57 protein-coding genes and 1 tRNA gene (2 of these 58 cut by a window edge) are annotated in these 57,671 nt (G+C 40.7%); 10 read left to right on the forward strand and 48 right to left on the reverse strand.

What is annotated here, in order from left to right; translation table 11 throughout:
- The 26 genes from fliH to AN944_RS12955 form a co-directional block, all read right to left on the reverse strand.
- On the reverse strand, position 1 holds a 1-nt sliver of the coding sequence (fliH, locus tag AN944_RS12830) for a flagellar assembly protein FliH (protein WP_055025028.1). Its footprint begins 1,073 nt before the window's first position; a 1-nt sliver of its 1,074-nt coding sequence is all that appears in the window; only part of the start codon is in view: it crosses the left edge, with 1 base visible at position 1; its stop codon lies beyond the left edge, outside the window.
- A gap of 71 nt (positions 2-72) precedes the next feature.
- Positions 73-1,119, reverse strand: a complete 1,047-nt coding sequence (gene fliG / locus AN944_RS12835) for a flagellar motor switch protein FliG (protein ID WP_055025029.1) — start codon at positions 1,117-1,119, stop codon at positions 73-75.
- Complete coding sequence (gene fliF / locus AN944_RS12840; protein WP_218919256.1) at positions 1,109-2,728, reverse strand: flagellar basal-body MS-ring/collar protein FliF; 1,620 nt, start codon at positions 2,726-2,728, stop codon at positions 1,109-1,111. The genes fliG and fliF overlap by 11 nt, the downstream gene beginning before the upstream one ends.
- Before the next feature lie 107 nt (positions 2,729-2,835).
- Positions 2,836-3,177, reverse strand: a complete 342-nt coding sequence (gene fliE / locus AN944_RS12845) for a flagellar hook-basal body complex protein FliE (protein WP_055025031.1) — start codon at positions 3,175-3,177, stop codon at positions 2,836-2,838.
- A 228-nt stretch (positions 3,178-3,405) separates the two neighbouring features.
- Positions 3,406-4,752: a sigma-54 dependent transcriptional regulator gene (locus tag AN944_RS12850; protein ID WP_055025032.1), complete on the reverse strand. Its 1,347-nt coding sequence runs from the start codon at positions 4,750-4,752 to the stop codon at positions 3,406-3,408.
- The gene (locus AN944_RS12855; protein ID WP_235530899.1) at positions 4,745-5,968 is read right to left on the reverse strand and encodes a PAS domain-containing sensor histidine kinase; all 1,224 of its coding nucleotides are present in this window, start codon (positions 5,966-5,968) and stop codon (positions 4,745-4,747) included. The genes AN944_RS12850 and AN944_RS12855 overlap by 8 nt, the downstream gene beginning before the upstream one ends.
- 132 nt (positions 5,969-6,100) lie before the next feature.
- Positions 6,101-7,531 (reverse strand): sigma-54 dependent transcriptional regulator, encoded by a 1,431-nt coding sequence (locus AN944_RS12860; RefSeq protein WP_055025033.1) that lies wholly within the window; start codon positions 7,529-7,531, stop codon positions 6,101-6,103.
- A 437-nt stretch (positions 7,532-7,968) separates the two neighbouring features.
- Positions 7,969-8,373, reverse strand: a complete 405-nt coding sequence (gene fliS, locus AN944_RS12865; protein ID WP_055025034.1) for a flagellar export chaperone FliS — start codon at positions 8,371-8,373, stop codon at positions 7,969-7,971.
- Positions 8,374-8,387: 14 nt separating this feature from the next.
- Positions 8,388-8,708, reverse strand: coding sequence for a hypothetical protein (locus AN944_RS12870; RefSeq protein WP_055025035.1), 321 nt, complete (start codon positions 8,706-8,708; stop codon positions 8,388-8,390).
- Between the two features lie 5 nt (positions 8,709-8,713).
- The gene (gene fliD, locus AN944_RS12875; protein ID WP_055025036.1) at positions 8,714-10,081 is read right to left on the reverse strand and encodes a flagellar filament capping protein FliD; all 1,368 of its coding nucleotides are present in this window, start codon (positions 10,079-10,081) and stop codon (positions 8,714-8,716) included.
- Between the two features lie 61 nt (positions 10,082-10,142).
- On the reverse strand, positions 10,143-10,532 hold the full coding sequence (locus tag AN944_RS12880; RefSeq protein ID WP_055025037.1) for a flagellar protein FlaG: 390 nt from the start codon (positions 10,530-10,532) through the stop codon (positions 10,143-10,145).
- Positions 10,533-10,640: 108 nt separating this feature from the next.
- On the reverse strand, positions 10,641-11,459 hold the full coding sequence (locus AN944_RS12885) for a flagellin (RefSeq protein ID WP_055025038.1): 819 nt from the start codon (positions 11,457-11,459) through the stop codon (positions 10,641-10,643).
- A gap of 264 nt (positions 11,460-11,723) precedes the next feature.
- Positions 11,724-12,545, reverse strand: coding sequence for a flagellin (locus AN944_RS12890; RefSeq protein WP_055025039.1), 822 nt, complete (start codon positions 12,543-12,545; stop codon positions 11,724-11,726).
- A gap of 112 nt (positions 12,546-12,657) precedes the next feature.
- Positions 12,658-13,860, reverse strand: a complete 1,203-nt coding sequence (gene flgL / locus AN944_RS12895; protein WP_055025040.1) for a flagellar hook-associated protein FlgL — start codon at positions 13,858-13,860, stop codon at positions 12,658-12,660.
- A gap of 11 nt (positions 13,861-13,871) precedes the next feature.
- The gene (flgK, locus tag AN944_RS12900) at positions 13,872-15,806 is read right to left on the reverse strand and encodes a flagellar hook-associated protein FlgK (protein WP_055025041.1); all 1,935 of its coding nucleotides are present in this window, start codon (positions 15,804-15,806) and stop codon (positions 13,872-13,874) included.
- A complete protein-coding gene (gene flgJ / locus AN944_RS12905; RefSeq protein WP_055025042.1) occupies positions 15,806-16,885 on the reverse strand; it encodes a flagellar assembly peptidoglycan hydrolase FlgJ in 1,080 nt (359 codons plus the stop codon). The genes flgK and flgJ overlap by 1 nt, the downstream gene beginning before the upstream one ends.
- Before the next feature lie 17 nt (positions 16,886-16,902).
- Entirely contained in the window at positions 16,903-18,015 is a 1,113-nt protein-coding gene (locus AN944_RS12910; RefSeq protein WP_082420009.1) for a flagellar basal body P-ring protein FlgI, read from the reverse strand.
- A gap of 10 nt (positions 18,016-18,025) precedes the next feature.
- Positions 18,026-18,700, reverse strand: a complete 675-nt coding sequence (gene flgH, locus AN944_RS12915) for a flagellar basal body L-ring protein FlgH (protein ID WP_055025043.1) — start codon at positions 18,698-18,700, stop codon at positions 18,026-18,028.
- A gap of 23 nt (positions 18,701-18,723) precedes the next feature.
- A complete protein-coding gene (gene flgG / locus AN944_RS12920) occupies positions 18,724-19,512 on the reverse strand; it encodes a flagellar basal-body rod protein FlgG (protein ID WP_055025044.1) in 789 nt (262 codons plus the stop codon).
- A gap of 11 nt (positions 19,513-19,523) precedes the next feature.
- The gene (flgF, locus tag AN944_RS12925) at positions 19,524-20,267 is read right to left on the reverse strand and encodes a flagellar basal-body rod protein FlgF (RefSeq protein WP_055025045.1); all 744 of its coding nucleotides are present in this window, start codon (positions 20,265-20,267) and stop codon (positions 19,524-19,526) included.
- Between the two features lie 206 nt (positions 20,268-20,473).
- Positions 20,474-21,838 carry a flagellar hook protein FlgE gene (flgE, locus tag AN944_RS12930; RefSeq protein WP_055025046.1) on the reverse strand — a complete coding sequence of 455 codons (1,365 nt, stop codon included), beginning with the start codon at positions 21,836-21,838 and terminating at the stop codon, positions 20,474-20,476.
- A gap of 75 nt (positions 21,839-21,913) precedes the next feature.
- The gene (flgD, locus tag AN944_RS12935) at positions 21,914-22,684 is read right to left on the reverse strand and encodes a flagellar hook assembly protein FlgD (RefSeq protein WP_055025047.1); all 771 of its coding nucleotides are present in this window, start codon (positions 22,682-22,684) and stop codon (positions 21,914-21,916) included.
- 24 nt (positions 22,685-22,708) lie between these two features.
- On the reverse strand, positions 22,709-23,125 hold the full coding sequence (gene flgC / locus AN944_RS12940; protein WP_055025048.1) for a flagellar basal body rod protein FlgC: 417 nt from the start codon (positions 23,123-23,125) through the stop codon (positions 22,709-22,711).
- Positions 23,126-23,127: 2 nt separating this feature from the next.
- On the reverse strand, positions 23,128-23,526 hold the full coding sequence (flgB, locus tag AN944_RS12945; RefSeq protein ID WP_055025049.1) for a flagellar basal body rod protein FlgB: 399 nt from the start codon (positions 23,524-23,526) through the stop codon (positions 23,128-23,130).
- A gap of 149 nt (positions 23,527-23,675) precedes the next feature.
- Positions 23,676-24,509, reverse strand: a complete 834-nt coding sequence (locus AN944_RS12950; RefSeq protein WP_055025050.1) for a protein-glutamate O-methyltransferase CheR — start codon at positions 24,507-24,509, stop codon at positions 23,676-23,678.
- Positions 24,510-24,662: 153 nt separating this feature from the next.
- Entirely contained in the window at positions 24,663-25,583 is a 921-nt protein-coding gene (locus AN944_RS12955) for a chemotaxis protein CheV (protein ID WP_055025051.1), read from the reverse strand.
- A 299-nt stretch (positions 25,584-25,882) separates the two neighbouring features.
- Between AN944_RS12955 and flgA the strand changes: the two genes are divergently transcribed.
- The 3 genes from flgA (at position 25,883) to AN944_RS12970 (ending at position 27,514) form a co-directional block, all read left to right on the forward strand.
- A complete protein-coding gene (flgA, locus tag AN944_RS12960) occupies positions 25,883-26,605 on the forward strand; it encodes a flagellar basal body P-ring formation chaperone FlgA (protein ID WP_055025052.1) in 723 nt (240 codons plus the stop codon).
- Between the two features lie 72 nt (positions 26,606-26,677).
- Positions 26,678-27,007, forward strand: coding sequence for a flagellar biosynthesis anti-sigma factor FlgM (flgM, locus tag AN944_RS12965; RefSeq protein ID WP_055025053.1), 330 nt, complete (start codon positions 26,678-26,680; stop codon positions 27,005-27,007).
- Between the two features lie 81 nt (positions 27,008-27,088).
- Positions 27,089-27,514, forward strand: a complete 426-nt coding sequence (locus AN944_RS12970; RefSeq protein WP_055025054.1) for a flagella synthesis protein FlgN — start codon at positions 27,089-27,091, stop codon at positions 27,512-27,514.
- Positions 27,515-27,651: 137 nt separating this feature from the next.
- Here AN944_RS12970 and AN944_RS12975 read toward each other — a convergent pair whose 3' ends face one another.
- Together AN944_RS12975 and AN944_RS12980 are read right to left on the reverse strand one after the other, a co-directional pair.
- Positions 27,652-28,110: an LPP20 family lipoprotein gene (locus AN944_RS12975; protein WP_055025055.1), complete on the reverse strand. Its 459-nt coding sequence runs from the start codon at positions 28,108-28,110 to the stop codon at positions 27,652-27,654.
- Positions 28,107-28,814: a FlgO family outer membrane protein gene (locus AN944_RS12980; protein ID WP_055025056.1), complete on the reverse strand. Its 708-nt coding sequence runs from the start codon at positions 28,812-28,814 to the stop codon at positions 28,107-28,109. The genes AN944_RS12975 and AN944_RS12980 overlap by 4 nt, the downstream gene beginning before the upstream one ends.
- A 296-nt stretch (positions 28,815-29,110) precedes the next feature.
- Here AN944_RS12980 and AN944_RS12985 point away from each other — a divergent pair, with 296 nt between their 5' ends.
- From AN944_RS12985 to AN944_RS13000, 4 genes are all read left to right on the forward strand, one after another.
- Entirely contained in the window at positions 29,111-30,292 is a 1,182-nt protein-coding gene (locus AN944_RS12985; protein ID WP_408005085.1) for a flagellar assembly protein T N-terminal domain-containing protein, read from the forward strand.
- 59 nt (positions 30,293-30,351) lie between these two features.
- Positions 30,352-32,835 carry a 6-hydroxymethylpterin diphosphokinase MptE-like protein gene (locus AN944_RS12990; RefSeq protein WP_055025058.1) on the forward strand — a complete coding sequence of 828 codons (2,484 nt, stop codon included), beginning with the start codon at positions 30,352-30,354 and terminating at the stop codon, positions 32,833-32,835.
- Positions 32,836-32,960: 125 nt separating this feature from the next.
- Positions 32,961-33,036 (forward strand) — tRNA-Arg (locus tag AN944_RS12995).
- A 239-nt stretch (positions 33,037-33,275) separates the two neighbouring features.
- Positions 33,276-33,671: a hypothetical protein gene (locus AN944_RS13000; protein ID WP_055025059.1), complete on the forward strand. Its 396-nt coding sequence runs from the start codon at positions 33,276-33,278 to the stop codon at positions 33,669-33,671.
- A gap of 534 nt (positions 33,672-34,205) precedes the next feature.
- Here AN944_RS13000 and AN944_RS13005 read toward each other — a convergent pair.
- The 19 genes from AN944_RS13005 to AN944_RS13095 all read right to left on the reverse strand — a co-directional run bounded on the left by AN944_RS13005 (position 34,206) and on the right by AN944_RS13095 (position 51,689).
- The gene (locus tag AN944_RS13005; protein WP_055025060.1) at positions 34,206-34,832 is read right to left on the reverse strand and encodes an inovirus-type Gp2 protein; all 627 of its coding nucleotides are present in this window, start codon (positions 34,830-34,832) and stop codon (positions 34,206-34,208) included.
- A gap of 308 nt (positions 34,833-35,140) precedes the next feature.
- Positions 35,141-35,614: a hypothetical protein gene (locus AN944_RS13010; RefSeq protein WP_055025061.1), complete on the reverse strand. Its 474-nt coding sequence runs from the start codon at positions 35,612-35,614 to the stop codon at positions 35,141-35,143.
- Positions 35,615-35,742: 128 nt separating this feature from the next.
- Positions 35,743-35,949 (reverse strand): helix-turn-helix domain-containing protein, encoded by a 207-nt coding sequence (locus AN944_RS22055; protein ID WP_055025062.1) that lies wholly within the window; start codon positions 35,947-35,949, stop codon positions 35,743-35,745.
- 119 nt (positions 35,950-36,068) lie between these two features.
- Positions 36,069-36,521, reverse strand: coding sequence for a hypothetical protein (locus AN944_RS13020; protein ID WP_055025063.1), 453 nt, complete (start codon positions 36,519-36,521; stop codon positions 36,069-36,071).
- Between the two features lies 1 nt (position 36,522).
- Positions 36,523-37,800, reverse strand: a complete 1,278-nt coding sequence (locus AN944_RS13025) for a site-specific integrase (RefSeq protein WP_055025064.1) — start codon at positions 37,798-37,800, stop codon at positions 36,523-36,525.
- 254 nt (positions 37,801-38,054) lie between these two features.
- Entirely contained in the window at positions 38,055-39,119 is a 1,065-nt protein-coding gene (locus tag AN944_RS13030; RefSeq protein WP_055025065.1) for a putative sugar O-methyltransferase, read from the reverse strand.
- A gap of 131 nt (positions 39,120-39,250) precedes the next feature.
- Positions 39,251-40,288 (reverse strand): pseudaminic acid synthase, encoded by a 1,038-nt coding sequence (gene pseI / locus AN944_RS13035; protein WP_055025066.1) that lies wholly within the window; start codon positions 40,286-40,288, stop codon positions 39,251-39,253.
- Entirely contained in the window at positions 40,281-40,514 is a 234-nt protein-coding gene (locus AN944_RS13040; RefSeq protein ID WP_055025067.1) for an acyl carrier protein, read from the reverse strand. The genes pseI and AN944_RS13040 overlap by 8 nt, the downstream gene beginning before the upstream one ends.
- 13 nt (positions 40,515-40,527) lie before the next feature.
- On the reverse strand, positions 40,528-41,451 hold the full coding sequence (locus AN944_RS13045) for a ketoacyl-ACP synthase III (RefSeq protein ID WP_055025068.1): 924 nt from the start codon (positions 41,449-41,451) through the stop codon (positions 40,528-40,530).
- Positions 41,451-42,035, reverse strand: coding sequence for a hypothetical protein (locus AN944_RS13050; protein WP_055025069.1), 585 nt, complete (start codon positions 42,033-42,035; stop codon positions 41,451-41,453). The genes AN944_RS13045 and AN944_RS13050 overlap by 1 nt, the downstream gene beginning before the upstream one ends.
- A gap of 15 nt (positions 42,036-42,050) precedes the next feature.
- The gene (locus AN944_RS13055) at positions 42,051-42,698 is read right to left on the reverse strand and encodes a NeuD/PglB/VioB family sugar acetyltransferase (protein ID WP_055025070.1); all 648 of its coding nucleotides are present in this window, start codon (positions 42,696-42,698) and stop codon (positions 42,051-42,053) included.
- Positions 42,699-42,724: 26 nt separating this feature from the next.
- Complete coding sequence (gene pseG, locus AN944_RS13060) at positions 42,725-43,795, reverse strand: UDP-2,4-diacetamido-2,4,6-trideoxy-beta-L-altropyranose hydrolase (RefSeq protein WP_055025071.1); 1,071 nt, start codon at positions 43,793-43,795, stop codon at positions 42,725-42,727.
- Complete coding sequence (gene pseF, locus AN944_RS13065; protein ID WP_055025072.1) at positions 43,792-44,478, reverse strand: pseudaminic acid cytidylyltransferase; 687 nt, start codon at positions 44,476-44,478, stop codon at positions 43,792-43,794. Before pseF ends, pseG begins: the two co-directional genes overlap by 4 nt.
- Complete coding sequence (gene pseC, locus AN944_RS13070) at positions 44,475-45,623, reverse strand: UDP-4-amino-4,6-dideoxy-N-acetyl-beta-L-altrosamine transaminase (RefSeq protein ID WP_055025073.1); 1,149 nt, start codon at positions 45,621-45,623, stop codon at positions 44,475-44,477. The genes pseF and pseC overlap by 4 nt, the downstream gene beginning before the upstream one ends.
- Before the next feature lie 2 nt (positions 45,624-45,625).
- On the reverse strand, positions 45,626-46,618 hold the full coding sequence (gene pseB / locus AN944_RS13075; RefSeq protein ID WP_055025074.1) for a UDP-N-acetylglucosamine 4,6-dehydratase (inverting): 993 nt from the start codon (positions 46,616-46,618) through the stop codon (positions 45,626-45,628).
- Between the two features lie 540 nt (positions 46,619-47,158).
- Positions 47,159-47,938: a class I SAM-dependent methyltransferase gene (locus AN944_RS13080; protein ID WP_055025075.1), complete on the reverse strand. Its 780-nt coding sequence runs from the start codon at positions 47,936-47,938 to the stop codon at positions 47,159-47,161.
- Between the two features lie 273 nt (positions 47,939-48,211).
- Positions 48,212-48,718, reverse strand: coding sequence for a prepilin-type N-terminal cleavage/methylation domain-containing protein (locus AN944_RS13085; RefSeq protein ID WP_055025076.1), 507 nt, complete (start codon positions 48,716-48,718; stop codon positions 48,212-48,214).
- A gap of 195 nt (positions 48,719-48,913) precedes the next feature.
- Positions 48,914-49,435 (reverse strand): protein disulfide oxidoreductase, encoded by a 522-nt coding sequence (locus AN944_RS13090; protein WP_055025077.1) that lies wholly within the window; start codon positions 49,433-49,435, stop codon positions 48,914-48,916.
- 175 nt (positions 49,436-49,610) lie between these two features.
- A complete protein-coding gene (locus AN944_RS13095) occupies positions 49,611-51,689 on the reverse strand; it encodes a protein-disulfide reductase DsbD (RefSeq protein WP_055025078.1) in 2,079 nt (692 codons plus the stop codon).
- A gap of 442 nt (positions 51,690-52,131) precedes the next feature.
- On the opposite strand from AN944_RS13095, the gene AN944_RS13100 reads away from it, so the two are divergent.
- Positions 52,132-54,717: an acylase gene (locus AN944_RS13100; RefSeq protein WP_055025097.1), complete on the forward strand. Its 2,586-nt coding sequence runs from the start codon at positions 52,132-52,134 to the stop codon at positions 54,715-54,717.
- A 381-nt stretch (positions 54,718-55,098) separates the two neighbouring features.
- On the forward strand, positions 55,099-56,511 hold the full coding sequence (locus AN944_RS13105) for an endonuclease/exonuclease/phosphatase family protein (RefSeq protein ID WP_055025079.1): 1,413 nt from the start codon (positions 55,099-55,101) through the stop codon (positions 56,509-56,511).
- A 71-nt stretch (positions 56,512-56,582) separates the two neighbouring features.
- Here the strand turns inward: AN944_RS13105 and AN944_RS13110 are convergent, their stop codons facing one another.
- Positions 56,583-56,936, reverse strand: a complete 354-nt coding sequence (locus AN944_RS13110) for a helix-turn-helix domain-containing protein (protein ID WP_055025080.1) — start codon at positions 56,934-56,936, stop codon at positions 56,583-56,585.
- Between the two features lie 115 nt (positions 56,937-57,051).
- On the opposite strand from AN944_RS13110, the gene AN944_RS13115 reads away from it, so the two are divergent.
- Positions 57,052-57,671 carry the 5' portion of an SDR family NAD(P)-dependent oxidoreductase gene (locus tag AN944_RS13115; RefSeq protein ID WP_055025081.1) on the forward strand. 169 nt of this gene lie beyond the right edge of the window, so only the first 620 of its 789 coding nucleotides appear in the window; it begins with the start codon at positions 57,052-57,054; the stop codon falls past the right edge of the window.

Consider the following 57,671-nt stretch of genomic DNA (forward strand, 5'->3'; position numbering starts at 1 on the left):
TCTTAATCGCCTAATTGACTGCAAAAATACTGGTTAAGTCGGTGATGTCACTCACTCGTTTAGCACAAGTGATTATAAGAACTCTTCTCCACCACCGCCGCCAAGCATAATTTCACCACTATCACTCAAGCGTCGTGCAATTGCGAGAATTTCTTTTTGAGCCACTTCCACTTCACTGATCCTAATCGGTCCCATAGCCTCAAGATCGTCACGTAGTAACTCACCTGCACGCTTAGACATATTACCCACGATTTTATCAGATAACTGGTCATCGGCCCCTTTCAAGGCTTTCATAAGTACATCTTGTTGTACTTCTCTGAGCAAGACTTGAATGCCACGGTCATCAACGTCAATCAAGTTTTCAAATACAAACATTAAGTCTTGGATCTGTTGCGCCATTTCCTCATCAGATTCACGCATGGTTTCCATAATCTGACTTTCTACGCCAGTATCAAGGAAGTTCATAATATTCGCAGCTGCTTTTAAGCCGCCCATTTTAGCCGCTTGTGCGCCGCCTTGGCCTGCAAACTGTTTCTCCATGATGTCATTTAACTCTTGCAATGCAGCAGGTTGCACTTCTTCCAAGTTAGCAATACGCATCATTAAATCTAAGCGGGTATTTTCTGGGAACTGACTAAAAATTTCAGCCGCTTGATCGGGCTCTAAATAAGATAAAACAATAGTTTGGATTTGCGGATGCTCATTCTGAATAATGGTGGCAACCTGACGTGCATCCATCCATTTCAATGAATCCAAACCTTTGGCACCACTGCCCATGATAATTTGTTCAATCAAATTACCCGCTTTATCTTCACCAAGTGCCGCTGTTAATGCTTTTCTGACAAATTCTTCACTATTAAAGCCAATAGATGAGAATTTTTGGATTTCTTCAAGAAATAACTTATGAACGCCAATGACTTTTTCTTGGCCAAACTCTTCCATAGCAGCCATTGCCATACCGACTTTCTGGACTTGCTTAGGTTCAAGGTGCTTCAAAATCGAAGCTGCATCAGCTTCACTTAGGCTTAACAGCAAAATAGCCGTTTTCTCGATACCCGTTAAGTCATCAGGGTTAAACCCTTTAGTTGCCTCTGCAACTGCTACGTCATCATTTGCCATCTTCTTGTAACCAACTCTTAATTACTTGGGTAGAAAGTTCAGGTTCATTAGCCACTAATGCCCTAATCGACTTGATCATATCATCATCTTTATGCAGGTTCGGTATTTGAATCGAACCGTCATCAGCATAACTGTAATCAGCTTGCTGAGTATTTAACATGCCTAATGTGTCTGCAGCGTACTGATCTTCAATTTCAGCAAGCTCATGGCCCAAACGTGTTTCTTCAGGCATCTCAACTTCGTTAGATTTCAATAACCTGTTTAGCATTGGACGAATAACAAATAATATCAGAACTAGCACTAATAATGCGCCTAGTATTAGCCTTACCGCTCGCCAAAACCATGGTTGTTCCCACATTTCAAGCGCTGGCAATTCTTCAATTAGTTGGTCCATAAATGGAACCGTTACCACCTCTAACGTATCACCACGTTGACTGGTAAACCCCATCGCCCCTTCTAATAAACGTCGGATATTAGTCAGCTCTTGTTCGGTTCTAGGTACTCTTGTTACCACACCATTTTCATCAACAGGTCCAGGCTTGTAGTCAATGGCGACCGATACACTTAATCTTCTAACCACACCAACTTGCTGACGAGTATGGCTAATAGTCGTATCAAGCTCAAAGTTACGAGTCGCTTCGCGGAAACTGTCTCCAGTAGCCGCTGTGGCTTCAGATTCACCCACTTCTTGTGGAATATCAGACTCCATAGGTGGTTGGTTTGATAATGCACCTGGAATACCACCCATTGCCTGACCCGATGAATTACGCTCAATGGTCATTTCGCTGCGTACTGCTGGTAAATCAGGAGAAAAACGTTTTGCTGTTTGCTCAACGGCAGTGAAGTCCATATTGACATCCACTTGCGAGGTAAAGTTTTCAGGGCCTAAAATCGGCATTAAAATAGAATCAACCTTATTACGATATTCAGATTCTTTTTGTTGAACTAACTCTTGTTCACGGCGAGCTCTTGCTGAAGCGCCATCTTGGCTTCCAGAGTTAAGTAAACGGCCATTAGAGTCAGTCACTGTGACTCGAGTAGGCTCTAACCCCTGAACAGCAGAAGCGACAATATCAACAATGGAATCAATTTCTTCTTGGCCTAAGCTGCCACGGCGCACGTTAACGACTACGGTTGCGCTAGGTTTAGACTTGTTTCTGGCAAATACATTTTCTTTTGGTAACGCTAGAATCACTTTGGCACGAGTAACACTTTTAAGCTCTTCAATTGCACGAGCTAAATTGACTTCTTGGCTTTGTTTTAATCTCGCCTGCTCCATGCGTTGACTCACACCAAAGCCGCTATCTTTACTCAAATAATCAGTTGGTTGGCTTGAGGTTTCAACACCTGCACGGCCTAATAGTAATTTTACATCTTGATACTTATCTTCTGGAATACTGACTACATCACCAGAAATTTTATAGGCAATTTTATTTTTATCGAGAACGTCCAGAACCTGGATCATTTCATTGGTTTCCATCTGACCTAGAGGTCTAAACTCAGGCTCTTGCGCCCAAATCATCATGAAAACCGCCAGCACCAAACAGACTGCCAACGCTAATATCATGGTGATTTGACGCATGAAATCAGCACTGCCAAATGAACTCATTAAGCCAGATTTGTTCTCTTGCTGAATCCCTGTGCTATCAACGGTATCTGAATCTAATACGAGATCTGTGCTCACAATAATTACCTACTTTCTAATCTGATAAGAGCCTAAACAGGCATGCTCATAATTTCTTTATAAGCTTCAACAAGCTTGTTTCTTACTTGCACAGTTGCTTCAAATGCCACACCTGACTTTTCACGAGCTATTACGGTATCTGACAGTGTGACTGTCGAATCACCCATTTCTAAACGTGTCGCTAGGTTGGCGGAATTTTTTTGTAAAGCAGTAACACTTCCAACGGCTTGAGAAAGTAACTCTCCAAAATCAGCCCCTGATGTATTACCCACCTTCTGAGTCATATCCGGTTGAATTGGAGAACGAAGATTAGGTGAAATTTCACCACGAAGTGATTGCATTTCTTGTAAAAAAGGATTTCCGCTAACCTGCATTGTAAACTCCTATTCGTCGGATATTTGACGACTAAAAACCAGTTACAATAGATTTAGCAATTAGGATGCCAATAATATAAAAATGCCTATTAACAATAGATATTGAGGGTAAAAAGCAGTGCGTTTGCTCAATGTGTGCGCAGCAATCGTCATTGTAGATAAGAAAACCTAGCGAAAGTGCTAGGTTTTCTGGCTGAAGTTAACAATAAAAGTGTTAACAGGAGAAAATTAAGCCGGCACTTGAATGCCCATATCGCGCATTTTCGCCATTTTATATCTTAAGGTTCTTGCGCTAATTCCCAGCTTTTCAGCTACCGCTTTGCGACTGCCATTACACTGATTTAATGTTTCCAAAATAATCACATGTTCTTGGGCTTTTAATTCACCCCCTAAGCCATCTGTTTCTGTGCTCGGTTTAGCTTTTTGCTCAGTAGGCTGCAGTGGCACTTCGGCACTATCAAGCACAATATCATTGCTTGTCACCTCTTCACCTGTATGCAATATCAGCGCTCGTTGAATGACGTTATCAAGCTCTCGCACATTACCAGGCCAGCGATAGGTCAGCAGCCTTCTACAAGCCACATCATCGATTGTGGGTACTGGTGAAATATTCGCAAGCTTTGCATGTTTCACTATCAAGTGACGAGCAAGCGGTAAAATATCAGCAGGTCGCTGATTTAATGCTGGCCAAGTAAGCGGAAACACATTAATGCGATAATATAAGTCTTCTCTAAAGGCACCTGAAGATGCCATTTCTTTCAAATCACGGTTGGAGGTTGCTAACACTCGAACGTTTAGCGATATCGTTTTACGACCGCCAAGGCGCTCTACTTCCCTTTCTTGCAGCACACGTAAAAGTTTAGCTTGCAGACCAAGCTCCATTTCAGAGATTTCATCTAATAAAATCGTCCCGCCTTGTGCCTGCTCAAATTTACCAGGACACGCCTGATAAGCGCCAGTAAAGGCGCCTTTTTCATAACCAAATAGGGTTGCTTCAAGCATATTCTCAGGTATAGCGGCGCAGTTAATGGCAATAAAGGGTTCATCTGCTCTGGCACTGTTTTGATGAATGTATCGTGCAAGCACTTCTTTACCTGAACCGCTCGGCCCCATAATCATCACTGATGCATCGGAACTTGCGACTCGTTGTGCAATTGACAGTAATGCCAGACTTTTGTCATCAGCGACAACAGGTTGATCGAGGTTTTGTTTTAACGGCAAGTAGCGTGACACTTGATTGAGCAGCACCTCTGGCGCAAATGGCTTCGCCAAATAATCCACCGCGCCTAACTTAATGGCACTTACCGCATTATCAATGGTGGCGTAAGCTGTCATTAATAATACTGGAATCTTATTATTATTTTGCTGGAGGTAATTTAATAAGCCGATGCCACCAATGCCATCCATCTGAACATCACTGATAACCAGATCAAAATCATTAGATTTTAACGCTATAATGGCTTCTTCGGCTGAACCAACATCAACACAATCGTAATGAGCTAGCATCAATGTATCCAGTAATGCTTCTCTTAACGATGCATCATCCTCAACGAGTAGTAATTTTGCTTCACCCATGAGAAGTCTCCGTTTGAGTTAAACTTGCCTTAGCGTTGACTTGTTCATCAACATTATGCACTGGGAATGAAAGCCTGATAAGGCAACCTTTATCGGGTTGCGATGACACCTGCACCGTGCCGTTATGGTTTCTCACAACGGTTTGCACTACAGCAAGCCCAAGTCCTGTACCTTGGCTTTTTGTGGTAAAAAAGGGCTCAAGTATTTGTTGCTGCATATCAGCAGCTAGCCCTTTACCATTATCAATCACATCAATATTCAGACGATGATCGGTTGAACTGGTTATGATACGTACTTCAGTTGCATTGGCTTCTAAGCTGTTCATCACTAAATTGTTAATCGCTGAACTTAATGCATTGCCATTAGCTAAAATCTCATCACTAGAATGATTAAAATACTGTAATTTACACGACTTGTTTTCAGCAATAGGTTCACAGTTAGCTAACACAGGTTCAATAATTGCTTCAGCCAATAAAGCCTCTGAGACATCGTCTTGTTTATTCTTAGCCATTAGCAGCATGTCATTAACTTGTCGCTCAAGTTCATTAAGACGATCAACTAACTTAGACTGAAAGCGTTTTTTAGCCGTTTCAGCCAACTTAGGGCTGGCTAAGTTCGACGCATATAACATTGCAGCAGAAAGCGGAGTTCTGACTTGATGAGCCAATGTCGCGACCATTTTCCCAAGCGCTGATAATCGCTGTAAATGCGATAAATTCTTTTGAAGTAAGCGGGTTTCAGTTAAATCCGTCAGTACAATTAACTGACCAGGCTCCGGTGTTAAAGGGGTAATTGCTAACTTAACTCGACGACCATTTTTAAGAGAAACCTCATGACCATCATCTTCTTGGGGAGAGAAAGCACGATTAATAATTTCAAACCACTTGGCACCTTGTAAAGGTCTGCCTAATAATTCAGTGGCCACAGGGTTAGCAAGAGTGACAACACCATCCCCATTAATAATCACAACGCCAGATGGCATAGCTTGTAATATATGCGCCATTTGATTTGACATATTAGCCGCCTTTTGCGGAACCGCTCGCTCATTTTGTTCAATAAACTGCTGATTAAAAGGCGCCGATGAACTGACTGAGCCAGTTAAGTCAATTTTAGCAGTGCTTTGCTGAACTGAATCGTCATCTATATTAAAGGCATAGTGCTCTGCTGATGCTTGCGCCGTTACTGATTGTTCTGAAACTAGTTGCGCTGAAAACATAGCCACTCCGTCAAAATATTTACTTTTAACAGGCTAATGCATTTGGTATGCCACTTTAATCAAACTTATCAAGAGGCATAAAAAAGCATGCCAGAAGGCATGCTTTAATAGAACATTTTTTGCGCGATGATACTAGTCTTTACTCATACCGTATTTACGCATTTTCTCAACGAGTGTCGTTCGGCGAATACCAAGCATTTCTGCAGCCCTTGCAACGACGTTATCTTGCTGCTCAAGTGCTTGACGGATCATATCGATTTCAAGCTCGGCTAATAAATCTTTTAAATTCACGCCTTCAGGAGGTAATTCGCTTGGGAATCGTGTTTCAGGGATTTCGATTGGCTCATCATCACTGAAAATTGAAGCTAAGGCGTCACGCTCTTGTTGCTCCTCACTGATTTCCACGCTGTATTCAGGCACATCAATATAACGATACTTACGTGGTAAGTCATTGACATCGACAAGCCCGCCTGGGAATAAAATGGTTAGCCTTTCAACTAGGTTAGACAGTTCACGTACATTACCAGACCAGTTATGTTCTTTTAATGACTCTATCGCACGTTGGGTAAAACGAATTTTACCGCGACCTTCATTAAACACACGGCTAACTAATTCTTGCAATAACAGTGGTACGTCATCACGTCGTTCACTTAACGATGGCATTTCAATTGGAAATACGTTTAGTCGATAGTATAAATCTTCACGAAACTCATTCTTATCAATCATGGTTTCAAGATCACGGTGAGTCGCAGCAACCACGCGCACATCTGTTGTAATCGTTTTAGAACCACCGACACGTTCAAAGACTTTTTCTTGCAGTACACGTAATAGTTTTACTTGCATCTGCAGCGGCATATCGCCAATTTCATCTAGAAATAATGTACCGTTTTCAGCTAATTCAAAGCGACCTTTACGGGTAGAAATCGCGCCAGTAAAAGAGCCTTTCTCATGGCCAAATAACTCACTTTCTAATAACTCAGGTGGAATAGCACCACAATTGACAGGAATAAACGGTCCATCACGTCGCTCTGACATATAATGAATATTACGAGCAACCACTTCCTTACCTGTACCAGATTGGCCCAGCACTAACACAGTGGCATCAGACGTTGCGACTTGGCTTATTAGGTGACGGACATTGGCAATCCCTTCACTACGACCAACAAGTGATCTAAACAGTTTGGTTTGATTGGCGCTGGTTGGTATTTGAGGTTGCTTAGCTTGACCGTAAATTTGGCAAAAATGAAGCAGCTCAGTGAGCTGAGGATAGTTTATTGGTTCTTCGATTGTACCAAGTACATTCACGCCATTAATCTCTTGCGAACCGATTAATAGAACGGGTTGCCAAGGAATTGAGGATTGCACATCTTTAATGAATTCAGCTGAAACAGATTCAGTGTCGATAACTAAAGCTCTAAAACGAGAGTCACGAGTTAACGGCGCAAGATCATCAGTTGAAATGAGGTGATGTTTTTCATCTAAAAATTCAAAAATACAACAAAGACGAGACACGCGCTCAGAAGGTTCAGCAACAATTAAAATTCGTTGTTCTATTTGCATCATTAAGAAGGCCAAAGCTCTAGTTATTAGTAATTCAGAGTCAAAATTCTTCGTTATCAAAAATCAATAACGCTCACCTGACTTGAATGTAGTTTATCACGCTATATTTCTATGAGTCAGATGACACAATTATAATATAAACATTAACATAGAAGATCGCGAACACATATTTTTTAATCTTTACTTAAATATAGCCAAAACTGCAATAAAGTTTAAACGAATACGCAAAAATAAATACTGTATTATCAGAGCAAGAGAATCAAGCTTGATCAGCCAATATTCTACCATGCTATTGATTTAAGTCACTAACAGCTGTTTTTATATACAACCAATACGATAAGCCAGACTGGAAATGCCATTTATGGACGAATAGAGACGCTCATTTTACCTGTCGAAATACAAAAAAGGCGCCTATGGCGCCCTTTACAATGATATCAAAATTAACTCGCTTCTGACGTCATTTGATGCATCTCAGCAGGGATTGCATCCCAACCTTCTTTAATCGTTCTTAGGATGTTTGTGACATCATCAATGGCTATCACATCATTATTCACGTTTGCCTCTGAAATACGGCGTAACATGAAATCATAAAGATCACTTAAATTGCTTGCAACAGAATCTTTGACGTCCATATTAAGACTATTATTCAAGCCATTTATGATACCTATTGCTTTGTTAATCGCGACACCTTTAGCCTGTAAATCATGATTTTCAATTGCGTATCGGCTTTGCGCTAATCGTAATAAAGCACCATCGAACATCATTTGAATAATTCGATGTGGAGAAGCAACAGCTATCTCACTGTCGATTGATACCTTTTGGTAAGATTTAATTGATCCTCTCATAGGGTTCACCTTTGCTACTTATTTGAGTCTATAGATTGATAAACATTAATTTGGCGCTGATTTTTCTTTCTAGCCTGAAGTAAAGATTGAATGTGTTTTTGCAATGCTATGACCTTCTGCTCAAACACTTTGCCAATAGAAATCTGTTGTTCTAACATTTTTCTTTCAGTTTCTTCATCTTCAAATTTCAGGTTATCGAGTAAAATTTGACGCTCACCTATAAGTACTAGCAAGTTAGATACCAACTCATCAGAAGATTCATTTTCTGAAGGAGTATTATCAATATTTTTTAGCAATTCTTCTATTTGCAGGTTTTTTTCAGATAGTTGTTTCATATAAATTAGCTACTTGGCACAGAGCCTGGTAATGAATTTAATCGCTCTGTTAATCCAGAGCTTTGTTGATTCAATGATGCAACGACCAAATCCATGGCATTAAACTGTTTAAATAAACGTGCTTCAAGTAACTCCATTTTCAAACTAAACGCATCACGCTGATCGTCTAAACGGCTTTTCTCACTGGTTAAACTATTATTACGGCTATCAATTAACCCACCCGTTTTAACATAACCTTCGACCATGGTATCTAATTGGCTTGCAATACCTGTGTCAGGAGTCGCAAATAATCCTTCAACTAAATCCATGTTTTCACTGATAGATTCATCTAGTTTTTCGGTATTAATTGACATTTTTCCGTATCGATCAGTTTCAATACCAATGTCATATAATGCAACGCTCTGTCCGTCAACATCGACTCGATTACTGATCATGCTTCTCATTTGGGATTCTATCGAACGAATCATTGAATCCCCTTGCAGCGCAGCGGCTTCTTCTTTTTCAGTGTCATATTTAGACATATCACTGATTGAAGTCACTAATGTATTGTATGCATCCACAAATGCTTGCACATTTTCTTTAACTAGCTCGTCATCTTGCTCAATTTTTAATGTTGAGGTTTTTGATACATCAGCATCAGTTAGCGAAAGCGTGACACCAGCAATGGCATCGGTAATTTCATTAGATTGAGAAGTAACCTTTTGACCATCAATATAGATGACGGCATTTTCCGCATTTTGAAGTGTCGTCAAATTTCCAGCGCCAAACATGTCATTTAACCCAGAGCCGGCAGTATCATTCGCAGTAATTGTCACTTCATTGTCGGTACCTGGCTCATCAGAGCTAAACACGATACGGCTACCATCATCACTTTTAATGATCGTTGCAGTTACACCAGAGTTGTCTGTAGCGCCATTGATTTTTTTAGCGATATCTTCAAGTGAGTCGGTGGCTTCAATATCTACTGAGAAAGCTTCACCATTAACCGATAAATCCAGGCTACCAGTTCCCACCCCTAAACTCGGGTCGGCCACATTGGCTCCAGCCACTTTATGAGAAGACGCCAGCTGTTCTACTTGAATTTGATAACTGCCTGATTGTGCATTCTTATCGGCTGTAGCGCCAAAATAAATGCTTTCGCCAGTCGACACTTTACGAATATTAAGTGCATCTGGGTCACTCAACTTCTCTAGTGCATCTTGGAATGTCGATAATTTACTTTTCAACGAACCAATGGCTGACACTTTTGCATCTATTGTCGCTTCACTTTTATCGAATAATGCTTCTTTAGGGAGTTTTTCAGCATCGACGAGTACACCGACAATGGTGTTGATATCTAGACCTGAGCCAATACCAGTTGCTGTTAATGCCATAAATTCCTCACCTATTATTCAATAATTCTTACATTAATATTAAAGCAAAAAAACGCCTTAATTATGCCTCTGTACTAAGCAAAATCCCTGCCACTTCAGCTAATTTTTTCGACAGTTCTAACGCTTCTTCATTAGGTATTTGCCTAATGACATCACCAGAGTCAATATCCATGACACTGATCACATTTTTCCCAGAGTCATCATCCACTTTAAAGGCAAGCCCTTTACGCATTATTGACGCCATATCATTTAGGTCATCAGTAACTTCGGCTAACTCTTGATTATTTGACTCTTTATCAACATAGTCTTTAGCTTGTTGATCTGACTTTACTAACTCAGCAACTTTGGTTTTTTCTTCTGCGACCTGAGCTTTACTCTCAGTCAGTTGACGAGTCCCCATATTATCAGTAAGGGTATTTGAGGTACCAGTAAAATTGATATCCATAGCCATCTTACGCCTCTTAATTAGTTTAGTACGATAATCAATATCAAAACGACAAAAGGGAGACCTAACAAGATCTCCCTTCTCTAATCATCAAAATTTAATTAACTAATCAAATTATAGAAGAGATAATGCCACTTGAGGTAACTGGTTAGCTTGTGCAAGCATTGCAGAACCTGTTTGTTGTAACACTTGGTTTTTAGTCATTTCAGCGGTTTCTTTCGCGAAATCAACATCTACAATACGTGATTTAGCATCTGCAACGTTTGCTTGTGTATTTGCACTGTTAGCGATGTTATGTGCAAGACGGTTTTGTTTCGCACCTAAATCTGCACGTTGACTATCAATTGTTTTAATAGCTGCATCAATTTTGGTAAGAGCTGAAGCTCGACCCGCAGAAGTTGCGTTAGTTAGTGAGGCAACTGATAAGCTTGCAGAGTCACTTGTTTTAACTGTAATAGTGATATCTTCGCCATCTTGGTGACCTACTTGGAAGTTTTTACCACCTGAAAAACTACCATCTAATAATTTAGTTTCACCAAATGCGGTGTTATTACCAATTTCAGTAATTTCTAGCGCAAGTTCGTCCATTTCAGCTTTAAGAGCCGCTAAATCTTCAGCACTGTTTGCACCGTTCTCAGATTGTACCGTTAAGTCACGCATACGCTGAAGCATGTTTGTTTGCTCTTGCATTGCGCCTTCAGAGATTTGAGCGATTGAGATTGCGTCGTTAGCGTTACGCATACCCACTTCTAAACCACGAACTTGAGAGTTCAAACGGTTCGAAATAGCTAAACCAGCCGCATCATCTTTTGCGCTGTTAATACGTAAACCACTTGATAAACGCTCCATTGAGGTTGCTAAGTTACCTGTAGAAGCATTTAAGTTCTTTTGCGCTTTCATTGATGTTACGTTTGTATTTACTGTAATAGCCATAATTTGTTTCCTCTTTATACCTGGCTTTAAAACTTGCCTGTCTCTATTGCCAGGCGGGTCTATTGGGTTACAAATACTTTAACGGCAGCAATTTAGGTTACTTTAGAATTTTTTTGAACATTTTTCGCACATCAAGCCTTAGTCACATAAAATCAATAACTTAAATAAACAAAAAAGCCATACTTGTTATTATTTAAACAAGTATGGCTTAATTTTTAGCCCGAAAGATTTTATAAAAAGCTTTAGGGTGTTAACTCGGTGTCATTAACCTAATAATGATAGCGCCACTTGTGGCAATTGGTTAGCTTGAGCCAACATTGAGCTACCCGTTTGTTGCAACACTTGGTTTTTAGTCATTTCAGCGGTTTCTTTCGCGAAATCAACATCAACAATACGCGACTTAGCATCTGCAACGTTAGCTTGCGTATTTGCACTGTTTGCAATGTTATGTGCTAGACGGTTTTGTTTTGCACCTAAATCTGCACGTTGAGTATCAATATTTTTAATTGCGGCATCAATTTTGGTTAGCGCTGATGCACGTCCTGCTGAAGTCGCATTTGTTAACGCTGCAACAGATAGACTTGCCGCATTACTTGTTTTAACTGTAATGCTGATATCTTCACCATCTTGGTGACCAACTTGGAACGTTTTACCAGCAGAAAAGTCACCTGTTAATAATTTCGTGTCACCGAAAGCCGTACTATTACCAATCGCGGTGATTTCTTCCGCTAATTGATCCATCTCAGCTTTCAATGCTGCTAAATCGTCAGGGCTGTTTGCACCGTTTTCAGATTGAATAGTCAAATCACGCATACGCTGCAACATGTTTGTCTGTTCTTGCATCGCACCTTCTGAGATTTGCGCTATCGAAATTGCATCGTTCGCATTACGCATACCAACCTCTAACCCACGAACCTGCGAGTTCAAGCGGTTAGAAATAGCTAGACCGGCCGCATCATCTTTTGCACTGTTAATACGTAAACCACTTGATAAACGTTCCATCGAAGTACTTAAATTTTGCGTCGACGCATTTAAGTTCTTCTGTGCTTTCATAGATGTAACATTGGTATTTACTGTAATAGCCATAAATAAATCCTCATTCTTAGTTTTGTTGCCAAGACTTTGGAGCTTGGCTAAATTTTACAATTTAACGTTGGTCTTTCTTGCTTTATATATCTTGCAAGATCTGAACGCCTTACTAGATATAATCAAACAACGAAATAGAACCGACTTTGCCGAACACACTCGACACGGCATTTAATGCCAGTTGCTGTTTTTCAAATTCAGTTATTGCTGCGGCATAGTCCAAATCTTCAAGCATGGATAATGCGCTATCATTAACGATTTTTTCTTCAGCGTGATTCGTAGAGATACTCTCTAAACTTTTCAAGCTATTGCCAGCAATACTTCTTGCTGTACTGACTTGATTTTGACCACTATCGATATTATTCAATAGCTGTGCCAACTTTGAGTTTCCTTGAGAAGTATTTGGAATAGTAGGATCTTCAAGCATCGCAATAGCTTCATTAAAGGTATCTAGAATACTGACGGTTTCTTGAGGTTCCATGGTAAAAGAGTCACCTGCGACAGGCTGACCTGACAGTTGAACTTCTATACCGTTAAAACTTACCGGATTGCTAGGATCAAAGTTTGCAACCGTTGATACGACTGTGCCGCCCGAATCTTCAATTTGTAAATCAAGGACACCTGCGTTATCAACAAACTTAAAGGTATAGGTATCTTCTACGTGTGCAGCAGAATCAAAAATGGCCGCCTTATCAACAACAAAATCACCCTGTTGAGATGGCAAATAATTGACACCATAATCACCAAGCGGATTAGGTGCGTTCATAAACACAGTGTCACCTGGCACATTTGTTCCGATGGTAACACCCGAGGCAACGATACTTTGCCGCTCGCCACTGTCACCGCTGTAAATTATTTGACCATTATTATCAAACGCAAAAGGTGGATTATTAGTATTGTTGCCAGCAAAGATATAATTACCCGATTCGTCTTTTGTGTTGGCAATCGACATTAACTCTTCGAGACTATCTTTCATTTCATCGGCAATCATTTGCCGTTCCGATTGAGATAGGCTGCCGTTTGCAGCGCGCTGTAGTTGCTCACGCATACTACTCATAATTGTTTCTGTGCTGCCTAACTTGCTTTCGCTTAATCCAAGGTGCTTTTGTGCATAGTCAATATTCTTGACGAATTGATCCACCAAGGCGTTTTTCTGTTTTAAGTTATCAACACCAATAGCTGCAACCGGATCGTCTCCCGCGGTATTAAGCCTTTTGCCACTTGCCAGTTGTTCCAAAATTTTATTGGTTGAAGACTGACCTTTAGACAGACTTAAAGTATTTTGATGAAACATTTGAGCAGTTGAAATACGCATGACTAATTCTCCTAACGAACAGAACTAAGCAATGAATCAAACATTTGCTGAGCTGTTGTCATGATCCTGGCTGAAGCTTGGTAAGATTGTTGATAACGCATTAAGTTGGCAGCTTCTTCGTCTAAGTTCACTCCCGACTCACTTTGTACACGGTTATATGCTTGTAGATAAACAGCTTCATTTGATTCAAAAGACACGGCAGCGGCTTTGGTTTTGCTAGCAATATCAAGCTTACTACCTTCAAACACGCCAGCTAAGGTCGTTGTGCCGCCATTCATTAATTTTTCATCTGACAGTTTCGCCATTTCTATCGCATTGCTGTTATCTCCTTCGGCAAATGATAAATCGAAGGTATAACTGTCGGTTACGCCAGCTGTTGACGTGTCGCTAATTTCAAAATCAAAGCCATAAGGTGTACTAATTTGTGGAGGAGTAAATGCCGTTGGGCCACCAATTGCTGCGCCACTGGCGTCAAAAGCTTGATAAGTATTTGTAACGGTATCGATTTGAATAGTGATTTCACTATCAGTCACAGGGAAATTAGCATTTGTTCTATCTATGCTAGTTAACTTAACACTGGTGTCACCCGAGTTAGTGGGTTCACCAGTAATTTTAGGGGCAGCTGCTGCAATACCTTTGGGATCGGTCATTTCGACACCAATACCTGCTGCGGCGCCTGCATTGGGTCTAATTTCAAACTTATCACCATCTGCAAAACCTGCTGGCACCGAGTCAATTTGGATACTGAATCCATCTCCGCCCGTTAACTGGTTATTGACAGCATCATAGGTCAAAGCTTGTACTTCACCTGTTTTAGTATCTTTTAACTCATAGGTTGAAGGTGCAGTAAACGACAGTTCATATGAACTTCCTGTCAATTCACCGACATCATCTATGTTGACTCGGATTTTGGCTGTACCAGTATTACCGTCAAATTCACCGACACGCCCAGCAGACATCAGTGGATCATTTATATCAGTAAATATGTTTTGACCAATTTCACCATTTAAATCATAGCCATTTGACTGCATTTCATTGAATGCATCAGCAATACCTAACGCTAATTGACCTAATTCTTGGCCAACAGGCACTAAGGTTTCATCGCGAAATTTAAATAGCTCCCCAAGTTGACCGCCTAGTTTTGATCCATCAATAACTAAACTTTGATTACCAGTGGTCGTGGTCAAACGAGATTCATTGGGATAAGGGTCTCCAGTCGTGGTACCGATTTGCATTGAAACTTCACCAGACACCAGCATCACAGAGCCGCCTAACATGACACTTTTAGCACCATTCTCAAGCGGAATAACGTTGACTTCGGAATACTCACTTAACTCCAAAATAAGTGCATCTTGTTTATCTAGTAACTGGCTGTCTGGACTTTCGCTTTTCATTAGCTCTAGATTAATGCTAGCCAGCTCATTGCTGATTTCATTGATGCGATCAGCCATCGCGCCGATTTGACTATTAGTCTGTTTCATCTGTGAGTCGAGATGAGACTGCATTTGATTTAGGCTACTTGCAGCTTGTTGCGCTGCGCCAAGCATACTGTCACGCATACCGATATCGGTTGGTAAATCGGCCACACTATTAATGCTTGAGAAAAAGTCATTTAATCGATCTGGCACCATTGAACCAATTTGTGAATAGAGCTGATCCATCTCATTCATTTTGGTGTAACGAGTCTCTGCGGCGCTCATTGAGGTTTGGCCTATACGCAACTCTCTGGCAGCAAAGTCATTGTAGATCCGCTTTACATCAGTAACGTAAGTACCCGTACCATAAAAGCTGTTACCAATCTTTTGGGATTCTAACGACGACTGCTCGGCAACTTGACGGTGATAGCCAATCGTATTGGCGTTAGCAATGTTATTACTGGTAACGCCCATTTGAGATTGAGCCGCCAGTACGCCGGTGCGGGCGATATTTAATAAATCAACAGCCATTAGTTAGTCTCTCCTGGTAATGCAGACTTAAGTCCATTAGTCACTGTTTCCATCACTTTTAGCACTTTCTTTGCGTATTGAGGATCAGTGGCGTAGCCAGCTTTTTGTAACTCATTAATAAATTTTGCAGGTTCTGCAGCCACTTTTTTGGCCTCTTGGTAACGTTCACCATTGGCGATAAAGGACACAAAATCATTAAAGCTTTGTTCAATACTGTCGTACATTCTAAAGTTAGCTCTTTGTTTAACAGCTTTGCCTTGCTCATACTCCAAGGTGTTCACCGATGTCTTATCACCCTGCCAGCGAGTGTCGGCTTTAATGTTAAACAGGTTATTACTAGCCGTGCCGTCTTGACGTCTGATCATTTTCTGACCCCAGCCTGTTTCAAGTGCTGACTGAGCAAGCAACACTTCAGGTGTTGTTCCCAGAGCTTTAGCTGCTTTTTCAGCATGAGGATAAAGCGTATTAACAAAATGCGCAGGGTTGCTAAATTCGGACGGCGCTTTATTGACTGATTGCGGCAATTGATTGCCATTAGCGGCAACTGAAATGTCATTTTCGCCCGCCAGAATTTTCGCCATTGCTTGCTCATCAATCACCGAGTGATGACTGGCAAGCTGATTAACATTTACTACTGGTTCATTGGGTGTTTTTTGTGCAAATGACGTTATTGGACTGACCGCAATGTCTGCTGATTTGTTATCAAATAAACCATGTTGAATGTTTGCATCAATATCGCCACGAAGGACAGAGGCAGGCTTAAATGGTGTATCTTGAGGTGATAATTGCTGAACCATTAAATCAGCAATGCCCAGCATACCTTTATCAGACAAGTCCACTGACATCTGTTGATCACGCATGTTCTCAAAAAACTCAGTGGTTTGACTGTTCATTGGACTGTCTGATTTAAAAGCTGCGTTAGCATCACGCATGCTTTTCATCAGCATTTGAATAAAGATACCTTCAAACTGTTTAGCGACTTCTTTAAGTGCCGCTTTCTCGTCTTTCTGAGCCTGAGAACGTAATGAATCTAGTCCTCCTAGATCCAGAAAGTGCGATGAATTTGACAGCTTTTCCATAGTCGTACCGACAATATTTAGATGATGATAAGTTCACCATGCAAAGCGCCTGCCATCTTTAACGCTTCTAATATTGCAAGCACATCAGAAGGCGCTGCGCCAACCAGGTTTACTGCTCGTACTAGCTCATCTAATGTCGTACCTGGGTCAAACAAAAACATTCGACTGTCTTCTTCAGCAACATCAATGGTGCTATCAGTAGTGACAACCGTTTGACCATTTGCAAATGCATTTGGCTGCGAAACTTGCGTTGCTTCTGCAATGGTGACCGTTAATCCGCCATGCGTCACAGCTGCAGGCATTAAACGCACATTTTGGCCAACGACAATGGTGCCAGTGCGAGAGTTAACAATCACTTTCGCAGATTCATCAGCTATCTCGACTTCAACATTTTCTAATGTCGCTAAAAAAGAAACTCGCTGTGATGCATCACGAGGCGCACTGACTTGAATAGAGGTTGCATCTAACGCTCTTGCCATACCTGGACCTAAAAAGTCGTTAATTGCATCTGCCATACTTTTAGCGGTAGAAAAATCTGAACGACGTAGGTTAAAAGTTAGGTGATCCCCAGTCGCAAATGGACTCATCACACTGCGTTCAACAATCGCGCCACCAGGAATACGCCCAACTGTTGGCGTATTTTGAATCACTTGCGAACCATCTAAACCTTCTGCACTGAAACCACTGACCACTAGACTACCTTGCGCAATAGCGTAAACATTGCCATCAACCCCTTTTAAAAAGGTTTGCAGTAAAGTACCACCACGTAAGCTTTTTGCTTCACCTAAACTCGATACGGTAATGTCAATATTTTGACCGGGCTTAATAAATGCTGGCATCTCTGCATGCACCGCTACCACGGCCGCATTCTTGGTTTTAGGGTTCACATTATCAGGTAAATTAATGCCAAAGTTTTTCAGCATGGTTCTGAATGTTTGTTCAGTGTATTTGGTTTTTTCACCAGTGCCGGGCAAACCAACCACAAGGCCATAACCAATCAGTTGGTTACTACGTACACCTTGAACGTTGGCAATATCTTTAATTCGCTGCGCTTGAACTGGCGCAGAAAATACCGTTAATGCAACTGAGGCGGTAAGGGCAATGGAGATAAATAAAGATGAAATTTTCATGGCATACTCCTTAGAAAGGCCACCATTCGCTCATAAAGAATGAGCTTAACCACCCTACTTTTTGAACATCTGCAAATGTACCCGTTCCGCTATATTGAATGCGGGCATTGGCTACTCGAGTTGACTGAACTGTATTCTCAGGAGTGATATCTTGACTTCTTACCATGCCTGTAACACGAATAAATTCATCGCCATTGTTAATCGAAATCCATTTTTCACCACGGATAACCAAGTTGCCATTACTGAGCACTTGCATCACGTTAGCTGAGATACTGCCATCAAGGCTGTTTGATTGGTCAGCATCAGCTTCACGCTTGGTGTCCATCGCATCAGAATAACGTAAATCAAGTGGTACACCTTTAATGGTCACATTGCCGCCACCAGCATAGATAGGGTCAACACTCAAATTAGAGTCTTTTTTGATTTCGTTATTGGCGCTTTTTTTAGCTTGAGTCGATTCATTTAACAACACTGTGATAATGTCACCGACTTTATGTGCTCGTATATCTGAATATAAGCTCGACGATTGATGGTCCATGTAAATCGACCCCGTCGACACCATTTTAGTTGGTGGTGCTTCTGGATACACTGGCGCATAAAATGGATCATCAGGTATAGGTTTTTGTTGCGTTGAACTACAACCGGCAATGAAAATAACGGATGCTAACGCTAGGTATTTATTCATAATCCAGTTCCTTTCAATAACAGTTATAGGTTCTGAGTCACGTAAGACATCATCTGATCAACAGCTGATATCACTTTAGAGTTCATTTCGTAAATACGCTGACTTTGAATCAGGTTTACTAGCTCTTCAGTCACATTAACGTTTGATGTTTCTAATGCCCCTTGGCGAATAGCGCCTAAGCCATCTAAAGAAGCTGTTCCCTGAATAGGCGTTCCACTTGCGCCAGTTTCGGTATACAAGTTTTGCCCTAATGGATCTAACCCTGATGGATTAATGAAATCGCTCATGGCTAACTGTCCAACAACTGTGCTTTCTGTCGCGCCAGATAATTTTACTGATACTTCACCTTCGGCAGAAACTGTAATTGAAGTTGCATCATCAGGTATGGTGATTGACGGTTGCACGACATAACCAGAACCTGGAGTCACAATCTGGCCATTTTCATCTAAGCTAAATTGACCATTTCGGGTATAAGCAGCGGTGCCATCAGGCATCTCGACTTCAAAAAATCCAGGGCCTTCAATCATTAAATCTAAAGAGTTATCAGTGGTTAACATGTTACCTTGGGTGAACATTTTCTGAGTTGCCACGACCTTAGTACCGGCACCAATGTTCAAACCATTCGGCAGCTTAGTATTATCTGCACTTATACCACCAGCTTGATTAACTGTTTGATATAGCAAGTCTTCGAATACTGCACGGCTTTTTTTGTAGCCTACGGTGCTCGCATTCGCCACGTTATTAGAAATAACTGCAATATCGGTTTGTTGGGCATCTAAGCCTGTTTTACTGATCCATAAAGCGGGATGCATAATTATTACTCCTAACTAACTCTCATTAAGGATGATGAAGCACGGTCTAGCTCTTCGGCATTTTTCATCATCTTCACTTGCATTTCGTATTGACGCTGGATATCAATTAACGCCACCATTTCTGAAACAGCGTTAACATTACTGCCTTCAACAGCCCCTGTTTCGATATTCACATTAGGATCGTTCGGCGCATTTAAGCCCGAAGTCAGCCTAAATAACCCATCTTCGCCACGCATCATTTCTTCATTTGATGGATTAACTAATTTAATTCGTGCCACTTCTTCAACCACATCCGCAGTTGCACCCTGAGGTCTTACAGAAATAATGCCATCAGGCGAGATTTGAACTTTGTCGATTGGTAGCGGCAAAACTATCGATCCAGCCTCTCCCATAACAGGGTTGCCTCGACCATTAGTTAATAAGCCTGTACTGTCAAAACTTAGACTACCGGAGCGGGTATACGCTTCGCCGCCATCAGCACCTTGCACTGCAATCCAACCTTTATCTTTAATCGCAATGTCTAAATCACGACCCGTAGTTTTAATTGGGCCTGAACTAAAATTTTGCCCAGGGCTTTCAGTCATAGAAAAGACACGTGTCGGTAAGCCTTCCCCAAATGCTTGCATAGAGCGAGCTTGAGCCAAATCAGCTTTAAAACCATCGGTATTCGCATTGGCTAAATTATTGGCACGAACAGCCAAAGCATTCATATTTTGCTTTGCCCCACTCATGGCAACATACAGTAATTTGTCCATCTGCCGCTCCGTCAAACTTTTTACATAACTAAAGATATAACTAGAACTAGCAATGAGTGTGCCAATATATAAATTGTGAATAGAGAATGGCTAACTAAATGAAATGTATTTGAAAAGCAGGAAGTGAAAAGAAAAACAATAAGAGGCAAAAAACGAAAAGGCAAAGAGTTGCCGTTGCGGCAACTCTTTGTCAAAACAAGTCAAACTTATCGAATTTGAAGAATCGACTGATTTAACGTGTTATTCACTTCAAGTGTACGAGAGTTCGCTTGGAAGTTACGTTGTGCAGAAATCAAATCCACTAACTCAGTGGTCAAATCAACGTTAGATTGTTCAAGCGCCGATGAACGAATACTACCAAAGGTACCACTATTTGCTTCACCTGCTAGCGCTGGACCAGAATCTAAGCTGGCTTTCCAAGAAGTATTACCCACTTGGGTTAAACCTTGCTCGTTAGCAAAACGAACCAAAGCAACTCGAGCTAATGGTTCAGTCGAACCGTTACTGTAACTTGCTGTCACTAAGCCATCTTCGCCAATACCTACGTTAGTCAAACGACCGACGGTGGTACCATCTTGAGTTAACTCAGTCACTTCAAATGGAGATGCATATTGAGTTGGATTATTAAATCCAACGGTGACTTTTTGACTGCCATCAGCGCCAGGGCCTAATACGTTAGCACCATTAACACCCAGCTCAACAGTTTCAACCACCGCAGGATCTGAGCCTGTATATGCGCCCGCATCATTGAATTTTAATACCGAGCCTTTCCAGCCTGATGCATTTTCAGCAAATCTTGTCGTATCAGCAACACCGTCACCAGTCGTATCAGCGCCGTATGAACCACCATTTGCTTGGTCAAGGTCAACTTGTTTGCCATCTACAGCATAGAATGCAACCCAATTACTTTCACCGGTATAAGCCCCTTCTGTCGGCTTAACAAAATAGGTGGTCATAATGTGCGATTCACCAAGTGAGTCATAAATCGTCACTGAAGTCGATTTATTAAACGTGTCAGGATCGTTGGGATCAAAGTTAGCAGGATCTAATGGCGTTTCACCCACATCAAGGTTCATCTGAAGGCCAATATTCTCAGTTTTCACTGGGCTACCTGCCGTATCAGGGATCTTAATTGGTTGAGTCGTCGTTAAACTAACCGAGGTAGAGTTACCGTCAGCATCGACAGGGAACCCTTGTAAATAGTTACCAGCAGAATCAGTCATGTAACTTTCTGAGTTAACTTTAAATGCGCCAGCACGAGTGAATGCGTGATCTTGAACTCCCACACCTGATGATGTCACAAAGAAACCACCGCCACTTATCGCCATATCTAAAGAGTTACTGGTAAACTGTAAACTACCTTGCTGAAATTGCTGTGCAACCTGTGTCGTTGTCGCACCGCCACCGACAGCAGTTTTGCTGTTAGAGAAAATTGAATTAGCATATACGTCAGCAAATTCGGCACGAGATTCTTTAAAGCCTACGGTGTTAACGTTAGCAATGTTATTCGCAGTGGTATTGAGATCTTTTTGAGCTGCAGAAATACCACTCAAAGCAATGTTAAACGACATAATTCACCCCTTTCCTACTCATTCTGTTTGTTTTACTGACTGCCACAGCTGCCAGCTTTAAATTTGATAAGCTAATTAACTTTCAGTGACAGCTAAAACATCTGACAACTGAATACCACCAATACCACGTAGGTTTAATATTGCCCCTGTTGTGGTGTTACCCAGTGACACGCTAGTCACATGCGCATAGGTCGATACTGCTAAATCTTCTGATTTTCCATCAATTTTGCCGTTCGCTTTTATCGCGTAATTGCCTTCAGGAGCTGGGTCGCCATTTTTATCTAGCCCATCCCATGACACATCAATGTTACCGCCTGCAGAACCGTCAACTTCAAAGGTTTTAATAACTTGGCCACTTTCATCTTCAATACTGACTGTTATGGTATCGATAGAAGTTGGTGTACTTATCACGCCATTGACTTCTGGACTATCTGACGATATGTGCCCCGTATCAGACGGAATTAACACTTTACGGCCTACTAAACTTGAAGCCTGCAGCGCCTGACTCGAACTCGTTAAGTTATTTAAGTTGAGAATTTCTTCATTCAACTTGGCAATGCCGTCAACGGTTGAGAATGATGCCATTTGCGAAATCATTTGATCGTTTTCAACAGGCTTAAACGGATCTTGCATTGATAACTGTTGACTCAATAAAGCAAAGAAATCTGATTGAGTCAGTTCCTGGCTATTAGGTTCAGGTGTTTCTGGCTCTCCTTGTAAGGCCACACTGTCTAAAAATGCATTCCCTGTACTGGCTGTTTCTTGTGTATTGGATGCAATACCAGTACTACTAGCAGATTGAGTCTGTGGTAAAGACTGACTGCTGTAAGGATTAATGAGGCTCATCTTTTACCCCCCACAAAATTCATATTACTTACCCATACGAAGTGTTTGTTGCAGCATTGATTTTGCCGCATCAGCCACTTGGACATTCATTTGATAAGAACGAGATGCTGAAATCATATCCGCCATCTCTTCCATCACATTGACATTCGGTTTGTAAATAAAGCCGTCACCATCAGCCATAGGATGATCAGGAGAAAACTCCTTTAATAACGGTTTATCACTTTCAACAATGCCCTTAACACTGACACTGTGAGAACTATTTTGCTCATGGCTTGCTTTGGCCATTTCGGCTTCAAAAATCGGGTGACGAGCCTTATAAGTTTGATCAACACTACTGGAAACTGAATCAGCATTGGCAATGTTACTGGCGGTAGTATTAAGTCGCACTGATTGTGCTGACATACCAGAACCCGACACATTAAAAATATTAAATAGACTCATGATTAATCACCTCTAATAGCTTTACGCATGCCTGAGAACTTGCTTTCAAGAAAACCCAGTGACATTTGATATTCCAAGGAGTTCTGCATAAAGGCCGCTTGTTCTTGCTGAGAATCAACGGTGTTGCCATCACCCGTATCTGGTTGATTAGGCACTCTAAACTTTACGTTTTCTTGGCTTTGCGCTTTCAAGTCGAAATGTTTGTCAGTTGTTTGACTCATCTGTAATCCGCTTTGCTTAGCACGTGCGCTGTTCATTGCTGCAGCAAAGTCGACATCTCGAGCTTTATAGCCTGGCGTATTAGCATTGGCGATGTTGCTGGATAGCACTTCAGCCCGTTGTGCACGTATGCCCAAAGAGTATTGATGTATACCTAAACCATTTTCAAAATTAATCGCCATAAAATTGCCTCCACCAGCTAACTGACAGAATTAAAGCAAAGCTTATGCCAAAAAAATTAGATTATTAGAAATGAAATGATAAAAATGAAAATGCCAACGAATGCTGGCATTAATAAATAAAAATATTCAACTATTACAATAAATTATAGTTAACTCTTCTTCTGGTAATATATACCAGGGTTGCACCTAACCATATTGAACTCGTCCGTTAATCCCGAGATAGACTCTGACGCCCCTAAAAACAAAATACCGTTAGGATTTAAAGCGGCAGCAAATTGCCGCAATATTTTTGCTTTTGCCTCTGGGGCAAAATAAATCAGAACATTACGGCAAAAAATAATATCAAACTTTCCTAAAAGGCTATAACTTTCAAGAAGATTGTGTGCCCTAAAGTTTACCAAACGCTTCACATTATCTTTCACTTTCATGTTACCAGAAGGCAAAGGATCAAAAAATTGGCGCTTACGCTCAGGTGATAACCCTCTAGCGAGGGCTAAACTATCGTATTCAGCATTTTTACAACGCTCAAGCATTGACGGAGATAAATCTGTCGCTTGTATGGTTGCATTACCAGGTAATGCGCCTGGTTTACGTTGCTGGTATTCCAAAATCGTCATCGCGAGTGAATAAGGCTCTTGCCCTGAAGAACAAGCAGCAGACCAAATTTTTAACGGTCTTCCTAAGCGACTGTATTCAGGTAATAATGCATTATTGAGCAACTCGAACGGATATTTGTCCCTAAACCATAAGGTCTCATTCGTTGTCATTGCATCAATGACTTCCGCCCTTAAATGCCTTTCCGTTGGCTTCATCGACCTTTTAACCACTTCTGATAATGACGGCAAATCATATTTACCCATCAAAGGAGCTAATCGGCTTCTTACTAAATATTGCTTGTTGTCACCTAATACAATGCCGCTGTGCTGTTCTAAAAAGAGCTTAAACTGATTATATTCTGCTTCAGCGAGTGATTTATTCGTCACATTTACATCCTATTATAAGAAATGACACTAGCGTCACTTCAGAGTGAACAGGTTACTTTTATTAACTTATCACGACTATCGACAAGCACAACGTATTGCTCACAATAACTGTCTGACTATCTATTTAATCATAGTCAGACTTATCAATATTGCTTATAAAATTAGGTGTTTATTTACAGCAGATGCTAATTCATCTGGATTAAACTTGGCGATAAAGTCATTGGCACCCACTTTCTCAACCATTGCTTGGTTAAATACACCACTAAGAGATGTATGAAGTACCACTTTAATGTCTTTCAACTTAGGATCGTCTCTAATTTCAGCCGTTAAGGTATAACCATCCATTTCTGGCATTTCGATATCCGAAATAATCAAAGGAATTTCGTCAGCAACATTATCCATCTCAGTCGCAATCGCTTTAAGCTTTTCTAGCGCATCTTTACCATCAATGGCGGTATCAATTTGCAAATTAAGCGACTCAAGCGAACGAATAATTTGTTTACGGGCCACTGCAGAATCATCAATGACCATGATGTGATAATGCTGGTCACGATCAATGGTTAACGCTTCATTAGCTTCTTCACTGATTTCAGTCTTAACAGGTGATATCTCGTCTAAGATTTTTTCAACATCTAAAATCTCAACCAATTCACCTTCGATTTCAGTTACCGCAGTTAAATAAGAGTTACGCCCAGCCCCTTGTGGTGGTGGCATAATCGATTCCCAGTTCATATTGATAATACGTTCAACTGAACTGACTAGGAACCCTTGAATACTTCGGTTGTATTCAGCAATGATAATAAAACAATTCTCTGTCGATGTAAGAGGACGCCCACCTGTTGCAGCACTCAAATCAATCACAGAGATGGTTGAACCACGGATATGGGCAATACCTTTAATCAGCGGACTCAAACGAGGTAATGTCGTTAACGGAGGACATTGCAGCACTTCTTTTACTTTAAATACGTTAATGCCAAAACGCTGACGTCCATTCAACTTAAATAGTAACAACTCTAATCTGTTTTGACCTACAAGCTGCGTACGTTTATTAACTGACTCAAGAATACTCGACATAACCCTGCCTTGTTTTATTTATACTGCCCCTAAGGACTTTATTACTTATGACTTAAAGCGACCATAAGCCATATTTGTCAAATTGTAGCATACGCTGCAATTATTTATGTCGCGATGACTATCGCATTTAGGTAATAGGCATACTTATTGCTTATTTAAACCGTATCGGTGCTTTCAAGCCAAAAAAGTCAAACTTATGACTCTTTATTTGCCCGATAACCATTTATCCAAAATCAAAGCGTTGTTAGCTTAACTTAAAAGTATAGAGGTATTCTGGCCACCACCGCTAGAAACAAGATATGAAGAAAAACACATTACTGTTATTGCTCATTCTTTGCATTCATTTACCGGTTTTTGCCAGTGAACAAAGCACTATTACCTATACTTTATCGACCATCACCGAGCTAGCTAAAGAGACAGTTGCAAAAAAAATTGCAACCAGTCCAAATGCCACCCCCAATGCGAAAGTGAATATCATTCCCCAAAGCTTAGAAGGAAGGTTAACGCCACCCGCTTGTTACCCTCCTCTTTCTGTTGCTATGGCAAGCGACCGACCGATTAATCGAACCAATACCGTTAAAATTAGCTGCATCAGCCCAGACTACGATTACCCTTGGCAAATGTACTTATCGGTTAAAGTCGAAGTCATGTACCCCGTCGTCACCGCAATTGGCATCATTGAAAAAGGTGAGCTCATCACTCCTGAAGCCATCGAAATTAATTACGTTGACCAACACAGTATCCGAGGACAGTTTTTCTCAGACACAAGCAACATAATCGGCACCCGCTCTAAAAGACGTGTCGCAGCTAAAGCCCCATTGCTGAATAATAACCTATGTTTTGTCTGTAAGGGGGATTCGGTATCCATTTACGCAAAAACAAATAGCTTTGAAATAAAAACAGCTGGTGAAGCACTAAGAGATGGCAATATAGGCGATGCAATAAGAGTCAGAAATGCCAACTCAAACAGACGATTAGATGTCATTGTCACCGGAGTTGGCGAAGTTGAAGTTAGGATGTAAAATATTCCTAAAGTTTTTTCCAACAGGGTCGATAGCCTGTTAGGAAAACCATAAATTACGCTGGAGCCTAAAATGGCAATTGATATTAACAATCTTAAAACAGCATCACACACTCAGTTGCGTACTAATCGTGACTCAGGTGCTGCCCCAAAAGCTGCCGAGTCAGCTGGGCAACAGGCTGCACCAATTAAAAGTGATTCGGTCAGCATTACCTCGCAAGCACAGCAGCTGCAAGGAGCCCAAACTAACATGGCATCTTTACCTGAAATTGATCAAAGCAAAGTTGATGCAATAAAGTCAGCCATTTCAGAGGGACGTTATAAAGTCGACCCTGAAAAATTAGCGGCGAATATTGCAAGCTTTGAAGCTGACATGAGCGGACTAAATTTCGACCAAGAGTAGCGTCATACCTGCTCTTGGATAAACAATCATCATCGCATTACGCCTTGTCGTTATGATGTGGGTTTTTATAAAGAGTAAATTATGAATGAATTACTACAGCTGTTATCTTTTCAGCACGGCACGTTGTCGTCGCTGAAAAAACTTGTATCTGCAGAAAAGCAGGCCTTAGCAGATCAAGATGCCGACACCTTGCTAGCACTTGCACGCGAAAAAGTGGAGTGTTTGAATACGCTTCAACAAAATGATGAGAAATTAGCTAATCATCCTGATAAATCTTTGCTCAATTCAGAGCCTAAACTCATTGAGAAAGTCGCTGAAGCTAAAACCATTCTCGAAGAGTGTAAAGACATCAATAATCAAAATGCTAGCTTAATCGAACTGAATATTGCGAGCTTAAATCGCTTTTCTCAAGCCATGCAAATGAGTAGAAATGCCACCAGTTTAACTTATAACGACAAAGGCCGAACGTCGACAATTTCATCTTTAGGCCAAAACCTCAAAGCCTAAAGCTAATATCGATTTAAGCCATGTAGACAGTTCATCCTAGGTCAGCTGCAATCTCTCCAATGGCAAAACAGCATCGCTAATGACAAACATAAAAAAACCGCCTTTATTGGCGGTTTTTATTTCTGTCGGATTTTACATTAAAAGTATGTCACTTCTTTTACACGACGGGGGCGATTTTGTTGCTGATAAAGATCCCACACCTGAGCAAAATCCAGCTCTAACTCGGTCACATACATATCACCCGCAGGATAGCTTTTTACTACTTTCGCGCCTTTAATCATTCCTGACACATTGGCAGAAACGGTTTCGTTATTGAGCATCCAGTCGCTCATTTGACTATGAGCATCAATCTGTTGACCATATACTTGCTCTGCTAATTCTCGATATGCCGCGATTTTTGACGCTTGCATGGCCATTAGAACTTTATGTGACTGCTCTTTCGCAGGCTGAGTCGCTAAAGGCGCATAACCAATTGCAGTTAACTTAGGGAACTGATCTGGCGCTTCTGTTTCCCATTGCACATATTTATCATTACTTGCACAACCACTTATCGAGATTACCAATAATGAAACCAATAGAACCACTAACTTATTCATAATTTTGCTCCCAATACTACGGCATTACCTTGACCAGACGCTTCATGGCGGAAAAGCAATCCATCTTGAAAAATGACTTGATTTGAAGGTGATAAATAGCCAGGTAAACTATTCATATTCACAAAAGTTTGTACTGCTGACACCACCCGATTATTAGTCACATTCACAATTCTTGCATTAAGAACTAAGCCCATTGGTGTGGTATCCATAGTCGAAACGACAACATGAGAAACAGGCAAATCAGACGGAAGTAACTTCCAATCTCGACTTAAAATAAACTCGCCCTGCTCAGTTGAACGTAATGCATTCGCCACGTTTAAATCGACCAAGTTAAATTCATGACTATGAAAAGCGGCAACAAAACCTTGCTGTAACTGTAAGCCTAAAGCATCCGTTTTGCTGTAATCACTGGTATTAACCGGAGTGGTTACAAGTAAAGGTTGGTCAGAGCGTAAACTGTCATTTTGTAATACCAATTCATTTACGACTTTTTCAGCCAATATATTCACATGTGATTTAGGGGCTAGACCGGCTTTAGTAATGTCATATTGTAAAGGCGCAGGCTGCACTTCAGGTTCATCACTAAACCAAAAGCTAGTTTCAGTAGGCTTTTCTACATAAGCTAACTCATTTGTCGACACAGGCGGCTCGCTAGCGCAAGCAGCCGCTAGCAACGCAATGGGAAAAATGATTAAACGGCTCATGGCTTATTCCTTATTACAATGACGTCTCAGCATTGATGTGATGTTAGGTTCAGTAATGTTGCCACTAACAGGCTTTAGGTCCAATCAGAGCACACATTAAACACACTATAGATAGTGTATCGACCACACATTCAAAACCTTTACCTTGAAATAAAGAATTTATCTCCATCTGTTCACTGCTAAAAGCTCATACAGGCATGGTTTTTGCTTTTATTATGATAATTAATTTAAGTCGTGCTAAACCGTCATAGAGTTGGCACCCTTTTTCTTCGATATTGTGAAAAGCGAACATGAACATGCCAAACGTTAGCTCTAAATATTTGACGATTATCATGCTGGTTATTCTTTCAGCTTGTTTCAGTCACTCTGTATTAGCGCAAAGAGTTGAAGTGTCAGGAAAAGCCAAAATTATTGACGGCAATATAGATAAAGCCCGCGAGGATGCGATTAATCAAGCATTAAACTATGCCAGCTTAAAAGCGGGTGTGAACTTTAATAGCCAGCAAAGTATTAATCAGGGCAACTTAACTCAAGATGCATTTCAAATAAAACGCATGGGCCAAGCTAACGATATTGAGCTCGTGTCTGAAATCATCAGCGCATCAGATATCACGGTTATGTTGCGGCTCAATCTTGAGTCTAAACCCCAAGCACAGCAATGCCACAGCCAACAATTAAAAGCGGCAATAATGATCCCCCAAGCCATCATGCGTGACCGCTCACAACTTCGATACGGACAACTTGCTAACTTTGAACAAGCTTTATCACAGCAGTTTGGCAATTTATTAAATAATGGCTCTGACTACAGTTTTGCTCGTATGCACGCCGAGGAGAAGCTTGACCATACCAACCAACTCATCAACTTCAAAGGCCAACGCATACCAAGCTGGCTTGGCGAAATAACCGACAGCCAATATATCTTACAACCGGAAATCCTGGATATTTCAACCGAGCCATACTCGAGTTCTTTATTTGGATTATGGGATGAGACACCTTTAAGACAAATTAATTTACGGTTTACCATGTTCCATGGCATTAGTGGTGAAAAAGTGTGGAGCAAAGACTATCAAGCAGAAGCTGAGTGGGATTTTGAACGAGATGAAACCGTGTCACCTTCAACCCAACGGTTTTGGGGCTCAACTTATGGTCAAACTATGAATCAGCTTTTACAACAAAGCACTCAAGATATTGATAATTTACTAAATTGTCGACCTTTACTCGGTCAAATCGTTGCTAAGCAAGGTAATAGAATCATCATTAATTTAGGCCGTCGAAATAACGTCAAAATGGGTGATAACTTCCAAATCGTGTTACAACAAAACATTCCTGATAGAGTGAATTTAATGCGAGCTGTTGCAACTAAAAATAGAGCCACGGTCACAATAGAACAAGTTTCAGAAGAAAGCGCCACAGCCTTACTAGAAGGTATTGAAAGCTCTGGCAACATACAGATCCAAGATATTGTGATTAAGATTTAAAAATTAGTGAACGTGAATCGATAAAACATATACCAATAGACAAGAAGGTTTTACTTACAATGGCTACATCACAATCAGTTTTTAATAATCAGTTCGCCATTAGTCAATTTGATGAGTACTACTTGCCCTGCATCAACAGGAATACCTTTGAAAAAGAAGACTCTATAACCGCTTTTAAAAAGAAGTATAAACACGATATTTTTAAGGAAGATACATTACACGTCATTCTAGGTCTCGATTCTGGCTTATTGGTTAATTATATTCTTGAGTCTCCACAGGTAGCAGGAAGTAAATACATTTTTGTAGAGCTACCAGAAGTCATGTCGATGTTAAATATTGATATACCAGAGGAGCAGCAACACTACCTTAAAGTGCTAAGTCTTGAAGAACTTAATGAACATATAGAATCGGGCGAAGATGATTTATTCCTTATAAAAGATCAAATCGCCATTACACTCTCATTAGCCGCCTCTGCAGGCGTGGTTGAAGAATATTCAGGCTACTACAGCCAAATTTATAAGTTAATAAAACAACAAACCACCTCACATAAAGCAAATTTTACTCAAAAGTCATTTTTTGTAGAACAATTTTTCAATGTTGTCGAAAATAACCAACCAGCTTCGATATTGAAAAATCAATTTGCAGGTAAAACTGCAATAGTGATTGGTGGCGGCCCATCACTTGATGAACATATTGATTGGATTAAAGCTAATTATGAACAGCTTTTCATTCTTACCGTATCAAGGTTCGCATCAAAGTTGTCTGCTGCTGGGATCCCAGCTCATATTATTGTTTCAGTAGATCCTCAAGATACAAGTTTTGAGGTTAACCGCGATATGATGAGCCTCGCAAATGAAAGCCTGTTTATTAACTCACACCATGTCAATCATAGAATCATTGCCCAGTGGAATGGAAAATCATTGTTCTTAGGCAATCGGTTCCCATGGGAAGAAACTAACAACATTCTTACCATTGGTCCTACGGTAACCAATAGTGCTATCAGAGTGGCAATTGAGATGGGCTTTAAACAAGTGCTTTTAAGCGGCGTTGATTTATGTCACTCCTCTGCAGGCGTCACTCATGCAAAAGGAAGCGTTGAAGCCAGTGCCGGAAGTAATAATAGTATTATTCATGAGTGGGTAGAAACCTACTCAGGTAGCATTGCTGAAACGCCAATTCAACTGATACATGCAGCACTCGCGCTAAAAGAAGAAGCTGAGACTTACCCTAATGTTGAAATCGTTAACCTATCTATAAATGCAGCTAAAATTCAAGGTATTACCCATATACCAAAAGAACAAGTTTCAATTGTTTCAGCTGATTGCAGTCCAAGTCAGTTACTCGAAATGGTTCCATCAGCTAGTGAAAACAAACAAGAAAAATTACAACGTATTCAAACTGAATTATCTGCTGCTAACGAGGCTTTTAAAGCTATAAGCAAGCTGGCTATCAAAGCCTTACACATTAATAATGAAGCTAAAAAGTTGAAACAGCACTCTGCAGCGTTTCAAGCTAAAGCGAGTGAAATCGATAAAATTGAGCAAAAAATAAATAAGAAATTTCCAAAATATAATATGTCGATAAAGGTATTCGGATATTTTGAGTTTACGCAATTTCTGACAACAAAGAAGACTCAGGATTGGTCCTTTAAACAAATGAATTCGATGACTCATTTGTACTATAGTGCTTATCAAATCATTACTGAACAGCTTCAAGAGTTAACTGAGACCGCACTAGATATTGTCAAATTAAGACGTGAAGAAATAAGCGACGCACCATCAATAGAATTGATTACCGAAGGCTGGAAAAAGCACAACCAACCGGGACGAGTCAATATTTTTCAAGCAATGCTCGACAACACAGTCGCTAGCTCTTTGACACTAGATGAAAAATCCAAACTAAAATCAGCAAGTGACAGCTATCAAGATCAACTCACAAGCTTTGCTCATCCATACTTTTCGATGAAGAAAAAGAACCAAAATTTAGACAATACATTAGCCAAAATTTTAGATTTGAAACAACATAAGAATATCGATGGTTTAACACTACTCACTAACAATATAGAGCCATTAATTGCCAATGATAAGTTTGCACATAGGTTATTCCATCTCGCGTTGCATTATGTACATTTTTTAGAAAATAACTTTGATGCAGCATTAACTGCGTTACTGGAAATTGAACCCACAAGCCGAACTGAAGTCGAATTAAAGCAGCAGTTATTGCTTGCGCTTAAACTACACAAAATTGACTTAGCTGAAGAAACAATAACGTCTTTGGCTCATTACAGTGACGAATATTACCCTCAGCATGCCCACATATTGTCCTTACAAGGTAAAAACCAGCAAGCATTGGATTTGTATTTAAATTATTTAGACAAATACCCTACTGACGAAAGTACATTGATTAAACTCGGCGTCTTTTTAGCAGGGCTTGGGCAAATCGAAGGGGCTAAATCAGCTTTCGATAATGTGATGCAAATCAATCCTGATAATGTCACCGCTAGAAACTACCTAAATCAGTTAGCAACAGGTAATGCATCTTAAAAGTCTATGATGTTGAAACTACGCGTTAGTTGACGATTAAAGGTCAACTAACTCAAATGCTTAACTATTAAGCATTTAAATTTGAAGCCTTTTAATCATATTAAAAGCTTGTATAATTGCCCTGTCTCCCTATAGCTCAACAGGATAGAGCAGTCGCCTCCTAAGCGATCGATCAGGGTTCGAGTCCTTGTGGGGAGACCAATATTAATATTTAGCCTTTATAAATCAATGGCTTATTAGGTTTAGTTGCCACGAAAGCCACCCAGTAACCACCTTGGCAATGATTAGTTAAATTTTTCCACAAAGATGTTAGCTTTATTCTTAATCGTCCTTGATAGAAAACAAAAAACAATTAACTAATTTAGGCTGCACACCCTGCATTAATGTAATACTCTTTATAAAAATCGATTTTAACCGACTATAAAATAACGGATTATCATATGTTTAAAAATATTTTACTACTTTCATCAATGCTAATTCTTCTTTCCAGCTGTGCAACTATGACTCCAGAAAAAGCAGCATCATGGGACAGTCAAACGCTCTGTGATACTTTGGCAATAAGCCGTCAGTACGGTGACATTAAATTTAACCCGAATGCTCAAATGATTATTTCTGAATTGGAAGTTAGGAATGATTTTACCTTTAAAGAGATGGAAGCTATCAAAAAAGGGGAAATATACATAGGTATGAAGTTAGCTCCAATGTATTGCTCATGGGGTACGCCAGAAAATACGTCATTATCTACTGGCTCTTGGGGGACAAGCACACAGCATATCTATTCAATTGGTACTTATGTATACACTGAAAATGGTAAAGTCACTAGCTGGCAAATGTAGATAATGACTATTAAATTTATTGCCATCTAGATATTTAGCTCTACTTTTAGTGGATGAGCGACACATTAGGAAAGCGTAAGGATTAGTGAAATATTAGTGACATATTATGTCGAATCTTACCGTTTTATTACCGCCTTGACTGTTCCACTTTGTATTGTGTAACTTAGGATTTATTAGGGTTTTATTAGGGATTCTCAATGTTTGATAATTGGCATTATCGAGCATTAGAAATGTCTGTTAGATGCAAATCATGTTTGCTGTGCAATATGGCGCAGGTAAGTAAGGTTACAAGCCACAATTAAATCTGGTGTGTGAATAGTCACATGTGAACCCTACAGTATTGAACGGTGTCATCTACTAATTTCTTGAGTCCTTAAAGGCATTAAAAAAAACCACTCGGTTTAAGTGGGTTAGTTGAGTTAACTTGTTTTTAATTCCTCTGATAAGTGCTTTTAAACCTTAACAATACTTAACAGTTGATGACTGTAAAAAAGAATCTGAAACACTCGATAACCTAATAAATATTAGCTGGGTTTATTGTGGTTTTTCCTTAAGCCTACTGTGACCATAGTTATGGCACCCTTGATACAACTTTCCCTTGCCTCTACCTTTAAATAAATAACTTACATGAAATACCAGTGCAACCATAGAATGCGAATTGATAAGCTCACCCTTTGGCTGAAACAACGAATCTGACTCTATTAATAAATCATCCCTGCTTAAACGGTAATGTTTAATCCACGTAGGGGTTGACCCTCCCACATTTCCCCATATTGAAGCTATATTCAATTTTAGCCAGTTAGGACTTTGAACCTTACGCCCATCCAGCATAAGTACAATGTGGTAATGCTGATTTTTACCACATTCAATTTCACCTGCCCAAGAATAACCAGTACAACTACCTTCATAATGCCTTTTAATTCTTTTCTTGAGTCTTGTTAGAAACTTATCGAGTTGAACATTGTCATTTCTAACCCTCAAGCTATCAACGGGAAAACTCAAATCAAATCTAAATACAAAAACTTTCGATGACCAACTTAGCATCGCCGATAATTGATCTAGCCAGCACTTAAACTCCTTTAAATTAACTCCGCTTTTAGCTGAATTTATACGCCAGATTTTATTTTTATGCTCAATATAATCTTGATAACTAAGATACATAGAACTTCCATAGATATTATTAAGTAACCCGCAAGATAATCGTCATAAGTAAAAGGCTAAACCTTATTCTGGTAACAGCACTCAGGTTAGTGAACACTATCTTAAGGGGGAAGGAAACACGGAAATGCGCTTTACCAATCTTAATGAATCTAAATCACTTAAATTAACTACTGTTTTTATTATGTTTTTTTTCAACTTAACAACCGAACTTGAATGAATGACCATGATTAGGCTATCCTTATTAAATGGTTAGCAGTCGTTCCGCCAAGATTGAGCTGCTAACCATGTTTTAACCTAAAGGGCTTAAGCTATTGCTTAGGCTCTTTTTGTTGACTTGACGAAAACTCCCAATCATTTGCCGCAAGCTCATTAATACGGTTTATCAGCCATGTTGCCCCACGCCACTTTATAGCCTTTCTGAGTGCGCGATCTAATACTGATGTACGCTTTGCCCATACAGCTTTACTTACTCGTTTTCTCATCGCTTCCCTGTCGTTAAAAAACTCTTTGATCTGCTCAGTGGTCATTATGTGATAGCAATAGTTACCATGCGCCCTCTTGCTTGTTATCTCTACGCAATGATTAACTCTCAATGCAGAGATAATTGCGTCCTCTTTATCTACTTCTATGTCAGCATAACCCCTACCAACTGGGCTTGTTGTCATCCCACTGAGCAAGAAAAGTAAAATATTTTTGTGCCCTAAATCCATTGATGCCAGCTCTTTAAAAGCGTCAGGATGATCCTTCTTTATCTCGCCTAGCGTATACCGTCTAATAGACATTTTTAGTTCCTTTTTTCATGGTTTGCCCTAAAACGGTGGCTGACAGGTGGCTAAACAACACCCCCAAACAACAACCTATTTAATATCAGGCATTTAAATACTTAGCTTTATTCCTATGTAAGATAAAGCTAAGCTGTTCTAGTTTGAGTGCGTGAATCTATAAAGGCATCTAAGTCCGATTTTCTGTAAAAAACTCGTCTGCCAATTTTAGCGAAGGGGATAGGATGCCTATTTACAGAACGCCAGATATCAAGGGTTTCAGATTTGATACCTAGATACTCGGCAGCTTCTTTATTTGAAAGTCGATCTTTTAGAAATGAAATTGCATGTGTCATGTTTATAGCTCCATCTGGTTATTGTTTAAACTTGATGAAGGTATAATACCCCCTTGAAATTATAAGAAATAGTTGGGGGGAAACTATAATAGTCCCCCCCCCCTAAGAGTTATTTGTTCTCATACTAAATTGACACCATCTTTAACACACTTTATAAGCCATTCGGCTTGCCAGCTATCCGGCTTCATTAAGTCATCCTTAGTTATGTTTAAAAACCTGCCAGCCAAAGCATCGAACCGTTCTCTTATTGTTTTATTTGCCAAGCCGTATTTCCTTGCTGTAGCAGAGATGCCATTAACCCTAGCGAACTCAAGCATTTCAACGCTCTCATTTGCTGACTTGCGTTGCCTGTGATTGGGATTCTGAAAAACACTCTTATACTCTTTTAACGGATCTCTACCACAAAGATACTCCCACAAAAGCCACGCCACCTCCTTATCATCTCCAGATGCGTTAGCCCTACACCAATCAATAGCCTGATTATTCAAGTCACACTGTTTGTTAAATATTCCAGCCTCTTGAAGCTCTACCATTTTCTTATAGTTAATGTATCTCGACTTACCACTGGTCATCTCAAAGCCCTCCTAGTAGTTCTTTTCGTTGTTCTGGTGTAAGTGCCTGCAATTGTTCTTTTAAAGTGTCCACGGCTGTTTGAGGGGGGGCACAGATTTGCTCAAGCCCTGCACGAACCTGACTTAAGTCGTGATGTGCATATGTTCTTTGAGTAATAGCAATTGAGCTATGCCCTAACGCCTTTTGAATTATCGCTAACTCTATGCCAGAACGAGCCATTCTAGTGGCTGTAGAGCGCCTTAAATCGTGAAAGGTAAGCCTTTGCGCTTTGTTGTCAGAGTAAAGTCCTGCACGCTGTGTTACACGCCTCCAAAACGAACCTTGACCTGTTTTCTCGACAACATGACCTGATTTACTTCGCTTATTAGGGAACACAAACACTTCACCATCTTCTGCGTCTTGGCTTCTACGGTTTAGTATTTCCATTGCTGTGGGGATTAATGGCACTACAAGCCCTTTTTTAGACTTGGCTTTACTTGCTGGAATAGCCCAAATTTTTTGAAGGGGGTCTATTTCTTCCCACCTTAAAGACAATACACAGCTTTTACGTTGACCTGTCATCAGAGCGATAAGCACAATGTCTTTGTAAATTTGTGGCTCATCTTCTAAAGCTGTCAATAATCTAGCTTCTTCTTCTTCGGTTAAAACCCTTTCCCTTGGCTGTTCTGCAAACTTCTTAGCAACGGCAAAATGATTCTCAGCAATTAAGCCCTCTCGCTTGGCGTAGTTAAAAACAGACTTGATTTGAGTTAAGCATTTATTACTTACAGAGGGTGATTTTGATGCTTTCAACCTAGCGATGATTTGTCTTGCCTGATCATTGGTTAGGTCTCTTACATCGTCTTTATCAAACAGCGGGTTTGTATGGAGGGTAAAAATACACTCAGCATCTTCGAGGGATTTAGGTCTACGCTCACCAGCAGTAATCCTAACTTTAAAGTCAGCTTTGTATGAGTCGAACAAGTCTGAAAACCTAAAGCGGTTTAAGCGCCTTTCTCTTGCTGCTTTCTTTTGTTCATTAGGATTAATCCCTTGCCTGAGCAACTCAAGGTTTTCTAATGCAGCTTTTCTGGCTTGTTCAACAGTCATTGAACCAAACTCACCAAGTGTAATGGTAAGCTTCTTTCCTTGGTGTTTTTTAACTAACTTGAATACCAGACCACCTTTTGAGGTGAAAAGTAATTGCAGCTCTTTGATTTCCGTATCACCACAATTATAAGAAATACCTTTACCAGCAATGGTTTGAAGCTTTGTCTTTGTAAATTTAAAACGTTCCATATAACCACCTATCAAACCACCCCCTAGCCACCAGAGAGGTAAATAACCGTATATTTACGGTAAGATTCATTAAGGTTATACTATCATCGAATTGACCTCTAAACACTGATTTATATAGGTTTATCAAGATTCATTAAGGTAGGGTTATTAGTTTTCCTTATCCCTTGTGGGGAGACCATATCAGCTTATTAAGATGCTAATACCCCCCCTCTAACTCTAACTCTAACTCTTATGAGGACTTAAGTTATAAAGACTTAACCCAAACTCTTGTGTTTATAGAGTCGTAATTCTGAATTAAATCCGTCTACCGTTTCAAACCCAAATGGATGAACATTCGTTGATACCAACTGATAATCAGGTAAAAAGGTATCGTAATCATCACCTTTGATTTGCTCTTTAACCCCAGCATGGCTGCCATCTGTTGCCAATTGTTTTCCTTCACGTAGATTTCGTAAAAGCACGTATTTACAGTTGAGTCTGGCAACATGTTCAAGATAGTTCTTAACGATATCAGGCTCCATTTCTTGAAAAGAAATAAAGTTAACGAACAAGTCTAAATCGCCGCTCACCTGAGGCAATTGCCATGGACACAAAACGGCCCCTTTATAACGTTCAGAAAGGTTAGGTAAAGATGGTTCTTGCATCGATTTAACCGTTTGATAATCAGCAATATTATCTTTTCCAAAATGCGTTTGGAGGTAGTAAGTCGAAAATAAGCAGGTCGGTGCAATATCAACATTCATATAGAATGTGTTGTTACGGCTATCGCTTAATAAAATCTCGCCGAGGGAACCAAAACCACCACCGATTTCAAGCACTGTATTAATTGGGACATCTTTAATTTGCTGTTTAAGAAAATTAAGACCCAATAAATAATTCAAACTAGAGCGACTAAACTTACGGTTTTCGAACTCAAAATGTTCAATTGGTGTACCTATCGAGCTTTCACTGAACTTATCAGTAAACGGCTGCTTGTTAGTCTCACTTGCTTTATACACTCTAAAATCACTTCTTGCATGGCTTTCACCCGACAAGAAATCCTGCATAGATAGAATTGCTTTTTGATCTCCAGCTAAATGAGCTTCGCAAACTCCGACCAGGTCTTGATACTTTTCAGGACGCGTCGCCCAACCATGAAATTTATAGGTTGGTACAAAAAACGATAATGCACTCTTAAGACTTCGGAAATTTTCAATACCATGAGTTTCAATATCTTGCTGCAAGCCATTAGCACCAAATTGCCAAAAGCTGGTTGGCAAATATTTGGAATCAACTTGCTTCATATCTTTACTGATTATTTCAATTTGTTCAGTCCACATGGAACATCACCCTTTCATTTTTTATTATTAACGTCCTGTTAAAGTTAACAAAAACAATAAATCAGGAAATATGTAAATACATTTTAGCGAGTAGCCCACACAACGACTCCATTGCGTTATGACCAGTTTCACTATTGTTGTAGAAAATCTTTTTTATCAAGATCTTCAGCCAATACTGGCTCACCAACATTGACGCTGCGAGTCAATGTTGCCCCAATTAAAGACTTCATATGCTTTGGATGTAAACCACTGCCATTACGCAATACTTTAATATCCTCTTCACCTATCAGTTCACCGGCAGAGCGGTCGCGGCAATAAAAAATTGAGCGGCGGCGAAGTTTATCTTGTTCAGACACACTGTAATTGACTTTACCTAAACATGATTCGACATTTCTTATCTGATTTACCATGTCACGAAACTCATCAGGCTCCATTGAAAAAGCAGAATCTGGGCCGCCATCATGTCTGTCTAATGTGAAGTGTTTTTCAATGATTCTGGCTCCCAGGCTCACAGCTGTCATCGGCACTAATGAGCCCATGGTGTGATCGGATAACCCAATCGGCACGTTAAACTTTTTCTGCATATCGGTGATCATATGAAGATTGGCATCGTTTAAGCTTGCAGGATATTGAGAGGTACATTTAAGTAAAGCAACATTAGTATTGCCTGCTTCGAAACAAGTCTTAAGCGCTAACTCAATGTCCTTATCATCCGCTACGCCTGTGGAAATAATCAGAGGTTTGCCTGTACGTGCGGCTTTATCAATGAGCGGAATGTGGTTAATTTCGAAAGAAGCAATTTTATAGTAAGGAACATTAAGTGTTTCAAGGAAATCCACCCCCTCAAGATCAAACGGACTTGAGAAAAACGCCATACCCAATTCGTTGGCAAGGGCTTGTAAAGGCTGATGCCATTCGTAGGGCAATGCGGCTTCTTGATAAAGACTCCACAAGGTACGTCCTTTCCACAAACCTGCTTTCCGTTTGCCAAAATAGTCATTATCGACATCTAGACATAACGATTCTGGACGGTATGTTTGAACTTTAACAATATCCGCTCCAGAATCAGCCATCGCCCTTACCGTGTCGCAAGCTCGTTGTAAGCTACCATTGTGATTGGCTGACAATTCGGCAATCACTAAGGCTCTTTTAGGTAACCAATCAGTCATTTAATTTACTAAAATAAGCGATTAAAGCGGCTGGGGAAGTTAACTCGTCAATCAGCTCATCAGGAACTTGATGACCTGTAAGCTGCTCAAGTTCGACAAATAAATTAAACATATCTAGGCTATCAAACCCTGCTTCTTCAAAGGTTTTATCAAGCACTAGACCTTCGGTATCAACTGCTGCACCTGACTCTTCTAAGGCTTTTTTTATTACGTCTAAATTGACCATGTTGGCCTCCTAATTATCTATACATTAATGCACTGGCCCACGAGAAGCCTACACCAAATCCACTTAGTACAATGTTATTCCATTCACTATTCATTGCATGTTTTTCTATCAAAAGAGGAATGGAAGAAGAAACCGTATTACCCGTGTCCTTCAAGTCTTTAATAAAGCGCTTTTTGTCCGTAAAACGCCGTGCAATGGTATCCACAATCGCGGCACTACCTTGGTGAATTAAAAAAGCATCCACTTCAGCCTCTGTTAATTCGCAAACGCCCAACAACTCTTTGATATGCTTAGGGACATTCATAGAAGCAAAGTTGAATACTTGTCGCCCATTCATCGACAAAATGCCTTCTTGAACTTGTAGGCTTTCTGCCCCCTCTCCGTCCGTGCCGAACAGAACAGGGCCCAATTTGAATACAGGATTTTGCGAAATCCAGCTCACAGTAGCAGCATCGCCAAATAACATGGAAGTGACTCTGTCAGAAGTATCAATAACCTTCGAATAAGGATCTGCTGTTATCAACAAAGCTTGTTTCATTCCAGAAGCTTGCAACAACCCTTTAATAATATAAAGGCCATACACATAGCCTGAACAGCCAAGTGATACATCAAAAGCGGCAATCGTTTTTGGTAGTCCCGCTTTTTGTTGCACTATTGCTGCGGTATGAGGCAGTTTTTCACCATCACCATTTTGAGTCACGACAATCAGAGCATCGATTTTTTCTTTATCAAAACTCGGCTGTTGCTTAACGAGCTGTTCAATGGCTGCTACACATAAATCAGAACATTCTTGATCTTCGGCCTTACGAGGCAACTTAACGGGGCCTAATTTAGACTCAACAAATTCAGCAGTTTCGCCAAAGTGACTACCTTGCTCTACATTATCAATTGAGGAGGTAGGGATATAGCTTGCAATAGCTTGAATACCGATTTCCATTATTGTCCCTCCACGATAAATCTAATTTGACCTAGCTTTACTCCGTCTAGCCACACTTCAGACACTGAAAATTTGCCATGTAGCATGGATTGAAGCTTTATTTCTGCGCTTTGATATTCTGTTGGTAAATTTTGTGTCAGGTTTAACTGGCCGAACAACCATTTCCCTTTGCTAAGAGGAGCAATTTGGTTATGCATTTTTTTGGTCAACGCAACAAGCACTTCAATACAGGTGTAATCGTCAACCGGTTTGTGCATCTTTATTGTTGCTGGTGATATTGTTAGTTCCGCATTAGCAACTAACTCATCTTCATCAAATTCATAACGGCCTTCAACAAGAGTATTTCCCTCAACCCACCATAATGGAACTGTGTCACCATCACTCAGGCTAAATTTACCTGTTGCCACTACCGTGCCTGCTTCAGGTCTTTGGGTTGTTAACTCACATTGAAACCGTGCAAGCTTTCTAAAACTCAGTTGGCTCAACCTTGTGTTTTCAGGCATGTGTTGAGCGACATAATCAAGCGTAAACCGATAAAAATCAGTCCCGTGTAAGTAGTTTCGGTTACCTTTAAATTCAAACATATAACCACCTCTTATCTAGCTGACTCGACGGGCTGGATTCCCAAGCCATGTAGTGCCTTCGCCAGCATCTTTTAACAGCGCAGAGCCCGCTCCAATAACAGAAAAAGCTCCAAGGTTTAAACCATCACGTACTACGGCATTGGCAGCAACATGTACCCCTTCTTGCACGCAGGCATATCCACACAAACACACATTAGGACCAATATCGACATAATCGGAGATTTGTACATCATGCCCCACATTCGCTCCAGCTCGAACAAGCACATTGCTGCCGATTTTAACCTGAGGTTGAATGGATACATTCGAGCAAATCACACTACCAGCGCCAATTTGCGAATCAAAACCTATCATTGCACTCGGGTGAATTAAGGTCGCCATCCGCTTAGACGGAATGCCCAGCGACTTTAATAAATCAGTCCTTTCTCGCATTTTCCCAACACTTAACAAAGCAAATACAAAGAGTACATCTTGGTCTAAGTCACGCCACTGTGAAGGTTTCCCTAGCACTGGCCAATGAAACAGTAATTCATCAGTACTGTGATGATCATTAAGAAATCCGGCTAGCTCAATATCATCACCAGCGCGCTGCATATCCAGTATAATTTGCGCTAATACTGCACCATTTCCGGCGCCACCAATGATAACGATTCGCTTTTTACCCATACAGTTTTATTCCTAATTTTAATCACTTAGTTGAGTATCTGTGTCATCCAAGTATTTTTCTTATCCCACCCTAACATGACCTTTTTTGCACTCGCAGACATCGCTGACAACATTTCAGGTTGTGCGAATAATAAAGCCATCTTTGACTCAAGTTCGTGCGTTAAATTTTCACTCACTTTTCCGAGGTGAATAATGGCATTTAAGCTGGCTAGTTGTTCATTAGGTACGGTCTGATTATCTGCAATCGTCCAACAAAGCGCTGGCAATGCTGCGGCGCAACGTTCCCAAGAAATCCCGCCACCAGCACCAATGGCTAAATCAGCATCTGCCATCAGTTTTGATATTCGTGTCGATTGAACTTCAAGATTCAAATAGCCTGAATATTGCTGACATAACGCACTAAGTCGCTCAATGTGAGGGTATGACGATCCAACCACAACATCGACTTTTTCTAACTTGTTTCGAAATGACGGCTGGGTTAACACATCACAAACTTGTCCCGTGATGTCATCTTTATCAACGCCACCAAAACACACAAACACTTTGTTAAGTTCAGTTCTTCGTTTCGGATTAATCTCAGTAAATTCCTCACGAAGGGGAATGTGCCAAGGGCCAAAAAGTACCTGACCTTCTCCAGGTGTAGCAGAACGTTTATTTAGTGTTGGATCAATAAGAAGCTGACATTCATGTGGCCTGTCTCTGAGTCCATCAATGACCAAAGCATGAGCGTGGGTTTCTGATGTTAACTTTTGCTCCCAGATTGCACCTAAAGAGAAATGGTCAACGATGACCCAATCAGGCTTTATACCAGCTTGTGTTAACTCACGTATCGTCTGCTCAGCATCTTTTTCTTCTGTGCATCCCAACCAATGGCTATGAGGGTAATCACCATGTTCCTGGGTATATTCTTCAGGCTCTGGCAGCATGACAAGCGGAAACGCTCTCAAAACGTCAGATTGATGACCAATATGATTACGACAACAAAATGTCACTTCTGCACCCAGTTTTTTGAGTAACTTTGCGATAGTCAAACAACGCATGATATGACCGCTACCGATATGGCGGCCACTATCTGCACGGATTACGACTTTTTTCACATTCTTCCCGCTAGAAATATACGTTCAGCAAACACCCAATCTTCTTCAGTATCAATATCTTGCACTTGATATCTCGGCACAATAAAAGGCGTAGCATGGTTGGAGTACATTATATCTCCTCGTAAAAAAGCTTCAGCTTTACCCCAATAAAACTGTCCAGCATCGTGATAGGCCTCGACGAGATCTTGAGAGCGAGTTTGTAATTGATGCGGGGTAAACATTTCAACATGGCCAGCGTCATTCATAAATAATGCACGCTGGATAGGTGAGGCAAAACTTGTCACGGTAAAGCAAAAGTCTGTCCCCACTTCAATAAGTTGAGCAAAACTTTGCTTTATCGCTTTGGCTGTTACAAACGGTGCTGTTGCATACAAGCAGCAAGCATGCTCAACATCACCTAAGTTATCGTTGACCCAATTAATGGTGTGATTTACCACAACACGCGTTGTCGCCACATCATTTGATAATTCAGCGGGTCTAACAAAGGGAACTTCAGCGCCGTAATCTTTGGCAATTTTTGCGATTTCCTGACAATCAGTAGACACAATAACGTGATCGAATAATTCAGATTCAATCGCCGCTTCAATCGATCTTGCAATGATTGGCTTACCACAAAAAGAGCGGATATTTTTCTTTGGAATACGTTTACTGCCACCACGAGCAGGAATAATTGCAATTCTCACTTGATTAACTCCTTTAGAGTGCCACAAATGAATGCTAATTCCTCGGAGGTTAAATCAGGAAACAAAGGTAAAGTGAGGCAAGATTGATAGTAAGCTTCAGCTTGCGGAAAATCACCTTTCTTAAAGCCAAGCTCTTGATAGTATGGCTGCAGGTGAATCGGGATATAATGAACATGCACACCAATGCCTGCTTCACGCATCTTTTCAAAAATTTGTTTTCTGTTGCAGCCTTTTGGCAGCCTAACAAGCAACAAGTGATAAGCACTTAAGGTGTCTTCTAAAGGCGTAACGACTTTAATTTGAGTATCGTTAAACTGTTGCTGGTACTCCAAAGCAAGCGCATTTCGCTTACTTATAAACGTACTCAAAACATTAAGCTGACTATTACCAAGAGCCGCTTGCAAATCCGTCATGCGATAGTTAAACCCTAAAGCGTGTTGTTCGTAAAACCAACCTCCTTCATCAGGGTTGAGCAATTCGGTTTGTTTTTTGGTAATACCATGACTACACGTTAGCGCCATTGAATTGGCCAATAAAGGATCATTCGTTGTCGCAACGCCACCTTCAGCTGTGGTGATAATTTTGACTGGATGGAAACTAAAAACGGTAATATCACTATATTGGCAACTACCAATAGGCGAGTTTAGATAATGGCCACCAATAGCATGGGCAGCATCTTCGATAACTTTAACCCCATACTGTCGCGCGAGTGCCGAAATCTGCAACATATCGCAACTATGGCCTGCCATATGAACTGCAATAATGACTTTAGGCAAAGCCCCTTTTTTCGCCGCAATGGCTAATTTTTCGGCTAATGCAATCGGACACATGTTTGCAGTTTGTGGCTCGATATCAACAAAATCTATTTCAGCCCTGCAATATAGGGCGCAATTTGAAGATGCAACAAAAGAGATAGGGCTTGTCCAAACTAACGCTTTCTCGGTCACACCTAATGCAATACAGGCGGCATGTAATAAAGAGGTTGCACTGTTGGCTGCGACCGCAAATGATGACTTAGTGATGTCAGCAATATTTTGTTCAAATAACGGCACTTGCGGGCCTTGGGTCAAAAAATCCGAATGGAGTACCGAAACAACTGCGTCGATATCTGCATCAGAAATGGATTGGCGCCCATATGGAATCATTATTACGCCTCATCCAGATTTTTAATTTGTTCAATCGATAAAAAATCAGGGTTCTTACCGGAATCATACTCAAACCCGAGTTCTACTAACTGCCCTTTCTCACCGAGTTTATTGGTTGAGTAATCGTTATCTCTGCCAAAAAAAGTAATACTCGGGGTAATCACAAAGTGATCATCAAACTCTAAAGTATGGTGAGAATCATCTCCTGGGCACATCACTTCATGCATTTTTTCACCGGGTCTAATCCCCACAATGTCTTGCTTAAGACCTGGTCCACATGCTTCAGCTAAATCAGTAATTCGTACAGAAGGAATTTTAGGGATGAATATCTCACCACCTTGCATTCGTGAGAAGTTTTTCAGCACAAAATCAACACCATCTTGAAGTGTGATCCAAAACCGTGTCATATCAGGGTGAGTAATAGGTAAAGAATCAGCGCCGTTGGCAATAAGCGATTTGAAGAAAGGAACAACCGAACCACGAGAGCCGACGACATTGCCATAACGCACTGCTGAAAAGCGTGTTCTGCCATCACCAACAATGTTGTTACCAGCAACAAATAACTTGTCTGAAGCCAGCTTAGTTGCGCCATATAAATTGATTGGGTTAGCCGCTTTATCGGTTGATAATGCGATGACTCGTTTTACATTATTAGCAATCGCTGCCTTAATGACATTTTCTGCACCATGAATATTGGTTTTGATGCATTCCATCGGATTGTATTCAGCAGCCGGAACTTGCTTAATTGCCGCTGCGTGAATGACATAATCTACATCTTTGAATGCTTGCATCATTCTATCTGCATCACGGACATCACCTAAAAAGTAGCGCATGCAAGGATCATTATAGACTTGCTGCATTTCGTACTGCTTTAGTTCATCCCTTGATAGGATAATCAACCTTTTTGGCTTATAGCGCGCTAAAATAGTCTTTGTATATTTCTGTCCAAACGAACCAGTACCGCCTGTTATCAGAATAGATTGATTATCAAACATGCACTCTCCAAATCATTGTAATTATGTCCATGCGGTAGGCTGAAAACCCATTAAACTTATGCAATATATGATTAAAAGCAAAAATCACACCACAATAAGCTTACTTAACGCACTCTGGGAAAATTTCTAGCCGCGTATTTCTAAGCCTGTATTTTTTGAGTAATTAACCAACAATAATATGCATTACTTTTAATTACTTAACTAAACCTACCGCTAGCTTGAGTCTATCACTCTATAAGCTCAACTAACTATCGACTTAGGCATTTTTTTATCACCCGAGTCTAAAAAGGTGATATTTGAAGCTCACATTTTCGCATGTCGCCACCTTTGTCAAAATGTTGACTAACGAAATTGAATACTCTGCACACAGCAACTGACTAATATTTCTAGCATAGAAAATTTCATTCATTCAATCTCTAACAATAATATAGTTGAGCAGCATCACCGAAAGCTTGGCATTTAGCCTTATTTCAGCCATAAAAAACGACATAGGGAAACCATATGCCGTTTTATTCACTCAATGAGCTCAATTGATATTCTTTACTTTGGTTTTCTAAATACCAAAGTGAATCTGTCCGTATTGCCAGTCACGGTTTTACGCCCAACCTCGTAACGTAATTCATCATCAGGGCGGTAAAACATATTCGATGATTTCTCTAACACAAATCCTGCGGCTTGCACTTCTAAAATCACATCGACAGGATCTTCACGGCGACGCATTTCATCAGTTTCAGGCATCATGTGGCGTCGAGTATGATCAACAATCACATAAATCCCTCCCGGTTTTAACGCATCAAATGTGGCTTTATTCAGTTTAGTTTTATCTTCTACATTGAAGTTATGGTACTCGCGAATACTGAGCATCATATCTGCATCTGTCATACCAAAATCAATATTACCTAATGTGTAACTTCTTGCTTTTGGGTTCCAGTCCAATGCTATAGGTAGCTTTTGCGCTTTACTCATCGCATCTTTTGCTAACAGATCATTCAAACCTTCTAACCATTCTGCTTTATAGGCTAAGTGCAATTCACCTTGAGCTTTTAACAGCGGGGCCAGTATTTTGCTATACCAACCATCACCAGGAGCGAATTCAATAACCTTCATCTCTTTTGTTAAGCCAAAAAATTCCAACGCATAATAAGGGGCACGATTATCATCCCTTTGCTTATCGGCATCTGTACGATGCTCCATTTTCATCACTTCAATGACATCTTGTTGAAATGGCGTAAGAGCAGAAAAAGATGAAAAACTACACAACAAAGAGGTTCCTGCTATCACTGCAGCAATCCAAGTCTTACTCTTATCAATCCTTAACATGTCAATCTTCCTTTTCCGCTCAATGTAATGAGTCGCTAGTCAAACTCGCTTAGGTTAAACAATTATCTTAGTTATTGTATGCCGTAATTGTATGCCGTAATTGTATGCCGTAATTTTATGCTGTAATTGTATGTCATAGTGACTATACGTCACTGCCGTTATATGCGCACACTAATATGTTGCCAATTATGTCTATATTTAACCGACTTACGAGAGACACTAGCCACTATTGCGCATCGTAGAGTACAAAGAATAACGTTGTAAAAACCACTCTTAGCAACCGGTTTGGTTTGCAAAAAAACTCGGTTCGGTAGCGCCAGGAAATGCTAAGTAAAAAAAGTAGCAAGTATCAGTGAAGGTATAGCCTTTTGGAAATAACAACACCAAGATCCCTGCAATTTCAAAGGTGCCCCAATCAGCAGTGATCTCAGCATTAAGGTTATTTACTTGCTCAAAACTTCCCTCTATCGCATTTTCAATATTGTCAGCAGTAGGCGAAATAAAACCAAAGCTTGTGGTGATAGTTTCTCCGTTAAGTTCAATAGAGGATGAAGAAAGTTTTTCTTTACCTTCAATTGCCAGCTTAGAGTAAACAATTGAATTAGCGGACTTTATGGCGGCCTCTAAGCTATCGAGACTTGCAATGGATGCATCGGTTTTCAGGTTTAAAAACTTGGGGGCAGCAATGATTGCAAGCACGGCTAAAATAATGATAACCACGACCATTTCAATCAATGTAAATCCCGCATTATTTGACTCAATCAGGTTAAATTTTTTCATAGTTCACCTAAGCGGTTATAAAAAGCAAGGTCAGATTTGTTCAATAAAAAATCATTCTAATATCAGTTATAACCCTACCTAATGCCTTATTCAAGCTAAGAAAACCAATGACCTATATCAATAACCACATAATAAAAAACCAACACTATGCTGGTGTTGTTTTTTTAGTTGGGCGACATTTATTTCAGTAATAAGCTAGGCTGTGAGTAATCGCCACCACATCCCGGGTAAACTGGTAAAGCCGGTGGTGTAATATTGCAATTCACCGTTTTTAAATACCATGACAGTTGGCGTCACTTGCACAGACCACTTACGAGATAAGAAACCTTGTCGATCATTTATCGTACTTAATGTATACCCTTTGTCAGACAAAAAGTGTTTCATTTTTTCGTCACTGCCTGAGCTCATTGCGACCGAGACCACTGAATAGTGTGCACTGAGTATATCTACTGCTGGAGTCACAAATTGACATACAGGACACCAGGTTCCCCAAAAGTAGACTAACACAGCATCGTCATGGCTCATGGCCAACACATCAACAAGGTCACCATTTAAGTCGACTGCAGTCATCGTTGGTAATGACTCTGTTGGTAAATCTTTTCCTCGCCAAAGATCAACCACTGTCGATACCAAAATAAACAATACCAACATAATTGATAATTGTTTCAAACCACTGAGTAGTTTCTTACCCCATGTTTTCTGGTTGGGCTCTTTCATCGTTATCTGGTGTTCCAATGTCTTATCGTGTCTAAGAAGGCTCGGTTATCGCAATACAGGTTTTACTACTGATTTCAATTCTAATATTCAGACTCAGGTTTTTACTCAGTATTGCGACTGCTCGTTGACTAGACCGCCAGACTCAACATTTGTATTCACATTGGTTGATAAAAACTTATCGAGCTGATGCTTGCTCAATTGCAGCAAGCACTTGTTCTGTCGTTAAAATGACCGGGAGCTTTATTCCATCTGGTGCATTAGGGCCGTAAACCACGTTAAACGGCACCCCGAATCGGCCATGACTTTGTAAGTAATCAGTAATCGGTTGCGATGCTGTTGTCCAATCACCTTCCACTAACGCCATATGGTCTTGTTTTAGCGTTGAATAAACAGGGTCTTGTAAAATCACCCCAACCTTGTTGGCTTTACAGGTAATACACCAATCAGCGGTTACATCCACAAATACCGTTTTGCCTTGAGCCACACTACTTGCAATATCTGTTTGCTCAAGAGGCGTCCAAGCGAGATCCGTTGGCAGCGGATTTGACCAGTCGTCAGACGTTGCAAATGCGCCAATAGCAGCAAACATCACCACCATGCTAAAACTTGCAATAACAGCTGGAACGCCATATTGCTTGGCCATAAGCCCAAAGAAACCTAGCACTAACACAGCCGCAATGACCCATAGAGCTATAACATTGATAAAGCTTGATAATAGGCTGATTAGCCATAAACTTGTCATCAACAATAGCACCGAGAAGAACACTTTAACGATATTCATCCAGCGCCCTGGTTTAGGGAAATAACGGGCTATTTGCGGAAACATAGCCACTAATAGCCAGGGTAGTGCCATTCCTATTGCTAATGCAGTAAAGATGACCACTAAGCTAAGCACATCTGCCCCTAAGGCAAAAGCCACTGCGGTCCCTAAAAACGGGGCACTACAGGGGGTGGCGAGTAAAGTGGCAAACATGCCTTGTAAAAAATGACCTCGATGATCATTGCCACCCGTGGTAGCAAGTTTAGTCTGCAAACTCGATGGAAGATTAATTTCGAATGCACCAAGCATATTCAGCGAAAATACAGAAGTGACAATCACCATAAACCCAATAAACCAAGGGTTTTGGAATTGCACGCCCCATCCCACAGCTTGTCCCGTAACCTTCAGCATAATCACAAAGGCAGCCAACAGCCAAAACGACACAATAATGCCAAATGCAGAAGCGATAAATTGGGTTCTTATTTGATTTTTCTGCAAGTCAGGCGCAGCAATAACAGAACTTAACTTCATCCCTAATACAGGCAATACACAAGGCATCACATTAAGAATCAACCCGCCTAGTAATGCAAAAAATAGCATTGTCAGTAATGAATTATCTGACATATCAATTGAGGCTAACCGAACATTCGCTGCGTATTCATATGCTCGCTGATTATCACTTACCGTAATATTCAGTTGCTTCGTATCCAATTGGGCGTCTTCGTTCCAAGTCGATATCTCAAAAAAAGCCGTCCATACTTTCGAACCATCATCACGTGTTTGTCGACTTACGCTAATAGGATTGAAATTGGTTTCTTTATCGCCATCAACAATGACCTGTGGCTGACGCCAACTGTCATCTAATAACGTCACTTGGAGTAGGTTTTGCGCTTTGTCCCACCCAACATTAACTTGATCATTAGCCGTATCAATATCCACTAATTGTGGCACTGCCGAAATGGCTTTATTGAACTCAAACATCGCTTCAGTGTCTGCTTGAAGTTGATTCGCGGTTAAATCCAATTCGAGCTGATAATCCGTCAGAACACAGACAGTCGTGCAAGATGATAAGGTAAATTTGCCCATCAGTGACGTTGGCGCATTAATATCTTCGACCTTCAGCGCAATAGGGAATACCACCTCACCTTGATAACCCTGGGTTTTATAACCCATGATGGTGTATTGCTGAGGCGTCGGCCATTGCCAATTCACGTCTCCAAGATTAGATGACTCACTCCAATCTATTTTCGGGGCAATGCCGCCCTCACCCGGCGTACGCCAGTACATCTTCCAATCATCATCTAATTGCACATCTAAAATGGCAGGAACCGTATTGGTTTTTTCATCAAGCTCTCCGGTCAGCATAAAGCGAACTTTTACTGGCGGATGATTATCATTGACTAGCCAACCTGTCGTAGCAGCATTGGCCAATGGAGTGATGCTTGCCAGCATCAACATCAAAGTAGAAAAAATGATCGTTTTGACAATATTCAACAAACTTTCCTTATATTGCCCTCATTCTGCTCGAGCAATAAATACGGTTGTAAAATGACAATAAAAAAATGCGTTACCAAGGACATAGACGATGGCAGCTTAATAGACCGAAATAATGACAAAATAGTTCATCTAATGTCACTAAATTAGTGGATAAAGTGTAAATCTGTGAAGCGGTACTTTATTTATTGATTTTCATGACAACACACCCATTTTACCCACTCTCATCTAGCGCTTTATTTCTGACATAAACTGAAACAGGTTAAATATAGACATACGTTTGAATGATTGCTTTAATCGAATCAGGTGTTTTTGTTGTATTTCGATATTGTGGCCCTAAAGGCACAACTGCTCTGAAGTTGAGACACCAAGGAAAGGCAAGACTCACTCATTTATCAATAAAATGAGACAACAATAATAAGGATAATTTTCCATGAAAGTAATGCATTTGAATAAACTCATGCTAGCTATTGGCGTTGCATCTTCAGTTTTTATCGCTGGTTGCGGCAATGACACCGACTACTCTCGCTCCCCTGAAGTTACCCCTGAACCTGAAGTCACACAGCCACTGCAAGCTTTTGCACCAGACGGGATGCTTAAAGCACAAATTCGTCGAACTGCTTATGGCGTTCCACATATTCAAGCCGACAACCTTGAAAGCTTGGCGTTTGGCAGCGGGTACGCCCAAGCACAAGATAACTTATGTATACTTGCCGATGGATTTATCAAAGCCAATTCTGAACGCTCAATGTATTTTGGGCCTCACGCCTCAATTGACTTTGCCACAGGGCTTCCAACAGCTGAAGATAACGGCAATTTAATTTCAGATTTTGCTTATAAAGCACTTAAAATTCGCGAGTTAGCCGAAAACCAATACTCACAATTTAGTTATAACTCACGTGCATTAATGGAAGGCTTCAGCGCAGGATACAACCAGTATCTTGCTGACGTCGATGCAGGGGAACAGCAAGCTTCCCCTTTTTGCGCAGGCCAGCCTTGGGTTAAGCCCATTGAAGGGGTCGATGTTGCAAACTATTTATTCTCTATCGCCTTATTACCAGGCGCAGCTAACTTTTTAGATTTGATCTTTTATGCTAATCCTGGTGATGCTGAAGAGTACCTGCCACGTATTGTTGGCACAGCGCCATCAGCAATGCAAACCGCCTTTATTCAAGATGTGAACACCAAATTAATCGCTCGTGCCAATACCATTACTACACCAGATACCAACCCTCGTGATTTAGGCTCAAACGGCTGGGGACTCGGTAAAGATAAAACTGAAAATGGCAAAGGAATGGTGCTGGGTAATCCGCATTTCCCTCATACGGGCAACTTGCGTTTTTGGCAATCGCATATCACGATTCCTGGCCAGCTTGATGTCATGGGCGGATCACTCGTTGGCATGCCAGGGTTAATCAATATTGGCTTTAACAAAGACCTAGCTTGGACACATACCTTCTCAACTGCCGAGCATTTTGTGATGTATAACCTTGAGCTAGTCAGTGGCGATCGCATGCAATACCTTTATGAAGGTAAACCCATGCCAATCAACAAAGAAACCGTGCAAGTCCTCGTTAATGGCGGACCTGCAGGTATGCTCATTGCGGAAAAAGACATCTATACCACGGCTAAAGGGCCAATTGTAGAAGCCCCTGTTGGACTTGCTCCTTTTGGTTGGGATGATGGCCAAGCCTTTATGATTCAAGATGCCAATATGGCTAACAAAGATCCTATCGATCATTGGTTTGCAATGAATCGCGCTACCAATAAAGATGAGTTTCAACAAGCCTTTAAGAACTATGACGGGGTTATTTTTAATAACACCATGTACGCCGATAAAGAAGGCAACGCATTTTATATTGATGACTCAACAGTGCCGGGCTTAAGTGATTTTGCCGTATCTTTGCTAAAAACCAACCCGGATATTATTGCGGCTAGAGAACAAGCAGGCTTTACCATCTTACCTGGTAACACCTCTATTTTTGATTTCGACAGCCCAATGCCGTACAACCGAGCGCCGAAGCTTGAACGTACTGACTTTGTGCAAAACTCTAATAACTCATTCTGGTCAACTAACCTTGATGAGCCATTAGAGAATTATTCACCAATGTATGGCCCTGAGCGAGGCCAGCTGTCACTTCGTACCCGCATGGCACTCACCTTAATGGAAGATGCAGCAGGTGATGATGGTAAGTTTAATATTGATGAGCTAGAGACCGCGCTGCTGTCTAACCGGATATATTTAAACGATCTTATTTTTACCGACCTAATCAGCCAGTGTGATGCACAAGCTGACACGCCAGTCATGGTGACTGATTCGATTTCTAAAGATATCAGTAGCGCTTGTACTGCGCTAAAGGCGTGGAACGGCAAACAAGATAACGACAGCGTTGGCGGCGCATTAATTCGTGAGTTTGCACATCAGTTTGATCAAAACAGCATGTTAGCTGTGCCATTTGACTACAACAATGCTGCAACTACGCCCCATACCTTAACCACAGGTGGCAGTGCGCTCGTAGCACTTGCTCGTGCAACTCTTAATGTTGAAGCGGCAGGATTTGAAGTTGATGCGCCAATGGGGTCTGTTCAATTTGTTGAAAAATCATTGCCTGATGGCAGCGCTTCTGGCACCAAACTACCTTGGCCTGGAACCCACAATGCAGAAGGCGGATTTAATGTATTTTCTACCAGCTTGTCAGGCGATGATACTTTAATACCTCAGCATGAATATGCCGCAGTGATGGACGCGGTATCAGGGGCACCTTTGGCTTCAGGGTTAACTGCCGAAGGCTATCACATTCGCTATGGTTCAAGCTGGATGATGGCGGTGAGCTTTACTGATGATGGCCCTGTAGCTAAAGGAATCTTAACTTATTCTGAGTCGAATAATATTCTTAGTCCCTCTTTTGCCGATCAAAGTGTGCTTTATTCAACAGAAAAGCGATTGCGTCCGTTTCTATTTAATGAAGCTGATATTGCCGCATCCGTTGAGTCCACGACTGAACTAAGCTTTCAAAAAGGTGAATAGCTTACTGTTAACTCGTTAATAATCACTTAGCGGCATCTATAGATGCACCTTTAGCTGCATATAAATTGTCATCAATACTAAGCCCGCATTTCGCGGGCTTTATATTGATACAAGTACAGCTAAAAAGCTCAAGACGTAATGGTAAAATCAAGTTAATCCAACAGCGGCCCACTCAATTAAGCAACTCGCAATAAACACCAACAAAACCAACCTATGCGCAACCCGCAATAAACACTCAAGGCCCAATAAAGACACAAACAGATCTGCGGTTAACCCGGTATTTACATTGGTATATTTTATTTGTAGCCCCTCATTACACATGGCTAAAATCTCGCTCAATTCCCAGTAAAGGGAATACATAAATAATAAATGGGGTTCAATATGAAAATGTTTAAAACTGCTGCAGCTTTAGCTGTCGGTGTATCGTTGCTTACGGGTTGCAACGACGAAACAAACAACTACTATCCAGGTGAACCAGCACCTGAAACAACAGATGTACGCATCGGTGCTTATAACTTGTCATTTGACAGAAACACCTTTGAAGATCTTGTCGCTGAAATGGCGTTAACCGTCGCAGAGCAAGATGAATTAATGGAGAAATGGTTCGATGAGTCGCTTAGCGACGAAGAACTAGCTGTAGCAGAAAAGGTTATTCAAATTCGCAACGTTGCAGCAATTATCCAAACTGAACGACCTGCAATCTTATGGATGGGTGAATTCAATAACGATGGGACAGCAGAAAGCCAACAAGCAATTCAAGGTTTCCGTTTAAACTACCTGACTGTGCCACAAAATGCGTTAGGTTCAACATCGGAAGAATTTGAAGCCCTTGAGCCAATACAATTTGGTTATTTTGAAAACTTCGCCACTAATACTGGCCTATTAAGTGGTCACGACTTGAATCACGATGGTAAAGTTGCCCTTCCTGATGATGCTTGGGGCTTTGGCTTCTACCACGGTCAATATGCATTCAGCTTACTGTCTCAATACCCAATTGATACAGATAACATCCGTACTTTCCAAGACTTCAAATGGAAAGACATGCCAGGTGAAACCAACCCAACCATCATTAACTGTGAAGACGAAAACAATCCGATCCCAGAAGGAAAGGCATGTGGTGATGAATGGTACAGCGCTGAGGCATGGGCAGAAAAGCCAATGTCATCTAAGAACCATGTTGATGCCCCTATTATCATTCCTACAGCAGATGGCGATAAAGTCATTCACTTATTAATGTCGCACCCAACACCACCTATTTTCGACACTGTGACTGAAAACAACAAGTTACTTAACCGTGCTGAAATCAAATTCTGGGATGATTACACATCTGGTGAAGGTAGCTATATTTACGATGATGAAGGTAACAAAGGCGGTATCGATAGCGATGCATCATTTGTAATCTTAGGTGACTTGAACGCTGATCCAGAATCTGGTGATGGCTACTTAGATACCATCAAAGACTTAATGTACAGTGACCAAGTTAACCAACTTGCTACTCACGGAATTTACGCACCAAGTAGCTTAGGCGGACCAGAGTGTTTGTCTAACGGTGAATGTAAAGAAGAAAACTGGGGCACTAAGTACCCAGATCTTGTGACCAGCACATCTGGTTTACGCTTAGACCACGTTATCCCTTCAAGTGACTTGAATGTGACTGATTCAGGTGTATTCTGGCCAGCGACTTTTGAAGAAGGTCGTCTAATGATGAATGACGAGCGTGTAGGTAATTGGGGCGGCGGCGGAAAGTCAGTTTCTTCTGATCACCGTTTAGTCTGGATTAACGTAGAACTTTAAACCGTCAATATAGTGAGCTGAAACAGTTTATTTCTAATACAAAAGCCCGCAAGCATTGCGGGTTTTTTGTGTCAATTTAGTGATGAAAAATCAGTATCAATTTCTTGCTGTAATTTCTCTAACTCATCTAGGATGCGTAAAAACTTTTGGCCAAAGTCAGTTACCTTGTACTCAACTCTTGGTGGAAGCTCGTTGAAAGTGATTTTTTCTAAAATACCAAACTCAACATTTCGCTTTAAACACACATTGAGCACTTTTGTGGTTAAGCCCTCAACATGACTAACCATAGCCCCAGGTCGATTGATACCATTTGCCAATAACTGATACACGGTCAGTGACCACTTACATCCATAAATCGCTTCAACCATACGCGCACTTTTATTGGGTGCTGACTTCTTTGAAAATAAATTTTCTTTTGTTTTCATAAATATGTACCAATAAGTACCTATGACACTAAATTGTGCCTACTTTTCAATAGCCTAAAGCGTTTATTAAACTGAGTCTATAGGCAATATAACTCAAACAATTTGGAGTCAACTGATGAATAATTTAACACCATCACTCGATGCGTTTTCAGCCATCGTCTTAGGCGGTTCAAGTGGCATAGGGTTAGCAAGTGCTAAGCGTTTGCTTGCTCAAGGCATCAACACCTTAATTGTCGGCAGTTCAGTAGATAAATTAATCGCAGCTAAAACCGTATTAGATGAAATACCTTCAACAGCCTCACTACAAACCCTGCAAGCAGATTTATATCAAGGTGATGATATCGCACGACTCATCAGTATCATTGAACAAGCACAGCATCACATTCAATACTTTGTTAACGCAGCAGGTAAATTCATCCCTACCGCCTTTTTAGACCACCAGCAATCAGATTACGATAGTTATATAAACCTGAATCGTGCGAGCTTTTTTATCTCCCAAGCAATCGCTAAAAACATGCGTCAATATCAAGCTGGCGCAATTGTACATGTTGGCTCAATGTGGGCTAAACAAGCGATTAAAGCAACGCCATCATCTGCTTACTCTATGGCAAAAGCGGGTTTGCACTCACTAACTCAGCATATGGCAATGGAGCTAGCTGAATACAATATTCGAGTGAATGCAGTCTCCCCCGCTGTGGTTAACACCCCTATCTATGGGGCATTCATTGAACCTGA

This window comes from Shewanella sp. P1-14-1, from assembly GCF_001401775.1.
Taxonomy (GTDB): domain Bacteria; phylum Pseudomonadota; class Gammaproteobacteria; order Enterobacterales; family Shewanellaceae; genus Shewanella; species Shewanella japonica.

What these genes read in the sequence shown, in the direction of transcription:
- AN944_RS13050 (WP_055025069.1), bottom strand. Translation starts at nt 42,035, where the DNA reads ATGTTTGAATTTAAAGGTAACCGAAACTACTTACACGGGACTGATTTT.
- flgD (WP_055025047.1), bottom strand. Translation starts at nt 22,684, where the DNA reads ATGAGCCTCATTAATCCTTACAGCAGTCAGTCTTTACCACAGACTCAA.
- AN944_RS12990 (WP_055025058.1), top strand. Translation starts at nt 30,352, where the DNA reads ATGGCTACATCACAATCAGTTTTTAATAATCAGTTCGCCATTAGTCAA.
- AN944_RS12880 (WP_055025037.1), bottom strand. Translation starts at nt 10,532, where the DNA reads ATGGCTATGGATATCAATTTTACTGGTACCTCAAATACCCTTACTGAT.
- pseC (WP_055025073.1), bottom strand. Translation starts at nt 45,623, where the DNA reads ATGATTCCATATGGGCGCCAATCCATTTCTGATGCAGATATCGACGCA.
- fliF (WP_218919256.1), bottom strand. Translation starts at nt 2,728, where the DNA reads ATGAGTTCATTTGGCAGTGCTGATTTCATGCGTCAAATCACCATGATA.
- flgC (WP_055025048.1), bottom strand. Translation starts at nt 23,125, where the DNA reads ATGAGTCTATTTAATATTTTTAATGTGTCGGGTTCTGGTATGTCAGCA.
- pseB (WP_055025074.1), bottom strand. Translation starts at nt 46,618, where the DNA reads ATGTTTGATAATCAATCTATTCTGATAACAGGCGGTACTGGTTCGTTT.
- AN944_RS13040 (WP_055025067.1), bottom strand. Translation starts at nt 40,514, where the DNA reads ATGGTCAATTTAGACGTAATAAAAAAAGCCTTAGAAGAGTCAGGTGCA.
- AN944_RS12980 (WP_055025056.1), bottom strand. Translation starts at nt 28,814, where the DNA reads ATGAGCCGTTTAATCATTTTTCCCATTGCGTTGCTAGCGGCTGCTTGC.
- flgL (WP_055025040.1), bottom strand. Translation starts at nt 13,860, where the DNA reads ATGCGTATTTCAACTGCTCAAATGTTTCATCAAAATACTTTAAGTCTG.
- flgB (WP_055025049.1), bottom strand. Translation starts at nt 23,526, where the DNA reads ATGGCGATTAATTTTGAAAATGGTTTAGGTATACATCAATACTCTTTG.
- AN944_RS12890 (WP_055025039.1), bottom strand. Translation starts at nt 12,545, where the DNA reads ATGGCTATTACAGTAAATACCAATGTTACATCTATGAAAGCACAGAAG.
- AN944_RS13025 (WP_055025064.1), bottom strand. Translation starts at nt 37,800, where the DNA reads ATGGAACGTTTTAAATTTACAAAGACAAAGCTTCAAACCATTGCTGGT.
- AN944_RS12870 (WP_055025035.1), bottom strand. Translation starts at nt 8,708, where the DNA reads ATGAAACAACTATCTGAAAAAAACCTGCAAATAGAAGAATTGCTAAAA.
- AN944_RS22055 (WP_055025062.1), bottom strand. Translation starts at nt 35,949, where the DNA reads ATGACACATGCAATTTCATTTCTAAAAGATCGACTTTCAAATAAAGAA.
- flgG (WP_055025044.1), bottom strand. Translation starts at nt 19,512, where the DNA reads ATGCATCCCGCTTTATGGATCAGTAAAACAGGCTTAGATGCCCAACAA.
- AN944_RS13085 (WP_055025076.1), bottom strand. Translation starts at nt 48,718, where the DNA reads ATGAAAAAATTTAACCTGATTGAGTCAAATAATGCGGGATTTACATTG.
- AN944_RS13030 (WP_055025065.1), bottom strand. Translation starts at nt 39,119, where the DNA reads ATGTGGACTGAACAAATTGAAATAATCAGTAAAGATATGAAGCAAGTT.
- flgM (WP_055025053.1), top strand. Translation starts at nt 26,678, where the DNA reads ATGGCAATTGATATTAACAATCTTAAAACAGCATCACACACTCAGTTG.
- AN944_RS12855 (WP_235530899.1), bottom strand. Translation starts at nt 5,968, where the DNA reads ATGTTTTCAGCGCAACTAGTTTCAGAACAATCAGTAACGGCGCAAGCA.
- AN944_RS13000 (WP_055025059.1), top strand. Translation starts at nt 33,276, where the DNA reads ATGTTTAAAAATATTTTACTACTTTCATCAATGCTAATTCTTCTTTCC.
- AN944_RS12985 (WP_408005085.1), top strand. Translation starts at nt 29,111, where the DNA reads ATGCCAAACGTTAGCTCTAAATATTTGACGATTATCATGCTGGTTATT.
- fliD (WP_055025036.1), bottom strand. Translation starts at nt 10,081, where the DNA reads ATGGCATTAACAGCAACTGGTATTGGCTCAGGTCTAGATATCAACACC.
- flgE (WP_055025046.1), bottom strand. Translation starts at nt 21,838, where the DNA reads ATGTCGTTTAACATTGCTTTGAGTGGTATTTCTGCAGCTCAAAAAGAT.
- flgJ (WP_055025042.1), bottom strand. Translation starts at nt 16,885, where the DNA reads ATGGAAAAGCTGTCAAATTCATCGCACTTTCTGGATCTAGGAGGACTA.
- pseI (WP_055025066.1), bottom strand. Translation starts at nt 40,288, where the DNA reads ATGACTGATTGGTTACCTAAAAGAGCCTTAGTGATTGCCGAATTGTCA.
- AN944_RS13080 (WP_055025075.1), bottom strand. Translation starts at nt 47,938, where the DNA reads ATGTTAAGGATTGATAAGAGTAAGACTTGGATTGCTGCAGTGATAGCA.
- AN944_RS13005 (WP_055025060.1), bottom strand. Translation starts at nt 34,832, where the DNA reads ATGTATCTTAGTTATCAAGATTATATTGAGCATAAAAATAAAATCTGG.
- AN944_RS13055 (WP_055025070.1), bottom strand. Translation starts at nt 42,698, where the DNA reads ATGGGTAAAAAGCGAATCGTTATCATTGGTGGCGCCGGAAATGGTGCA.
- flgH (WP_055025043.1), bottom strand. Translation starts at nt 18,700, where the DNA reads ATGAATAAATACCTAGCGTTAGCATCCGTTATTTTCATTGCCGGTTGT.
- fliG (WP_055025029.1), bottom strand. Translation starts at nt 1,119, where the DNA reads ATGGCAAATGATGACGTAGCAGTTGCAGAGGCAACTAAAGGGTTTAAC.
- AN944_RS13010 (WP_055025061.1), bottom strand. Translation starts at nt 35,614, where the DNA reads ATGTCTATTAGACGGTATACGCTAGGCGAGATAAAGAAGGATCATCCT.
- flgF (WP_055025045.1), bottom strand. Translation starts at nt 20,267, where the DNA reads ATGGACAAATTACTGTATGTTGCCATGAGTGGGGCAAAGCAAAATATG.
- AN944_RS13090 (WP_055025077.1), bottom strand. Translation starts at nt 49,435, where the DNA reads ATGAAAGAGCCCAACCAGAAAACATGGGGTAAGAAACTACTCAGTGGT.
- AN944_RS12955 (WP_055025051.1), bottom strand. Translation starts at nt 25,583, where the DNA reads ATGTCGAGTATTCTTGAGTCAGTTAATAAACGTACGCAGCTTGTAGGT.
- AN944_RS13105 (WP_055025079.1), top strand. Translation starts at nt 55,099, where the DNA reads ATGAAAATGTTTAAAACTGCTGCAGCTTTAGCTGTCGGTGTATCGTTG.
- AN944_RS12850 (WP_055025032.1), bottom strand. Translation starts at nt 4,752, where the DNA reads ATGGGTGAAGCAAAATTACTACTCGTTGAGGATGATGCATCGTTAAGA.
- AN944_RS12910 (WP_082420009.1), bottom strand. Translation starts at nt 18,015, where the DNA reads ATGAAAATTTCATCTTTATTTATCTCCATTGCCCTTACCGCCTCAGTT.
- flgA (WP_055025052.1), top strand. Translation starts at nt 25,883, where the DNA reads ATGAAGAAAAACACATTACTGTTATTGCTCATTCTTTGCATTCATTTA.
- fliS (WP_055025034.1), bottom strand. Translation starts at nt 8,373, where the DNA reads ATGAGAGGATCAATTAAATCTTACCAAAAGGTATCAATCGACAGTGAG.
- AN944_RS12970 (WP_055025054.1), top strand. Translation starts at nt 27,089, where the DNA reads ATGAATGAATTACTACAGCTGTTATCTTTTCAGCACGGCACGTTGTCG.
- AN944_RS12975 (WP_055025055.1), bottom strand. Translation starts at nt 28,110, where the DNA reads ATGAATAAGTTAGTGGTTCTATTGGTTTCATTATTGGTAATCTCGATA.
- AN944_RS13110 (WP_055025080.1), bottom strand. Translation starts at nt 56,936, where the DNA reads ATGAAAACAAAAGAAAATTTATTTTCAAAGAAGTCAGCACCCAATAAA.
- AN944_RS12885 (WP_055025038.1), bottom strand. Translation starts at nt 11,459, where the DNA reads ATGGCTATTACAGTAAATACAAACGTAACATCAATGAAAGCGCAAAAG.
- AN944_RS13045 (WP_055025068.1), bottom strand. Translation starts at nt 41,451, where the DNA reads ATGGAAATCGGTATTCAAGCTATTGCAAGCTATATCCCTACCTCCTCA.
- flgK (WP_055025041.1), bottom strand. Translation starts at nt 15,806, where the DNA reads ATGGCTGTTGATTTATTAAATATCGCCCGCACCGGCGTACTGGCGGCT.
- fliE (WP_055025031.1), bottom strand. Translation starts at nt 3,177, where the DNA reads ATGCAGGTTAGCGGAAATCCTTTTTTACAAGAAATGCAATCACTTCGT.
- AN944_RS13100 (WP_055025097.1), top strand. Translation starts at nt 52,132, where the DNA reads ATGCATTTGAATAAACTCATGCTAGCTATTGGCGTTGCATCTTCAGTT.
- AN944_RS13020 (WP_055025063.1), bottom strand. Translation starts at nt 36,521, where the DNA reads ATGACCAGTGGTAAGTCGAGATACATTAACTATAAGAAAATGGTAGAG.
- AN944_RS12860 (WP_055025033.1), bottom strand. Translation starts at nt 7,531, where the DNA reads ATGATGCAAATAGAACAACGAATTTTAATTGTTGCTGAACCTTCTGAG.